Below are 55,253 nucleotides of genomic sequence, written 5' to 3'. Positions count from 1 at the left end.
TGCTCGATGGTGCGAGGAAGATCGTCGATGCTCCACTCACGGAGGCCCGTCCGGGCGATGTCCGGCGCGGCGGCGGCCACCACCTGGCGGACCTCCTGGCGGAGCTGGCGTTGCAGGGCCGGCAGGTCCTTGCCCTCGGCGACGGGCTTGTTCTCCTCGTCGAGCACCCGGAAGCTGACCCGCAGGTGCGGGGGGAGCTTCGCCGGCTCCCAGGCGTCCCGGGGCACCGTCACCCCGGTCATCCGGCGTAGCTGCCGGGTCAGCGCGTCCAGCAGCGGCTCCTCGCCCGGCGTGATCGCGGCGAGCGCGGCCCGGGCGTAGTCGGGGACCGGGACGAAGTTGCGCCGGACCGCCTTGGGCAGTGATCGGATCAGCGCGATCACCAGCTCCTCGCGCAGCCCGGGGACCTGCCAGTCGAAGCTCTCCGCCGGCACCTGGTTGAGCAGCGGCAGTGGGATGTCCACGGTCACCCCGTCGGTCGAGGTGCCCGGGTCGAAGGTGTACGTCAGCGGGAGGGCGACCCCCTCGGCCCGCCACTCGTCCGGGTAGTCGGCCTCGTCCACCCCGCCCCGGCCGGCGTTGACCAGCAGCTCCCGGGTGAAGGTGAGCAGGTCCGGCCGCTCCCGGCGGGTCTGCTTCCACCAGGCGTCGAAGTGCCGCCCCGACACCACGTCGGCCGGGATCCGCTCGTCGTAGAACTGGAAGATCGTCTCGTCGTCGACCAGGATGTCCCGCCGGCGGGCCCGGTTCTCCAGCTCCGCGATCTCGGTCAGCAGCCGCTGGTTGTCCTGCCAGAACTGGTGGTGGGTCTGCCAGTCGCCCTCGACCAGGGCGTGCCGGATGAACAGCTCCCGGGACAGCGCCGGGTCGATCCGGCCGAAGTTCACCTTCCGGGCGGTGACCAGCGGCACGCCGTACAGGGTGACCTTCTCGTACGCCAGCACCGCCGCCTGCTTCTTCTCCCAGTGCGGCTCGCTGTAGCTGCGCTTGACCAGGTGCTGGGCCAGCGGCTCGACCCACTCCGGCTCGACCCGGCCGGCCACCCGCCCCCACAGCCGGGAGGTCTCCACCAGCTCGGCGGCCATCACCCAGCGCGGCGGCTTCCGGAACAGCGCCGAGCCGGGGAACAGCGCGAACTTCGCCCCCCGCGCCCCCAGGTACTCGTGCTTCTGCGGGTCCTTGAGCCCGACGTGGGACAGCAGGCCGGGCAGCAGCGACTGGTGCACCTTCGGGGTGTCGATCTCCTCCGGCAGGTCCGCGGCCGGGCCGCGCCGACCGCCGTCCGTCCCGGCCTCCTTCGCGCCGCGCTCGCCGCGCCCGGCGCCGCCCTGGTCGGGGGTACGCAGCACCTGGCGGAGTTGGCTGACGATGTCCTGCCACTCGCGCACCCGCAGGTAGTTGAGGTACTCCGCCTTGCACATCCGGCGGAACGCGCTGGAGGACAGCTCCCGCTGCTGCTCCCGCAGGTACCGCCACAGGTTCAGCAGCGCGACGAAGTCGGATTCCCGGTCGGCGAACCGGGCGTGCGCCTGGTCGGCCTGGGCCTGCCGCTCCGCCGGGCGCTCGCGCGGGTCCTGGATGGACAGCGCGGCGGCGATCACCATCACCTCGGTGGCGCAGCCGTTGCGCTCGCCCTCGAGGACCATCCGGGCCAGCCGGGGGTCGACCGGGAGCTGGGCCAGCCGCCGGCCCAGCGGGGTGAGCCGCTTGTCCGGGTCGGTCTCGGCCGGGTCCAGCGCGCCCAGCTCGTGCAGCAGGTTCACGCCGTCGGTGACGTTGCGCCGGTCCGGCGGGTCGATGAAAGGGAACGCCGCGACGTCGCCCAGCCCGATCGAGGTCATCTGGAGGATGACCGAGGCCAGGTTGGTGCGCAGGATCTCCGGGTCGGTGAACTCCGGGCGGGACAGGAAGTCCGGCTCGTCGTAGAGGCGGATGCAGATGCCGTCCGAGGTGCGCCCGCAGCGGCCCTTGCGCTGGTTGGCCGACGCCTGGGACACCGGCTCGATCGGCAGCCGCTGCACCTTCAGCCGGCTGGAGTAGCGGGAGATCCGGGCGGTGCCTGGGTCCACCACGTACTTGATGCCGGGCACGGTCAGCGAGGTCTCCGCGACGTTGGTGGCCAGCACCACCCGCCGCCCGGCGTGCGGGGCGAACACCCGGTGCTGCTCGGCGGCGGACAGCCGGGCGTACAGCGGCAGGATCTCGGTGCCGAGCAGCGACCGCTTCCTCTCCACCAGCCGGCCCAGCGCGTCGGCGGTGTCCCGGATCTCCCGCTCGCCGGAGAGGAAGACCAGGATGTCGCCCGGCCCCTCGGCGGCCAGCTCCTCCACCGCGTCGCCGATCGCCTGGACCTGGTCGCGGACGTTCTCCTCGTCGTCGGCCTCGTCGGCCTCGGCCTCGGCGACCTCGACCAGCGGCCGGTACCGCACCTCGACCGGGTACGTGCGCCCGGACACCTCGACCACCGGCGCCGGCCTGCCCTCCGTCTCCCCCTCGGCGGGCGGGGCGGCGAAGTGCCGGGCGAACCGCCCGGTCTCGATGGTCGCCGAGGTGATGATCACCTTGAGGTCGGGCCGGCGGGGGAGGAGCTGCCGCAGGTACCCCAGGATGAAGTCGATGTTGAGGGAGCGCTCGTGCGCCTCGTCGATGATCAACGTGTCGTACTGGCGCAGCATCCGGTCGGTCTGCAACTCGGCCAGCAGGATGCCGTCGGTCATCAGCTTGACCAGGCTGCGGTCGCCGACCTGGTCGGTGAAGCGGACCTTGTAGCCGACCACGTCGCCCAGCTCGGTGCCCAGCTCCTCGGCGATCCGGTCGGCCACCGTCCGGGCGGCCAGCCGGCGCGGCTGGGTGTGCCCGATCAGCCCGTGCACCCCGCGCCCCAGCTCCAGGCAGATCTTCGGTAGCTGGGTGGTCTTGCCGGACCCGGTCTCGCCGGCCACGATCACCACCTGGTGGTCGCGGATCGCGGCGGCGAGGTCGTCCCTGCGGTCGCTGACCGGCAGCCCGGCCGGGTAGGTGATCACGGGCACCGCCGCCCGACGGTCGGCGAGGCGCTGCTCGGCCCGGGCCACGTCGGCGGTGATCTCGGCCAGGGCGGCCTCGCGCCGCTGCGGGTCGCGCAGCCGCCGGATGCCGTCGAGGCGCCGCTGGATTCGGCGCTGGTCGCGGAACATCAGCGTGGGCAGGCGGCGGTGCAGCTCGCGGACGGTGTCGGGCGCGGCGGGTACGGCTGGATTCTGCATGTCGTCGCCAAGGATAGGCAGCCCGAGTGCCGACCGCCCCCCGGTTATCGCCGTCTAGAGTTGACCGCCGACCGACACCGACCGCGGGGACGCCGAGAATGACCATGCGAGACACCGACCGGGCGCTGGTACAGGCCGCCACGGCGGTCGCCAAGCTGCGTTGTCGCAGCGAGAACCACACCGTCGCCGCTGCCGCCCGCACCGCCGACGGCCGGGTCTTCACCGGCGTGAACGTCTACCACTTCACCGGTGGGCCGTGCGCCGAGGTGGTCGCGATCGGCGCTGCCGCCACCCAGGGCGCGGGCGAGCTGGAGACGATCGTGGCGGTGGGCGACCGGGGGCGGGGCGTCATCCCGCCGTGCGGCCGGTGCCGGCAGGTGCTGCTGGACTACTTCCCGTCGATCCGGGTCATCGTCGGCCCGGCGGACGCGCTGCGCGCCGTGCCGGTCGCCGAGCTGCTGCCCACCCAGTACGTCTGGGCCGACCACCAGCTCGACGCGGGCGCCGGGGTGCCGACGCCCCGCGAGGGCGCCGCCGGCTGACCGGCCCGGCGGGACGCCCACGGCCCGGATCGGCTCAGTCGCCCGCCGCCGTCTCCAGCATCGACCGGGGGACCGGCACGCCGCCGAACCGGACGTTGCCCTGCGGCACCAGCCAGCTCATCACCCGCACGACGAGCCGGCCGGCCCGGACCGCCGGGTCGTTGCCGTACAGCTCGCGGGCCGCCGCCCGATCGACCGCGAGCACCGCGAAGCCGCGCAGCCGGTCGTCGTCGGGGTCGAGGAAGGGGCCGGCCGCCAGGACGAGGCCCTGCTCCACCAGCCCCGCCTGGTGGGCCAGGTGGGCGTCGCGCAACCGGTCCGCCGCGTCCCGGGGCAGCTCCGGCGCGTCCTCGGGCCAGGCCAGGAGCACGACGGTGTGCTGGTCGAATTCCATGCGACCAGCGTAGGGGGGTGAATGGTACCGCCATCGCCCGAACAAGGGTTTACGAGAAGACCGCACCTTTTGCCACTCCAACGGAAACTTGTTCTAGCTGGCCCTCGGTCGCGCAACGACGACGCGGGGAGGTGCGGGGCAGTGCTCTCCAGGGGAGGTCTGCTCATCGCGGGAGCGGCGGGCGGCCCACCCGGCTGGCGCCAGCCGGGTGGGCCGTAGCCGGATCGCGTCCGGCGCCGCCACTGGACCCGCGCGGCATCCCGGACCCGGATCAAGGCCCGGTTCGACCGGCGGGCTCCTCCGGGCTCGGCCCGGCCGGCGTGGCGGCCCTCGGGGCCGCCGCCCTGGGCGCGGGAATGCTGCACAGCGCACGCGATCCCGGATCGATACCCGCTGGTTAGACGGGTCTGAGCAGCTCGGCTAAGGTAAGGCGTACCTAAGTCGAGGGAGCTTCGTGTCCACCGTCGCCGCGCGGCCGATCCGGCCCGCCAACCGGCCCGCCCGCGGCCCCGGCCGCCGCGTCGCAGTCACCGTGGCGGCGGCGGTGGTGCTGGCGCTCGCCGTGCTCGCCAGCTTCGCCCTCGGCAGCCGACCGCTCCCGCCGGGTGACGTGTGGCACGCGCTGGTCGCCCCCGACGGCGGCGACGCCACCACCATCGTCCGCGAGCTACGGATGCCGCGCACCACCCTGGGCGTCGTGGTCGGTCTCGCCCTCGCCGTCGCCGGGGTGCTGTTCCAGGCGCTGACCCGCAACCCGCTTGCCGAGCCGCGCATCCTCGGCATCAGCGCCGGCGCATCGTTCGGCGTGGTGCTGGCCATCGCCGTCTTCGGTGTCGGCAGCCTCGCCGGGTACGTCTGGTTCGGCGTCGCCGGGGCGCTCCTGGCCGGCCTGGCCGTGTTCGCGGTCGCCAACCGGACCCGCGAGGGCGCCTCGCCGGTCACCCTCGCGCTGACCGGCGCCGCCCTCGACGCCAGCCTCGGCGCCGCCGTGTACGCGCTGCTCAGCATCGACGCCCGCACCTTCGAGGAGTACCGGTTCTGGGTGGTCGGCGGGCTGACCGGCCGAGACGTCGGCGTCACCGGCCAGGTGCTGCCGCTCGTCCTCGCCGGGGGTGTGCTCGCCGCCCTGGTCGCCCGGGGCCTGGACGCGCTCGCCCTCGGCGACGACGTGGCCCGGGGGCTGGGCCACCGCATCGGCCTGGTCCGCCTCGGCGGCGGCGCGGCCGGGGTGCTGCTCACCGGGGCGGCCGTGGCGGCGGCCGGGCCGATCGCGTTCGTCGGACTCGCCGTGCCGCACCTGGCCCGGGCCCTGGTCGGCGCGGACCACCGGTGGACCCTCGCCGTCGCCGCCCTGCTCGGGCCCGCCCTGCTGCTCGGCGCCGACGTCGTCGGCCGGCTCGTCGCCCCGCCCGGCGAGGTACCCGCCGGGGTGGTCACCGCGCTGATCGGCGCCCCGCTGCTGGCCTTCCTCGTCCGCCGCGCCCGGGTGGTGACCGCGTGAGCGCCCTCGCCACCGGGGTCCGCCCCCGGTCCGCCCCGCCCGGCCGGTCCCTGCTGCGCCTCGGCCCGCTACGGGTGCCGGTACGCCGCCGGCCGGTGCTGGTCGCCGCCGCGCTGACCGCGCTGCTCGCCGCCGCCGGGGTGCTCAGCCTCTCCCTCGGCACCCCGTACGTCGCCACGCCCGACGTGCTGCGCGCCCTCTCCGGCGCCGGCACCCCGTACGACCTGGTGGTGCTGGATCTGCGGCTGCCCCGGCTCGTGCTCGCGGCGGTGGCCGGCGCGGCGTTCGGCGTCGCCGGCACGCTGATCCAGAGCGTGGCCCGCAACCCGCTGGCCAGCCCGGACGTCATCGGCGTCACCCAGGGCGCCGGGCTGGCCGCCACCATCGCCCTGACCGGCGGGGCCGCCGCCGTCCTGGTCGCCCCGGCGGCGCTGCTCGGCGGACTGGCCGCGGCGGCGCTGGTGCTCGCCCTCGGCGCCCGGCACGGGCTGGCCGCCCAGCGGTTCGTGCTCGCCGGGGTCGCGGTGGCCTTCGCGCTGCGGGCGCTGATCGAGGTGGTCATGATGACCGCCGACCCGATCGACGGGCTGCGGGCCCAGATCTGGCTGATCGGGACCCTCGCCGGCAAGGGGTGGACCGAGGCGACGTGGATCGCGGTCACCCTGCTGGTGCTGCTGCCCGTGCTGCTCTGGGCCGGCTGGGCGCTGAACAGCACCGCCCTGGACGACGACACCGCACGCGGGATCGGCGTCCGCCCGGTGGCCCGCCGGATCGGGCTGGCCGGCACCGGCGTGCTCGCCGCCGCAATGGTCACCGCGCAGGTCGGCGCCGTCGACTTCGTCTCCCTGGTCGCCCCCCAACTGGCCCGCCGGCTGGTCCGCGCCGAGCGTCCCCCGCTGCTCTGCTCCGCCCTGCTCGGCGCGCTGCTGCTGGTCCTCGCCGACCTCGCCGGCCGGCGGTTGTTCGCCCCCACCCAGCTACCGGCGGGCGTGCTGACCGCCGCGATCGGCGGACCGTACCTGATGTTCCTGCTGTTGCGTGGACGCCGGAGGGCGTCCTGATGCCCACGCCCGGCCCCGCCCCCGACCCCGCCGGCCCACCGGCGCCGTCGACCCGGCCCGCCACCGCCCCCGCACCCCGGACCACCGGCCCCGCCGGCACCCCCGCCTCCCCGCCCGCCGGATCCCCCGACGTTGCCGCCTCCCCGCCCGTCGTCCCCACCCGAGGAGCCGCGATGCTCTCCACCCGCGACCTGGTCGTCGGCTACGACGAGCGGACCGTCCTGGACGGCCTCGACCTCGCGCTGCCCGCCGATGCCTTCACAGTCGTCGTCGGGCCGAACGCCTGCGGCAAGTCGACGCTGCTGCGCACCATGGCCCGGCTGCTCACTCCCCGCCGGGGCGCGGTGCTGCTCGACGGCACCGCGATCCGGGACCTGCCGACCCGGGAGGTCGCCCAGCGCCTCGGTGTCCTGCCGCAGAGCCCGCTGGTGCCGGAAGGGGTCACGGTCGCCGACCTGGTCGGCCGGGGCCGCCAGCCGTACCAGCGGTGGTGGCGGCAGTGGTCGGAGCGGGACAGCGCCGCCGTCGACGAGGCCATGGCGCTCGCCGACGTGTCCGGCCTCGCCGACCGGCCGGTGGACACCCTCTCCGGCGGGCAACGGCAGCGGGTCTGGATCGCGATGACCCTGGCCCAGGACACCGAGGCGCTGCTGCTGGACGAGCCGACCACCTTCCTCGACCTGGCCCACCAGGTGGAGGTGCTGGACCTGCTGCACCGGCTGCGCGTCGAACGGGGCCGGACCGTGGTCGCCGTGCTGCACGACCTCAACCAGGCCGCCCGGTACGCCGACCACCTGATCGCCATGCGCGCCGGCCGGGTGGTGGCCGCCGGCCCGCCCCGGGAGATCCTCACCGCGGAGCTGGTTCGCGACGTCTTCGGGCTCGACTGCGTCGTCGTGCCCTGCCCGGTGACCGGCGCGCCCCTGGTCGTGCCGGCCCTCACCAGCGTCTCCCTGGCCGCCCCCGCCCGGGCCGCCTCCTCCGTCACCTCCTCTGCCGGCCCGCTGGCCGGCTGAACTCCTCGAAAGGAAACATCGATGCGTCGTCTCGCCGCCGTGCTCACCGCGGCCGTCGCCCTCGGCGTCGGACTCACCGCCTGCGGAGAGAGCGACCCCGTCGCCGACACCGCCGCCGGGGAGACCCGGGAGATCACCCACGCCATGGGCACCACCAAGGTGCCGGCCGACCCCAAGCGGGTCGTCGTCCTCGACACGGACAAGATCGACACCACACTCTCGTTGGGTGTCACACCGGTCGGCGCGGCCACCGCCGGTGAGGCGAAGGGCTGGCCGACCTACTTCGGCGAGGAGAAGCTCGCCGGGATCAAGGCTGTCGGGGTGCTCACCGAGCCCGATCTGGAGGCGATCAACGCCCTCAAGCCCGACCTGATCCTGGGCAGCAAGTTCCGCCAGGAGAAGTTCTACGACGAGCTGACCGCCATCGCCCCCACGGTGTTCACCGAGCAGGTGGGCATCACCTGGAAGGAGAACCTCCTCCTCGACGGCAAGGCCCTCGGCAAGGAGCAGCAGGCCCGTGACCTGCTCACCACGTACGAGAAGCGGGCTGCGGACTTCGGCGCGAAGCTCGGCGACGCCGCCCAGCGGAAGATCTCCATCGTGCGCTTCATGCCAGGTGCGATCCGGGTCTACGGCCCGGACTCCTTCTCCGGCATCGTGGTCGGTGACACCGGGCTGGGCCGCCCCGAGCGGCAGCAACTCGCCGGCAAGGCGGACAAGCGCTTCGACGCGGTCAGCCCCGAGCGGGTCAACGAGGTCGACGCCGACGTCATCTTCGTGACCGCGTTCGGCGAGAAGGCCGCCGCCGAGCAGAGCACCGTCACCGGCGGCACCCTCTGGAAGGGCCTGTCCGCGGTCAAGGCCGGCAAGGCGTACCCGGTCTCCGACGAGGTCTGGATGACCGGCATCGGCGTCGGCGCCGCCAACAGGATCATCGACGACCTGGACAAGTACCTCTCCTAATACTCCAACGTCACTTGATCTTTGGGCTGATGTGGTGAGCGAGTCTGCGCTGGTAGTGGGACCGGCGGGCTCGGGCTTGGGATGTTCGCCGCCAGATCGACCAGTGCAGGGTGTGCGCTGGGAGTAGCGGTATGGCGAGGACGAAGGTGTTGAGGAGTCGGCGGATCTCGGCGACGGTCAGCGCGATGGTCTCGGGCTCGGGGCAGGGCTGTTGCGCGGCGAGGATGGTCAGGACGGCCAGTGCGAGCATGGCGAGGGTGACGAACCGCTGCCAGCCGGTCCAGCCGCGGACCTGGTAGTGGTCCAGGCCGACCTGGCCTTTGCCGGTCTGGAACAGCTCCTCGATGCTCCAGCGGGAGCCGGCCGCCCTGACGAGGGTGTGTAGTGGCGCCGGGCGGGGTGACCAGCACAGGTAGTAGGCCAGCTCTGCGGTGGTGTGGTTGCGGCGGATGAGTAGCCACCGGTGCTCACCGGGTGTGGTGGCGGTGGTGATCCACGCCCATAGGTAGTCGCGGGGGCCTTTCGCTCCAGGCCCGCAGCTGTGCGGCTGCCAGCTGGTGGTGGGGATCCCGTCGGCGAGGTCGTCGACACGGATCAGGGTGCGGCCGTCGTTGACGTGCACGCGTCGGTCGCAGCCGACTGCCAGGACGTAGCCGATCCTGCGATGTTCCAGGTCGGCGCGTAGGCCGGGGTCAGCGCCGTAGACCTCGTCGCCGGTCACCCACCCGACCGGGACGTCGGCGTCCAGTGCGGCGGCGATCATCTGCCGGGCCAGGGCCGGTTTCGTGGCGAACCCGACTTCGTCGGGAACGCCGGCGGCGACGAGACGCTGCGGCTGTTGGCACCAGGTCGTCTGCGGTAGGTAGAGCCTGCGGTCGATCATCGCCCGCCCGTGCCCGGTGACGTAGGCCAGGAACACCCCGACCTGGGCGTTCTCCACCCGGCCGGCGGTGCCGGTGTACTGCCGCTGCACCCCGACCGAACACCCGCCCTTCTTCAGGAACCCGGTCTCGTCGACGACGAGCACCCCGTCGGGGTGGCCGAGCCGCTCGACCAGCCAGGCGCGTACGTCGTCGCGGACGGCGTCGGCGTCCCACACCGCCGTGCGCAGCAGCCGTTGCATCGCCTGCGGATCGGCGTGACCAGCCCGCTCCGCGAGGGACCAGCAGGTTTTGCGTTCCAGACCCGAGAGCAACCCTTCCACGAACTGCCCGGCGGTCGCACGCGGTTCCGCCCGGGCGAACCTGCCGGCGACACGCGCCACCGCCTCGTCCAGGATGACCCGCCACCGGTCGGGGTCTACGCTGTGGCACGCGGCCACCGCATGATCTTCGTTTGTCTTCACAAACCATCGATGATCAACGCGGTGGCCGTCCTCATGCGCACGCCACGCCCAACGCCGAACCAAAATGACGTTGGAGTACTAACCCGCCCACCCCACCCCCTCCCACCTGCGGCGGCGCGCAAATTCACGGAAAGAGTGGCTGTTCCGCCTGGAACAGCCACCCTTTCTCTGTAAATGCAGAAGGTCAACGGGCGGAGCGGCGGGAGTGGAGGGCGGAACGGATCTCCGTCAGCACACCGTCGAAGTCCTCTCTCATCCGTTTGCTCGTCACGTGCAGGACCACCCAGCCGTCACCGAGTAGTTGGTTCAGACGTTGCCGGTCGCGGTGGAACTGATCCGGGTCGTGGTGCCAGCGGCCGTCGTACTCGACGGCCACCTTGAGGTCCGGCCAGGCGAGGTCGACCCTCGCCACGAATCGACCGTTCCGGGTGACCACGTGTTGGGTCACCGGCCGGGGCAGCCCGGCGCGGACGAGTCGCACTCGCAGCCGCGACTCGGGCAGGGACTCCGCGCCTGCGTCGACCAGGCTCAGTGTTTCGGCGAACTTCCGGGCACCCCGCTGACCCCGACGCCGGGCCAGGTACGCCGTGAGGTCGGCGGCCTGGACGGCTCGGTTGTGCAGCAACGCGTCGATCAGCGCCACTGCCTCGACGGTGTCCAGCCAGCAGGCGAGGTCCCAGCAGGTGCGGATGCCCGTGGTGACACGCATTCCGTCGATCAGCCGCGACTCGCCCTCGCGCCACCCGGCAACATGGATGAGCAGGCCGGCGAGGGGACCGAAACGGGAGGTCGGATGGACCAGCACCTCGACCGGCTCGTGTGGCCCCGGTGTCGGCCCGCCGAGTACGGCGACGGCCGATCTACCCGCGACGACGCATCCGGGTGGGAAGAGCCACGACGCCGCGGCCCGGCACCGGGTCAGGTGCGTTATCTCGATACGGGCGTCGGCATAGACATTGTGGAGAACCTGCCGCCACGCGCTGCTACGTAGGTCGTTTTTGCTCAGCAGGCCGCGACGAACCGCGTCCCGGGCGTAGAATACCTGCCCGACCAGTTCGGCCGGCCGACGAGGAATGCGAGCCACCCTCCCACCCTGACGCACCCACCCACCTTCCGAAACCCCCTGTGGACAACCCCTCCCCTCCGCCCTCCTCCCTCGCATTTACACGGAATGAGTGGCTATTCCACGAGGAATAGCCACTCATTCCGTGAATTTGCGCCACGCCACCCGGCGGGGGCGTGGGGGGAGGGGGGTGGGGGGAGAGGGTTAGTCGCTGCCACTCCGCTTCGCGAAGCGGCCCTAATCGGGAGGAAGTAGGTCTACTTCCGAGTTAGGCGGCGGTGGACCAGATTGCGCGGAAGGCGGCGGCCTCGCCGGCGAGCCACTGCTCGACCTGCTGGGGCTTGACGCTGTCCGGCATCCGGTACGCCTCGCCCCGGCGGACGTCGACCAGCACGGGCTCGGCGTGCGGCAGGACGGCGTCCATGTGTCGGGCCATCAGGTGCAGGGTGGCCAGCGCCGCCTCCTCGCTGGGCGGGGCCTCGTCGAAGTGCAGGCGGACGGCCTCGGCCCGGCCGTCGTCGGCGTACCGGATGCCGAACTGTGGGTTGATCTTGACGGGGAGGTCGCCGAGCATGGCCAGGGCGTCGCGGGTCTGGGCCAGGTCGACGCCGGTCGGCTCGCCGAGGGAGCGCAGCCAGGCCGTCGCGCCCGGCACGAGCGCCTGGTAGAGCGGGCGCCAACGCGGCTTGACCACGTCGGCGACCTGCGCCAGGTGGGTGCCGCCGGTGTGGAACGCGACGTCGGCCTTGAGGGCCTTGACGAACTGCCCGTGCGGGTTGAAGCCGTGCCGGCTGGCCCGCTGCTTGCGCAGGCCACCGACGAAGCTGGCCTTGGTGGGCCCGGTGCGGTCGACGTACCGGGTGAAGCCGAGGAGGGTGGCGTAGGGCGGGAGGGTGCTGGGGGTGGGCGCGGTCACGGAAGTCCTCCCAGGTCAGGACTTGGTTTAGTACATACATTCTAATCGACACCTCTGACATCGCCCAGCGAAAAGGAGGGGCAGTCCGGACAACCGGACTGCCCCTCCTGCGGCGATCGGCTAGAGCTGGCCGACGTCCGTGATCCGGACGGCGGCGGCGCCCACCTCGTCGGAGGCGGCCAGGTCGATCTCGGCGCTGATGCCCCAGTCGTGGTCGCCGTCCGGGTCGTCGAGGATCTGCCGGACCGTCCACCGCTCCCGGCCCTGGTCGATCATCAGCAGCGCCGGGCCGCGGGCGTCCGGCCCGACCCCGATCGAGTCGTACGCCTCGAAGTACGGCTCCAGCGCGTCGGCCCACGCGTCCGCGCCCCAACCGTCCCCGGCGTCCAGTTCCCCGAGCAGGTCCCAGCGGCGCAGGGCGGCCAGCTCGACCCGGCGGAACAGCGCGTTGCGCACCAGCACCCGGAACGCCCGGGCGTTGCGGGTGACCGCCGGCGGCCGGTCGGCCAGGGCGGCGTACGCCTCGGCGGCCTCCGCGACGTCGGACGGGTTGCGCAGCCGCTCCCACTCGTCGATCAGGCTGGAGTCGACCTGGCGGACCAGCTCGCCGAGCCACTCGATGAGGTCGACCAGCTCCTCGGTCTTGGCGTCCTCGGGCACGGTCTGCCGCAGCGTCTTGTACGCGTCGGCGAGGTAGCGCAGCACCAGGCCCTCGGACCGGGTGAGGGAGTAGAACTGCACGTACTCGGTGAAGGTCATCGCCCGCTCGTACATGTCCCGCACGACGGCCTTGGGGGAGAGCTGGTGGTCGGCCACCCACGGGTGTCCCTGCCGGTACATCTCGTACGCGGCCTCCAGCAGCTCCGCGAGGGGCTTCGGGTGGGTCACCTCGTCGAGCAGTTCGAGGCGGGCCTCGTACTCGATGCCCTCGGCCTTCATCGCGGCGACCGCCTCGCCACGGGCCTTGAACTGCTGCGCGGAGAGCACCTGGCGCGGGTCGTCGAGGATCGACTCGATCACCGACAGCACGTCGAGCGCGTACGACGGGGAGGCGGCGTCCAGCAGCTCGATGGCGGCCAGCGCCAGCGGGGACAGCGGCTGGTTGAGCGCGAAGTCGAGCTGGAGGTCGACGGTGAGCCGGACCCTGCGCCCGGTCTCGTCCGGCTCGGGCAGCTCCTCCACCACTCCGCCGGCGCGCAGCGCCCGGTAGATGGCGATCGCCCGGCGGATGTGCCGGCGCTGGGCGGCGCGGTCCTCGTGGTTGTCGGTGAGCAGGTGCCGCATCGCGGCGAACGCGTCGCCGGGGCGGCCGATGACGTTGAGCAGCATCGAGTGGCTGACCTGGAAGCTGGAGGTCAGCGGCTCCGGCTCGGCCTCCACCAGGCGGTCGAAGGTGGGCCGGCCCCAGCCGATCGAACCCTCCGGCGGCTTCTTGCGGACCACCTTGCGCCGCTTCTTCGGGTCGTCGCCCGCCTTGGCCAGGGCCTTCTCGTTGTCGATGACGTGCTCGGGGGCCTGCACGACGACCCGGCCGAGGGTGTCGAAGCCGGCCCGGCCGGCCCGGCCGGCGATCTGGTGGAACTCGCGGTTCTTGAGCAGCCGGGTACGCACGCCGTCGTACTTGCTCAGGCCGGTGAACAGCACCGTGCGGATCGGCACGTTGATGCCGACCCCGAGCGTGTCGGTGCCGCAGATGACCTTGAGTAGCCCGGCCTGGGCCAGGGTCTCCACCAGCCGGCGGTACTTCGGCAGCATGCCGGCGTGGTGTACGCCGATGCCGTGCCGGACCAGCCTCGACAGGGTCTTGCCGAACCCGGAGGTGAACCGGAACCGGCCGATCGCCTCGGCGATCATGTCCTTCTCGGCCCGGGTGGCGACGTTCACGCTCATCAGCGCCTGGGCGCGCTCCAGCGCGGCGGCCTGGGTGAAGTGCACGACGTACACCGGGGCCTGCTTGGTCTCCAGCAGCTCCTCCAGGGTCTCGTGCAGCGGCGTCATCGCGTACGAGAAGAGGAGCGGGACCGGCCGCTCGGCCGAGCGCACCACGGCGGTCGGCCGGCCGGTGCGCCGGGTGAGATCGTCGACGAAGCGGGTGGTGTCGCCGAGGGTGGCCGACATCAGCACGAACTGCGCCTGGGGCAGCTCGATGATCGGCACCTGCCAGGCCCAGCCCCGGTCCGGCTCGGCGTAGAAGTGGAACTCGTCCATGACCACCTGGCCGACGTCGGCCCGCTCGCCCTCGCGCAGCGCGAGGTTGGCCAGGATCTCGGCCGTGCAGCAGATGATCGGGGCGTCGGCGTTGACGCTGGCGTCGCCGGTCAGCATGCCGACGTTGTCGGCGCCGAAGACCTCGCAGAGGGCGAAGAACTTCTCCGACACCAGGGCCTTGATCGGGGCGGTGTAGAAGGTGGTCCGGCTGTCGGCCAGGGCGGCGAAGTGCGCGGCGATCGCCACCAGGCTCTTGCCCGAGCCGGTCGGCGTATTCATGATCACGTTCGCGCCGGAGACGATCTCGATGACCGCCTCCTCCTGGTGGGGGTAGAGGTCGAGGCCGCGCTGCTTCGCCCAGTCGGCGAACGCGTCGAAGAGGGTGTCGGGGTCGGCGCTTGTCGGCAGCGCGGCGGTGAGCGTCATAGCCCGTCCATCGTGCCTGCCGCAGGCCCTCCCGCGCCAACCGGGCCATTGCCCATCCGTCAGGCGGCGGCCGTCAGGAGGTGGCCCTCGTCCGACGACAGGGGGCGCCGCCGCTCACTCCCGCCAGTGGATCAGGTCGAAGACGGGGCGACCGGCGGTCAGCGCGCGGCGTTCGAACTTGGTGACGGGCCGGTGGGCGGGGCGCGGCGCGTACCCGCCGTGCACGTCGGCCAGCCCCGGGTCGGCCGTCAGCGTCTCGCGCATCGACTCGGCGTACTCGGCCCAGTCGGTGGCGCAGTGCAACGTCCCGCCGGGGACCAACCGGGAGCGCAACAGCGCCACGTGCGCCGGCTGGATGATCCGCCGCTTGTGGTGCCGCGACTTCGGCCACGGGTCGGGGAAGAACACGTGCACCGCGTCCAGCGAGCCCTCCGGCAGCGCCCGGACCAGGTCCAGCGCGTCGCCCTGCGCCACCCGCACGTTGCCCAGGCCACGGCGTTCCACCAGGCCCAGCAGGTTGGCGATTCCGGGCGTGTGCACCTCGACGGCCAGATAATCTCGGTCCGGGTCGCCGGTGGCCATCTCGGCCGTGGCGTCCCCCATGCCGGAACCGACCTCCAGCACCACGGGGGCCCGGCGGCCGAACAACGCCGCCAGGTCCACCGGGGCGAGGTCGTCGGTGATCGTCAGGCCGTACGCCGGCCAGAGCCGGTCCAGGGCGTCGACCTGCCGGTCGCTCATCCGGCCGCGCCGGGGGTGGAAGGTACGGATCCGGGACGCGTGCGGCGGCACGGTCGCGGCGGGGTTCGGGTCGGTGGAGGTCACAGCGACCCGAGCGTACGCGACGACCGCGCCGGACCGGATGTGATGTACGACCGGGGCGGGGGACCCGTCCCGTACGGCAGGCCGGGCGGTCGCCGCCCGGCGTCGCGCTACCGCGTCGGGAGGTGCCATGGAGTCAGCCACCCGCCTCGGCGCCGCGCTGGCGGTCGCGGTCGCCGCAGTCGCCGGCCCACTCGCGGGGGCCGCACGGGCCGCCGACGCCCCCGTCGCCGCCCCGGCGTCCGAGCGGGCCGTTGGAGCCCCTGCGGTCGCCCCGGCGTCGGAGCGGGCTGCTGGAGTCCTTGCGGTCGCCCCGGCGTCGGAGCGGGCCGCTGGAGTCCCTGTGGTCGCCCCGGCGTCGGAGCCGTCGGCTGGGCCGCCGGGCGGCGGCCAACCCGACCGCGGCCAGCCCGGCTGGCTCGTCTTCGTCGAGGTCAGCCCCGGCACGGTGCAGCCCGGCTACCTGGTCGGCATCAGGGCGAGCTGCCACGACAACTCGGTGCCGGCCATCGTGGTCTCCGACGCCTTCGGCCGGGTCGCCGCCCGTCCGGACAGCGGCCTGCTGACGGCGTCCCCGATGGTCCGGGAGCGCACCTGGCCGGGCAACTACCCGGTCAAGCTGGAGTGCCGGGGCGGGGAGACCGCGAGCACGATGCTCCAGGTGGTCAAGCGCACACCCTCGCACCCGCCCTCGCCCACCCACAGGCCGACGCACGAGCCGGTCCGGCACCCGACGCACCCGGCGGCACAGCACCCGAGCCGGGGCCCGAACACCGGCTTCGGCGGCACCGCCGGGGCGGCCACCGGCGGGCTGCTGCTGCCCGGGGGCGTGGCGCTGGCCGTGGCCGGGGTGACGATCGGCGTGGTCACCAGACGCCGGCCCCGCGTCCGCCGCGGCACCGCCGGGCGGTGAGTCCGGCCGTGGCGTCCGTGCGCGTACCCCGGTCGACCGCCGCGCCGGCCGGTGCCGGGCGGCCGGCGGAGCGCCGGCCCTGGTCGCTGCCGATCGCCGTGGTCCTGGTGCTGGTCGGCGTCTTCACCACCGGCGCGGGGCTGGGCCGCGCGTCCGGGCCGTTCGACTGGGTCACCGGGACCGGCCGGCCCGCCGCCTCCGCCGCCGACGCCCCCGGGCTGGCGGCCAGCCGCCCGGTCTCCCTGGCCGTGCCGGCGATCAGGGTCTCCGCGCCCGTGGCGCCCGTCGGGCAGGCGCCCGACGGGTCGATCGAGGTCCCGCCGCTGGCGAGAGCGGACGAGACCGGCTGGTACGACCGCGGCCCGACCCCGGGCGAGCCGGGTCGGGCGGTGATCGTCGGGCACGTGGACACGAAGAGCGGCCCGGCGGTCTTCTACGACCTGGGCAGGCTGAAGACCGGTGACCGGATCGAGGTGACCCGCGCCGACGGGGACGTGGCAGTCTTCGCGGTGGACTCGGTCGAGCACTTCGACAAGGGCGCCCTGCCCGCCGCGCGGGTGTACGGCGACGACGGGCCGCCGGGACTACGGCTGATCACCTGCGGCGGCCAGTGGGTCGGCGGGCGGACCGGCTACGCCGACAACGTGGTCGCCTTCGCCTCGCTGGTCGACACCCGCCGTCCCTGACGGAAACGTGGTGAAGGGGCCGCGCCCTGGCCTGTTCGTCTCGGCGTGATCAACAACAGCAGTCACGCGACCGGCACTACTGGTCCGGGCACCCTGCCGCCGCCAGCCCCCGGTCAGCCACGGGCGCGGGCCCAGGACAGGAAGCGGTCGGTCAGGTCGGTCGGCGGCGTGCCGGGCGTCAACTGCGCGAGCTGTGTCGCCGCCTCCTCCTTCAGCGTGGCCAGGTAGATCAGTAGGGCGGTCCGGTTGCCCCGGTACTCGACCAGCAGCGACAGTCGCGCCTCGCCGCAGGGCCACGGGTGGCCGCAGACGCGGCACAGCCAGATCGGGCGGACCGGCAGGTGCGGGCGGGCGGCGCGGGACATCAGCGCACCCGCGGCGCGATCGCCCGCGCCTCGTCGTCGGTCAGCGGCACGAACCACAGGAAGCGCCGGACGATCTCCGGGGGCGTCGGGCCGCCCGGTCGGCCGCGAAGGTCGCGGACGGCCTGCTGCGCCATCCGCAGGAACCCCTGCAACAGCAGCGCGGTCCGGAGCCGGTTGTCCAGCGGGATCCCGGTCCAGGTCGGGCAGGGGTACGGCCGCCCGCAGCGCTGGCAGGTCCACGCCGGCCCGAGGGGGAAGTGGTCCGCCAGGGCCGGCGCGCGGGTACGCCCTGTGCGGGGCGGGTGTGGATTCCGCTGTCTCACCGCCGGCCCCCGTTCCCCAGCCGGAGCTGCCCCGGCGTACGTGGCTCGCCGGCCGGGCCCGGGGCGACCCGCGTCGACACGTCGTTGCGTGGTCCCCGGTACGGCGGGATCAGCGGGCCGACCAGCGGCGGGCCGTAGGGGACCGGGTCCCGGGGCGGCGGGGCCGGCCTCGGCGTGGGCTTCGGGTCGGCCGGCGCGGGATCGGGCTTCGGCTTCGCCGCGCGGTACGCCCGGCAGACCTGACAGGCGCAGTGCCGGCCCTGCCGGGACCGGTGCCGCCCTCTTCGGTGCGACATGGCCTCCCCTATCCGTCGAGATTGGAGAGGGGGACCGCCCGCTCGTCACGCGCAGGGAAGGACCGGGGCGGCCCCCTCGACGAACGCGAACCGCCGGGTCACCCCTCCACCGGCCACGCCGTCCTGAAAGCAGCTTCCCGAGGGTTGCGAGACAAACACACCGCGTAGCAATATGGAATGACGGCACCTGGGAATATCCGGAGAGGACACTGGATGAACCATGCCGTAATCGAGGCGATGACGGCTGCCGGGCTCACGGCCGAGATCCTCGCAGCCCAAATAGGCGTTGATCCGAAGACAGCGGCCCGGTGGGCAAACCCAGGGCATATCCCGCAGTCCCGTCACCGGGCGAAGGTTGCCGCTCTCCTTTGACCGTGAAGTCGCCGATCTCTGGCCGAACATTTCGAAGCGGCGCGATCCGGTATGGCTCCGCCAGTGGGTCGACTGGGAGAGGGCGGCAGTCGCGCTGCGGTGGTTCGAGCTGGCATGGGTGCCGGGGCTGCTCCAGACCGAGGCATACGCACGGGCGACATTGGCCGGCGAGTCTCTGTCGGCCAGCGAGGTCGAACAGTTGGTCGAGGCACGGGTGGGTCGGCAAGCCGTCCTGCATCGAGACCGGCCACCGCTGCTGATCGCAGTCATTGACGAAGCGGTCCTCTGGCGGCCTGTAGATGGCGATCGGGACTTGATGCGCGAGCAGTGTGAACACCTCGCGGCGTGCGCGCGGCTGCCCTGCGTGCAGGTCTTCGTGGTTCCCGCGTCGGTTGGCATGTACCCGGGGCTTGGCGGGCCGCTGATTCTCGCCGAGCTACCCGATGGCGAACAGGTCGGCCACGTCGACAGCCAGGCGCGGGCGGAGATCGTTACCGAGACCGCAGACGTTGCTACGCTCGTTCTACGGTGGGAGCGAATTCGGGGCGAAGCCCTCTCCCGGGCACAGTCACTAGACCTCATCACGAAAGCGGCAGAGCATCATGGACCTGACCGGCGCGCAGTGGCGTAAGAGCACGAAGAGCGGTAACAACGGCGGATCGTGCGTCGAGGTCGCCGACAATCTTCCCGGTGTCGTCCTGGTGCGGGACACGAAGGACCGCGACGGCGGCATGTTGACGTTCGCTCCGGGCGCGTGGCGTGGTTTCGTTGCGCTGGCGAAGGCGATCGGCCCGCTCGGCTGACTGCGGCTGATCCCGGGCACAGTCACTGCACTCTCACGTAGACGCGCCCCGCTCCCGTTCCAGAGCAACCACTACCCCTCGCACTCATCTCCTCCTTCCCTGCCCTGCGTCGCCCCGCGCGCGTCGTCTCATGATCGTCTGTCGTTTAGGGAGAACTGGCGCGGCGTGTCGTGTCCGTTTTCAGCAGACGATCATGGCGCTTGGTTGCGCGGCGGGAACCAAGCAGGTCGCCCGACCGGGATAACGACTGGCGTGGCGTGGTTTCGTGGCGCTGGCGAAGGCGATCGGCTGACTGCGGCGGCACGAACAGGCCCCTGGCTAGTGCCGGGGCCTGTTCTGGTTGTCGGCCGCTGGGATCGGCCACGTCGTCAGCGTGCTGCTCGGCCGTCAGCGTGCGGCTCGCCTTCGCCTCGCTGGTCGGCATCCGCCGACCGTGACGGGTCAGGACTGGCCGGGAACCTGCTGCACCACCTCGAACTCCAGCAGCGTGGCGCCGGAGGAGACCGGACGCCGCTGCTCGCCGCCCTCGCCGCCGGCGTGCGCGGCCCGGGACGGCCCGGCGGCCCACGCCTGGTAAGCCTCCTCGGTCTCCCACCTCGTGTAGACGAAGTAGCGCTTCTCGCCGCCGACCGGGCGCAGCAACTCGAAGCCGAGGAAACCGGGGGAGCCCTGCACCGCGCCGGCCCGGGCCGCGAACCGCCGCTCCAGTTCCTCGCCCGCGCCCTCGGGTACGTCGATCGCGTTGATCTTCACGACTGCCATGGCTCCACCCTAACCAGCCGGCAGTCCCGGGGACCGGCCGGCGCGGCCGGGCGGGTGGGTCAGAACGTCTCGACGGCCGGCACCAGGTCGGCGTCCACCACGATCGGGGCGTGGTCCGAGGGCCCCTTGCCCTTGCGGGCCTCCCGGTCGACGTACGCGGTGCGGACCGCCCGGGCGAACGGCGCGGACGCGTACACCAGGTCGATCCGCATGCCCTTGTTCTGGTGGAACATCCCGGCCCGGTAGTCCCAGTAGGTGTAGGGGTGCGGTCCCTTCATCGGGGTGGGCACCACGTCGTGCAGCCCCAGGTCGCGCAGCGCCGCCAGGGCGGCCCGCTCGGCCGGGGTGACGTGGGTGGAGGTGGCGAACAGGGCAGGGTCCCAGACGTCGGCGTCGGTCGGGGCGACGTTGAAGTCGCCGCAGACCGCCACCGCCGGCCCGCCGGTCAGCTCCGGCTCCAGCGCGTCGCGCAGCGCCGCGAACCAGGCCAGCTTGTACGCGTAGTGCGGGTCGTCGACGGTCCGGCCGTTGGGCACGTACACCGACCAGACCCGCAGCCCGTCGCAGGTGGCCGAGATGGCCCGGGCCTCCGGCTCGGGGAAGCCCGGCTCGCCGGGGAAGCCGACCGTCACGTCGGCCAGGCCGACGCGGGACAGGATCGCCACCCCGTTCCACCGGCCGTCGCTGTGGCTGGCCACCGTATAGCCCAGCTCGCCGACCTCGGCCACCGGGAACGCCCCGTCGGGGCACTTGGTCTCCTGGAGGCAGACCACGTCGGGGCCGGTGGTGGCCAGCCAGTCCAGCAGCCGGGGCAGGCGGGCCTTCACCGAGTTCACGTTCCAGGTCGCCAGGCGCATGCCCCCAGCCTGCCGCATCCCCGCCCCGGCCGCCGGGTCAGCTCCCCGGGGTGTCGCCCGGTCGGCCCTGCTCGGCCAGGAAGCGTTCCAGCTCGGCGCCCAGTTCGTCGGCGGTCGGCAGCGGGCCGGCCTCGGCGGCCAGCAGGTTCTTCTCGCCCCGCCCCCGGGCGAACGCGTCGTACTGCTCCTCCAGCGCCGCCACCAGGGCGGCGGCGTCCTCGGTCTGCGCGACCTGCCGGTCGATCTCGGCCCGGACCACCTCGGCGGCCGAGCGCAGCCCGTCGCGGGGCAGCAGCAGCCCGGTGCTGCGGGACACCGAGGCGAGCAGCACCTCGGCGGCGGCCGGGTACTCGGCCTGGGCGACGTAGTGCGGCACGTGCGCGGCGAAGCCGAGCGCGTCGCGGCCCTGTTCGCCGAGGCGGAACTCCAGCAGGTGCCCGACGCCGCCGGGGACCTGGACGCGTTGCAGCCACGGCTCGTACCCGGAGATCAGCTCGCGCCGCGTGGCGTGCGCGGTCACCCCGGTCGGCCGGGTGTGCGGCACCGCCATCGGGATCGAGTTGAGCCCGACGGTGAGCCGGACGTCGAGCCGGGCCGACAGCCCGCCGACGGCGGCCACGAACCGCTCCCACTGGAGGTCCGGCTCGGGGCCGGTGAGCAGCAGGAAGGGTGTCTCGTCGTCGTCGCGCAGCAGGTGCACCTCCAGCCGGGGTGCCTCGTACTCTTCCCAGTGGTCCTCGACGAAGGTCATCGGTGGGCGACGGGACCGGTAGTCGTAGAGCTGGTCGACGTCGAAGCGGGCGATCGGGCGCGCGTCGAGGGAGGTGAGCAACTGCTCCCTGGCCAGCCGGGTGGCGCTTCCGGCGTCGACGAAGCCGGTGAGGGCCTGGATGAGGACCGGCTGCCCGAGGTCGGGCAGCTCGTCGGAGAGCTCGTAGAGCTCGTGTGGGTCGAGCACCGGTGCGGACCTCCCTGGAATGTGCCAACGGGGCGCCGCGTCGCGCACGGCTCCCGGTTCGGGGAACGTACCCGCCATCCTCGTGCATTCCTGCCTCGGACGGTCCGCCGGAAGGTTCATGATCACAATTGGGTGAACACCCCGGCCCGCGGCGTCGTCCGGCCCGCCGGTGGCCGGATGGTGGATCAGGTACTGGCTGAACGGGGGAGGGGTCGACCTCCCCGGCCTCCGTGGGCGTTAGCTGCCCGGCTCGGCGCGCCTCCGCCGGGCCCGGAGGTTCGTCCGGTCCGCCCGGCTCGTGCCGGTGCGGCCCGGCGGGTGTCGGGGTGCCCGGCGGGGCGGGGCGGAAGTGTGGCGATGGCCACCCAATGGCCCTGGGTTATCCGGATTTGATCCGCCTAGTCTCATCGGATGCGTGACGACGGCACCCTCGACGACCAGCAAGGCCCGGCCACCCCCACTACCGGCGGCGCACGCCCCGAGCCCCACCGGATTCCCTCCGCTGCTGCTGTGACTACCCGCTCCGGGCGGTGGCGTAACCTGCTCGCCCCCGGTCGCTCCGCGTCCGGTCCCGCCGCCCCGGGCGGCCCGGAGCGTCGGCCCGGGCGGGCCGCGGTGGCCCTGGCCGCCGGCGTGACCTGCTGCCTCGGTCTGGCCGCCCTCGCCCAGGCCTGCCAGGGGACGGCGGACACCGCCGACCGCGCGGCGGCCATCGCCGGTGCCGACCTGGAGCGGCGGGCCGCCGCCGAGGCGGCCTCCCGGTCGCTGGACCGGATGTCGACCCCGTCCGCGTCCGTCAGCCCCTCCGCCCCGGCCCCGTCCGCCTCCGCCAGCACCGCCGATCCGGACACCACCCGCGCGCCCGCCCCCCGCAAGCGGCCCGTACGACCGGCCGACCCCGCCCCGGTCGCCGGGCTGACCAAGGCGCAGATGGCCAACGCGAAGGTGATCGTGCGGACCGGCCGGGCGATGGGGGTGCCCCGCAGGGGGCTGGTCATCGCCGTGGCGACAGCGATGCAGGAGAGCAACCTCTACAACGTGGCCAGCGGCGTGCTGCCCGAGTCGCAGGAGTACCCGCACCAGGGGATCGGCTGGGACCACGACTCGGTCGGACTGTTCCAGCAGCGGGCCAGCAGCGGCTGGGGCGAGGTGGGTCAGCTCATGGACCCGGCGTTCGCCACCCGGCAGTTCCTCACCGCGCTCCAGCAGGTCCCGGGTTGGCGGGACCTGCCGCTGACCGTGGCGGCCCAGGCCGTGCAGATCTCGGCGTACCCGGACCTGTACGCCCAGCACGAGTGGCGGGCGGCCGAGGTGGTCGACGCCCACCTGACCGCCGGGAAGTGACCCCCGGCCGCGGCGGGCCGGGGCGCGCCCCGGACGACCACAGTGGACGCGTGGCGGTTGCCCCGACGGGGTACACATGATGGAGGTAACCGACAGGAGGACGACATGTCAGCACTGGTGCAGCGGATCAGCCAGTTCCTCCGGTCCCCGAAGGGACAGCAGATCGTCGACCGGGGTCGCCGCGAGTTGGCGAAGCCGGAGACCCAGCGCAAGCTGAAGCAGTTGGCCTCCCGCCTGTCCACCCGGCGCTGAGCGCCGGCGCCGTCGTACCCGCACGTCACCGATCCCCGGGAGCCTCCGTGACCGACTCCGCCCCCGTCGACGGCCAGCCCAGCCTCCCCGTCCCCGAGCCGGCCGCGCCGCGTCCGCCGGCGGTGGCCCCGGCCGCCGCCCAGGACGCCCCGGAGGCGCCGCCGGCCCGGCTCTGGGACCGGATGCGGGAGGACCCGCAGTACGCGCCGGAGCACCTCGCCCTGGAGGCGGTGCGCCGGCTCGGACCCGAGGCGGCCCAGTGGGCGGCCCGGGCGCGGGCGGAGCGGCCGGGCGTGCCGGCGGAGGAACTGGTCGAGCAGGCGGTCCGCAAGTTCGTCACCCGGGCCCGGCTCTCCGGCGCGGTCTCGGGCGTGGCCGGGTTGCCCGGGGCGGTGCTCGACGTCGGGGTGCTGGCCTGGACGCAGGCCCGGATGGTGCTGCACATCGCGGCGGCCCACGGGGTCGATCCGACCCACCCCGACCGGGCCACCGACCTGCTGGTGCTCCAGCGGGTGCACAAGGTGGCCGGGACCGCCCGGCTGGCGCTGGGCGTGGCCGCCGGGCGGGAGCGGGCCGGGGCGCTGTTCGGCTCCGGGGGACAGACCGCGCTCGGCAAGGTGATGATCCGGCTGGGCGTGCGGCTGGCCCAGATGGCCGGGGTGCGGGCGGCGAAGCGGGTCTTCGCCAAGGTGATCCCGGGCGCGGCGATCATCCTCGGCACCTGGGCCAACTCGTCGGCCACCAAGGACCTCGCCGAGCGGTCCCGGCAGCTCTACCGCAGTACGGGCCCGGTCGACCCCGCCGGCTGAGCGCCGGGGTCGGGGCCGGTCGGAGGCGGCGGCCCGCCGGGGTCGATCGGAGCCTGCGGCCCGCCGGGGTCAGTCGAAGCCGGCGGCCCGCCAGGTCGCGTCGGCCAGCCGGCCCTGCCCGGCGACGTTGGGGTGGAACCAGTCCAGCGCGTTCACCAGGTCGAGGGTGAAGCGCACCCGGTGCACCGCCCCGCCGTCGTACCGGCACCGCGAGCCGTACGCCCGGCAGGCGGCCTTCAACTGCGCGTTGTACGCGTCGATCCGGTCCCGCACCCGGGCCCGGCGGGCCACGTCGGCCGGCGCGGTCGAGGTGGCGTCGGCCAACAGCGCCGGGCAGATGCCGTGCCGCCAGGCCCGCAGCGCCCGGGAGTCGGTGTGCCCGACCTCCCACAGCCGGTACAGGTCGGGGATGCTGACCACCAGCACCCGCGCCTTCGGGCGGCCCTTGCGCAGCACCCGCAGGCCCCGGTCCAGCTCGCTGCGGAAGGTGGCCACCGGGGTCATCGCGTCGACGTCGTCGCGGCACACGTCGTTCGCGCCGATCAGCACCGTGACGTAGTCGGCGCGGTCGCGTACCGCCGCCTCGGCCTGCCCGGCCAGCGCCGCGGCCCGCGCGCCCGGCTTGGCGTGGTTGTACGCCTTCCCGCGTAGCTTCGGGTTCCGGTCGACCAGCCGCTGGTAGTGGCTGTCCACCCGCAGCCCGTCCCCCGTCGACCAGGAGTTCCGCTCGCACGAGCTGAGCATCAGGCAGGAGCCGAAGCCGGCGCTGATCGAGTCGCCCAGCGCGGCCATGGCGGCCGGCGTGCCGGGCGCGGGCGACCCGCCCGAGGGGCGGGGCTGGGCGTTGCCCCCGTCCTCGCAGGCGAGCGCGACCAGGGCCGCCAGGCAGGCGACGGCGGCGACCCAGCGTCGAGGCATGCTTCCCCAGTCCGGCGGCAGAGTGCGACAGCGCGGTAACCCTATGCGGGCCACCGGGTCGGGGGGTGGCCTGCTGTCGGATTTCCGGCAGTCTGTCCCGTCGTGGTGCTGTCCGTGGTAGAGGGGGCTCAGTGGGGCGTGCGCCACGGGGCGGGCTGGCCGTGCAGCCACCAGTGCAGGGCCCGGGTGATCCGGGGCAGCACCAGGTAGGTCATCAGCGGGGTCAGGCACAGCGTCATGGCCAGGGTGCGGACGGCCACCGGGACGTCCGGTGCGAACCGGCCGGTGAGCAGGGTCGCGGTCAGGCTCAGCGGGAAGAACGCGAGCCAGATCGTCACCGCCTGCTTCCACCGGGGCGGCGCCGCCGGCGCGACCGGCTCGGCGCCCACCGGCGTGGCCACCTCCACGGCGTGCTCGACCGGCGGGTCGAACCAGCCCTCGATCCCGGTCCGCCGTTCGGTGCGGGTGTGCTCGACGATGCCCTGGGCCGAGGTCAGCCACCAGTGCCGTTGCGGCGACTCCTCCCAGCGGCGCAGCGTCTCGGCGTCGGCGAAGCGGTAGAGCATGTGCCACTCCGGCGAGCCCGGGGCGTTGCGCACCCAACCGGCGCCGAGAAAACCCGGGAAGCTCTCGGCCAGCCCGGTGCCCGCCCGCATCCACGCGACCATCTCGTGGCTGCGCGCGGGATCGGCGCGCCGGGCGATGGCGACGGTCACCGGCGCCCCGTCGGTCGCGGCGGTCACCGGCGCCCCGTCGGCCGCGGCGGTCACCGGCCCGTAGGTCGTGGCGGTCACGGGCGCCGCGTGGGTCGTGGTCATGCCCCCATCCTCCCGGGCCGGGCCGGCCACGGCACCGTTTCGGCGGGCCGGTGTAACGCACCCCACGACAGGTGTGTCACGGCCCGCCGGGCTGCCCGAAGGGTGGGACCAGCCGGCCGGGTGGCCGGCCCCCGCGCCGGGTTGGTGCCCCGCGCTGTGCGGGATGTTGCGCTCTTTCGGCGCTCCGACACCACAACATCCGGCACCTCATGATGATCTTGGCGCGGCCGGGTCGGTTAACCGGGCCGATCGGGGGTAGCCCGCAGGGATGACGAGATCGCAGCCCCGACGTGCCCGCGGGACGGTGGGCCACGCGTACAGCGCGCTCAACCTGCGCCTCGTGCTCGCCGGCTTCGGGCTGGTGACCATGGCGGTCTTCGCCGTGCTGGCGTTCTGGGCCGGCGTGGTGTGGTTGGGCGTGGTCTGCGCGGTCTTCGCCGCCGTCGCCGTGGTCGACCTTTTCGTCATCCAGCGCCGCCGTGCCGCGCGCCGCCGGGAGCAGCCGGGCGCGCGGCACTCGCTGTTCGAGTGACAGGAGTACGAGATGCCCATCGCCACCACCAACCCCGCCACCGGCGAGGTGCTCAAGTCGTACGACCCGATGTCGGTCGAGCAGGTCGACGCCGCGATCGAGCGGGCCGACCTGGCCTTCCGGGAGCTGCGCCGGACCACTGTCGCCCAGCGGGGACGGTGGCTGAGCGTCGCCGCCGACCTGCTCGACGCCGAGCGCGACGACACCGCCCGGCTGATGACCACCGAGATGGGCAAGACGTACGCCGCCGCGCAGGCCGAGGTGACCAAGTGCGCGGCGGCCTGCCGGTTCTACGCCGCGCACGCCGAGCGGATGCTCGCCGACGAGCCGGCCGACGCCCGCGCCGTAAACGCCACCCGCGCCTTCGTCCGGTATCAGCCGATCGGGCCGGTGCTGGCGGTGATGCCGTGGAACTTCCCGCTCTGGCAGGTCATGCGGTTCGCCGCCCCGGCCCTGATGGCCGGCAACACCGGCCTGCTCAAGCACGCCTCGAACGTGCCGCAGACCGCCCTTTACCTGGAGGACATGTTCCGCCGGGCCGGTTTCCCGAACGGCGCGTTCAGCACCCTGCTGGTCGGCTCGGACGCCGTGGACCAGATCCTCAGCGACCCGAGGGTACGCGCCGCCACCCTCACCGGCAGCGAGCGCGCCGGCCGCTCGATCGCCCAGATCGCCGGCCGGGAGCTGAAGAAGACCGTGCTGGAACTGGGCGGCAGTGACCCGTTCGTGGTGATGCCCTCGGCCGACCTGGATCGGGCCGCCGAGGTCGCCACCACCGCCCGCTGCCAGAACAACGGCCAGTCCTGCATCGCCGCGAAGCGGTTCATCGTGCACACCGACGTCTTCGACGCGTTCGCCGAGAGGTTCGCCGCGAACATGGCCGCGCTGCGGGTCGGCGACCCGATGGACGCCGGCACCGACGTGGGGCCGCTGGCCAGTTCCGGCGGCCGGGACGAGATCCACGCCCAGGTGCAGGACGCGGTCGACCACGGCGCCACCGTGCTGTGCGGCGGCGAGAAGCCGGCCGGGGACGGCTGGTTCTACCCGCCGACCGTGGTCACCGACCTGACCCCGCAGATGCGGATGTGGCCCGAGGAGGTGTTCGGGCCGGTCGCCGGGCTGTACCGGGTCTCCTCGTACGCCGAGGCGATCGAGGTGGCCAACGGCACCGCCTTCGGCCTCGGCTCCAACGCCTGGACCACCGACCCGGACGAGCAGGAGCGCTTCGCCACCGACCTGGACGCCGGCAGCGTCTTCGTCAACGGGATGACGACCTCGTTTCCGGAGCTGCCGTTCGGCGGGGTGCGGAACTCCGGGTACGGCCGGGAGCTGTCCGCGCTGGGTATGCGCGAGTTCTGCAACACCAAGACCGTCTGGGTGGGCCGGGGCGAGGCCTCGGCCGGCGCCGGGGCGCACGCCGAGTAGCGATTGGCCGGACGCCGTCATGGGTAGGAGGTGCGCCCATGACGGCGTTCGGCTTCCACGCGTCCCACGAGCAGATCCACCCGGCCAAGCTGCTGGAGGCGGTGATCCACGCCGAGCGGGCCGGCTTCGGCGCCGCCATGTCCTCGGACCACTTCTCCCCGTGGAGCGCCCGGCAGGGCCAGTCCGGGTACGCCTGGTCCTGGCTCGGCGCCGCCCTCCAGGCCACCAGCCTGCCCTTCGGCGTGGTCAACGCGCCCGGGCAGCGGTACCACCCGGCGATCATCGCGCAGGCGATCGGCACCCTCGGGGCGATGTACCCGGGCCGGTTCTGGGCGGCCCTGGGCACGGGCGAGGCGAGCAACGAGCACATCACCGGGGACGGCTGGCCGCGCAAGGACGTCCGCAGCGTCCGGCTGCGCGAGTGCGTCGACGTGATCCGGGCACTGCTGGCCGGCGAGGAGGTCAGCCACGACGGCCTGGTGACGGTCGACCGGGCGCGGCTGTGGACCCGGCCCGAGCAGCCGCCGGCGCTGATCGGCGCGGCGGTCAGCGTGGCCACCGCCCGCTGGTGTGCCGAGTGGGCCGACGGCCTGATCACCGTCAACGCGCCCATCGACCACCTGCGACAGATGATCGACGCCTACCGGGACGCGGGCGGCCGGGGGCCGCTGCACCTCCAGGTGCACCTGAGCTGGTCGCCCGACCAGGCCGAGGCAGAGGCCCTCGCGTACGAACAGTGGCGCAGCAACGTGTTCGCCCCGCCGGTCTGCTGGGACCTGGAGACGGCCGAGCACTTCGACGCGGTCTCCGCCGAGGTGCCGCTGGCGAGGGTCACCTCCACGGTCAACGTCTCGGCCGACCTGGGCCGGCACGTCGGCTGGCTGGAGGAGTACCTGGAGCTGGGCTTCGACCAGATCGCCCTGCACCACGTCGGGCAGGTGCAGCGGGCCTTCATCGACGCCTTCGGCGCCGAGGTGCTGCCGAAGCTGCGGGCGGCGTGATCCGTCCGGGCGGGGTCGCGCCCTAGGCTCGTAGCCATGGAGTCCCTGTTCGAGGTCGTCGTCTTCCTCGCGATCGCGACGCTCGGCGCGGCGCTGGCCCGCCGGCTCGGCCTGCTCGCGCCGATCCTGCTGGTGGTCGTCGGCCTCGCGCTCTCCTTCGTTCCCGGCTTCCCCCAGGTCCGGCTCGACCCGGATCTGGTGCTGGTGGGCATCCTGCCGCCGCTGCTGTACGTGGCGGCCCTGGAGACGTCGGTGCCGGCGTTCCGGCTCAACCTGCGGCCGATCCTGCTGCTCGCCGTCGGGCTGGTGATCTTCACGGCGTTCGCCGTCGGACTCGTCGTACACCTGCTGCTGCCGGCGGTGCCGTTCGCGGTCTGCCTGGCCCTCGGCGCGGTGGTGGCCCCGCCGGACGCGGTGGCCGCCACCGCGGTCGCCCGGCGGATCGGGCTGCCCCGGCGGGTGGTGACCATCCTCGAGGGCGAGAGCCTGATCAACGACGCCACCGCGCTGGTGCTGCTGCGGGTGGCCACGATGGCGACGATCGGCACCTCGGTCGGGGTCGGCGACGTGGCCCGGGAGGTGCTGGTCGCCACCGGCGGCGGCATCCTGGTCGGGCTGGCCGGCGTGCTGGTCTTCGGGTTCCTGCACAAGCGGATCAGCGACGCCGTGCTGGACAACGCGCTGTCGCTGATCGTGCCGTTCGCGGTGGTCTTCGCCGCCGAGGCGGTCCACGCCTCCGGCGTGGTCGCGGTGGTGGTGACCGGGCTCGGGATCGGTCACCGGATGCCGATGCTGATGTCGGCGGCCTCCCGTCTTCAGATCGGCGCGTTCTGGCGGCTGGCCCGGTTCCTGCTGGAGGGGCTGGTCTTCCTGCTGGTCGGCCTCCAGCTCCGCGAGGTGGTGCGGGACCTCAACGAGCCGCTCGGCTTCCTGGCCGCGATCACCGTGGCGGTGCTGGCGACCGTCGTCGTGACCCGGTTCGTCTGGATCTTCCCGGCCACCTACCTGGCCCGGCTGGTGCCCCGGATCCGGCAGCGTGAGACGAGGCCGTCGGCGAGGTTCCCGATCGTCATCGGCTGGGCCGGGATGCGCGGCGTGGTGACCCTGGCCGCCGCGCTGGCCCTGCCGCTCACCCTCGCGCAGGACCGCCCCTACCCCCGGCAACTGTTCATCTGGCTGGCCTTCGCGGTGATCGTGGTGACGCTGGTCGCCCAGGGCGCCACCCTGCCGGCGGTGGCCCGCCGGCTCAGGCTGCCGCCGGACGACCCGGTGCAGGACGCGCTCTCCGCCGCCAGCGTCCAGCAGCAGGCCAGCCGGGCCGCCCGGGATCGACTCGACGCGCTGGCCGACACCGCCCCGACGGCGGTCGTGGACCGGCTGCGCCGGGGGCTGACGGAGCGCACCAACCTGGCCTGGGAACGGCTGGGAGGCACCGAGCGGGAAACCCCGTCCCAGGCGTACGGTCGGCTGCGGCAGGAGATGATCGACGCGGAGCGGGAGGTGTTCCGGGCCGCCCGCGACGCCGGCCGGATTCCCGAGGAGGTGCTGGTGCGGGCGTACCGTGACCTGGACCTGGAGGAGTCGTTGCTGCGACAGGAGACCGACTGATGAGCTGCCAGCACCTCACCGAGGCGGGTGCCGTCGAGCCGCTGAACACGGCGGAGTGCCCCGACTGCGTCGCCGTCGGCAACGACGACTGGGTGCACCTGCGGGCCTGCCTGGACTGCGGGCACGTCGGCTGCTGCGACTCCTCGCCGTACCAGCACGCGTCGAGGCACTTCGAGGCCACCGGGCACCCGGTGATGCGCTCGGTCCAGCCGGGGGAGGCGTGGCGCTGGTGCTTCGTCGACGAGGAGATCGGCTGACCCGCCGCGCCCGGTGATCGGCTGCCGTCCACGGCTCCCGTGATCGGCTGCTGTCCACCGCGCCTGCGCCCGGCGCGTCGCCTCCGCCCGAGGTCTGACGATCGTGGCCGCCGACGTGGCTCGTATGACGCAAGCGCTATGCGGCGGACTGACCGTACTCGATCTAGGATCGACCCACATCAATGGGAGGCGGCCTTGCCGCCGTGATCCAGAGGAGTGCGTGTGTTCCGACGACATCTGCTGCGTACGGCGGGAGCCGTGGCCGCGGCGGTCCTGGCCGCCGCCGGGGTGCTGGCCGCCACCGGCACCAGCGCGTCCGCCGTCCGGACCGTCTACTACGACGCGAGCCGGGCCGGCGAGTTCCGCACCAACTTCGACCAGGCCGCCCAGATCTGGAACAGCAATGTCAGCACCGTCCGGCTGCTGCCCGCCACCCCGGGCAACATCACCATCTACGTCGACGCCGGCTGGCCCCGGGCGCAGCCGACCTCGCTCGGCAGTGGCCGGGTGTGGATGGGCTGGGAGGCGGTGAACCAGGGCTACAACCGGACCCGGATCGCCACCCACGAGATCGGCCACATCCTCGGCCTGCCGGACAAGCGCACCGGGCTCTGCACCGACCTGATGTCCGGCAGCAGCGCGCCGGTCTCCTGCGCCAACGCGAACCCCAGCGCCGCCGAGGCGTCCCGGGTCAACTCGCTGTTCGCCGGCAGCCTCGCCGCGCCGACCACCGGCCGGACGTACGTCTGGAACGGTGACGACGCCGGCGACATCACGCCGAACGTCGTCGGCGGCGTCACCGCCTCGGAGAACTACCCCTTCATGGTGTACGTCTCCGGCTGCACCGGTTCGCTGATCAAGGCCAACTGGGCGGTCACGGCGAAGCACTGCCCGACGCCGTCCTCGGTGCGGGTGGGCAGCATCAACCGCACCAGCGGCGGCACGGTCGTCGGGGTGAGCCGGGCGGTCAACCACCCGTCGATCGACGTCAAGCTGTTCCAGCTCGCCGGCTCGGTCAGCTACGCGCCGGCTCCGATCCCGACCACGTCGGGCGCGGTCGGCACCGCGACCCGGATCATCGGCTGGGGCCAGACCTGCCCGACGCCCGGCTGCGGCTCCGCCCCCACGGTCGCCCGGGAGCTGGACACCTCGATCGTGGCCGACAGCCGGTGCAGCGGCATCAACGGCCCGTACGAGATCTGCACCGACAACACCGGCGGCGTCGCCGGCGCCTGCTACGGCGACTCCGGCGGGCCCCAGGTGCGCAAGGTCAACGGGGTGTGGAACCTGATCGGCGCGACCAGCCGGGCCGGCAACAACAACTCCACCTGCGCCACCGGCCCGTCCATCTACGAGGACCTGCCGTCGATCCGCTCCTGGATCGACACCCAGGTCGGCGGCCTGCCCGCCTGATCCTGGCGCACCAGCGCGGCATCCGACACCGGGGCGTCCGCTCCTCCCGCAACGGGAGCGGACGCCCCATCCCGTGCTGCCCGGGATGATCGGGGTGGGTCAGGACAGGGCGCAGGGGGCGCCGTTGACCGTGATCAGGTCGGGGGCGGGGTTGGCGCTGCCGGCGGTGGTCGCGTTGAAGCCGAAGGTCGCGGTGGCGCCCGGGTCGATCCGGGCGTTGTACGACTCGTTCTTCGCGGTCACCGTGGCCCCGGACTGGGTCACCCTCGCCATCCACGCCTCCCGCACCCGCTGGTCGCCGGTGAAGGCAAACCGGGCGGTCCAGCCGTTCACCGCGGCGGTGCCCGTGTTGCGGATGGTCACCTGGGCGGTGAACCCGGTCCCGCCCTGCCAGGTGCCGTAGTTGGTGTACGACACGGCGCAGGTCGGTGCCGCGACGGCCGCCGCGTCGTCCTGGTCGGCGAGGAACGAGGCCAGCCAGGCCAGCGCCGAGTTCCAGTTGATCGCCACCTCGTTCGTCGAGTACGAGTTGATGTCGTCGACGTAGCAGAACTGCGGCTCGCAGCCGGCCAGCAGGTTCGCCGAGAACGGGTCCTGGAGGGCGGCGTTCGCGCCACCGGCCAGCGAGCCGGCCGGCGGGTTCGGCAGCGTCGGGTCGAACTGGTGGCCGTACATCCGGCTGTGCTGGTTCTGCGCGGCGTGCTCGCCCCAGCCGGTCACGTACGAGATGTTGAGCGCGTTGCGGCCGAACAGGTAGTCCGCCGCCTGCACCGCCCCGTCCCGGTACCTCGCGTCCCGGGTCAGGTCGAAGGCGGTGCCCAGCACGGCCGCGTTGTTGGCGATGTTGCCGTTGGCACCCCAGAAGTAGCTGCCCGGATCGCCGGGCATCGGCAGCCCGTACGCCTGGCCGCGCAGGATCTCCAGATAGCGGTCGGCGGCGGCGGTCACCGAGGCGCGCACCCGGTCGCGGTCGGCGGTCGGCAGGCCGCTGGGCACGGTGGCCAGGTCGAGTCGGCCCAGCGCGGCGACGCCCTGCCAGCCGAAGCCCTGGTCGCCGAAGACCGCGCCGGTGTGGTGCCTCGAGGCGGTCAGGTCGGTCAGGTACGCCGGCTGGCCGGTGGTCAGGTACAGCTCGGCGGCGGCCCAGTAGAACTCGTCGCTGACGTCGGTGTCGTCGTAGGCGCCGCCGCCGGTGGCGTCGGCCGGGCTGGCGTAGCGCGCCGGGTGGGCCTTGGCCGCCGCGTACGCGGTCTTCGCGGCGGTGCCGCAGCGGGTGGCGAACGCCGCGTCGTACGGGGCGAACAGCCGGGCGCACTGGGCGGCGACGGCGGCCAGGTTGAGGGTGGCGGCAGTGGACGGCGGGTGCAGCTCGCGCGGCTGCGGGTCGTCGGCCGGGTCGAGCGGCAGGCCGGTCCAGTTCCTGTCGTGGATCTTGTGGTGGGCCATCCCGGCCAGCGGCTTGCCGGCCGGCACCTGCATGCGCAGCAGGAACTCCAGCTCCCAGCGCGCCTCGTCGAGGACGTCCGGCACGCCGTTGCCGCGCTCGGGCACCCGCAGCGAGCCGTCGGCCAGGCCCACGCCGCCGTCGGCGGTGGCCGCCGTCTTGGTCCGCTCGAAGGCGTTCAGGAGCTGGTAGGTGGCGATGCCGCCGTTGACCACGTACTTGCCGTGGTCGCCCGCGTCGTACCAGCCGCCGCGCACGTCGAGGGAGTAGTCGCAGACCCCCGGCTGGCAGGGCACGCTGGTGTCGCCCTGGTTGGGGGCGACGCCGAGGTGGCCGGCGGGGCGGGCGTACTCGTCGCCGACCAGGTCGCCGTCGATGGCGATGCCGCTGCGTTGGAGGTAGAAGAACTGGAGGGCGTCGGCGCGCAGCCTGTCGTAGAGCGTGCCGGAGATGTCGAACGGGTGGCTGGTCTCGCCGTCGGCGACCAGGGTGTAGCCGGTGCCCGGGGTGCGGTAGGCGGAGAAGTCGACGGTCTGCACGTTCTGGCCGGACGCCTCGTCGACCCCGCGCGGGGTGCTCCGCCCGCTGGCCACCACCGCCCCGGCGGCCGACGTGAGCTGCCAGTCGAGCGGGTCGGCGGCCTCGGTGACGACGGTGGCGTTCTTGGGGCCGCCGGGCAGGTAGCCGACCTGGTTCACCCGGACCCGGGGGCCGGTGTCCGGCTCGTACGGCTCGGGCGGCTCGCCGCCGCGCAGCGAGACGTTGTCCAGGCACACGGTCTGCTCGGCGGCGGCCCCGCCGACCTGGAAGACGAGCTGCGCGCCCGGGTTGTCCTCGCTGACGGTGAAGGTCTTGGCGAAGTGCTGGCTGCCGCTGGTGGCGGCGGCGTCCAGGCTGGCGTACTGCGTGTACGGGGCGGCGCCGAGCTGGAGCACCGCCTTGACGGTCACCCCGGGGGTGGCGGCGAGGTCGAAGGCCAGCTCGTACTCGGCGCCGGAGGTCAGCGGCACGGCGTCCTGGCCGATGCCGGCGTCCCAGGGGTTGGCCAGCCCGCCGGGGACGGTGGCGCAGAGCCGGCCGTCGGTGACCCCGAGCGGCCCGGTGCCGTACGAGAACCAGGGGGCGACGCCCGCGCTGAAGTCGCCGTTCTTCAGCTGCTCGGGGGCGTCCGGCGGGACCTCGGCGTGGGCCGCGCCGGCAGTGGTGCCGGTGAGGGCCAGGGCGGTCGCCGTGGCGAGCACCGCGAGGCGGCGTCGACGGCGTCGGGATGGCGTCACGGGGGTTTCCTTCCGGGGGACGGGCCGAATCTGGGAGCGCTCCCAGTGTCGCTCCGATATTTCCAGCGGGTGTCCGCCGTGTCAATTGAGGACGCTGAATAAAACCGGCCCGGTTCACCCCCTGGTCCGGTCCGCCGGGTGAGATTCGCCGCGCCACGCGACGTCGTCGCGATCTCCTAGAGACAACTGCGGCCTCCAACTGGCAGGCTGCGTCCCATGACCCTGAAGCTGCGTTCCGTGGGGGCGAGTGACCGCGGGCTGATCCGCAGCGGCAACCAGGACGCCCTGCACTCCGGCACCTGGCTCGTCGCCGTCGCCGACGGCATGGGCGGGATGGCCGCCGGCGACCTGGCCAGCCGGATCGCGATCGACGCGGTCGGGCCGCTGGACCTGGCGACACCGGAGGACGCCCTGGTCGCCGCCCTGCAGAGCGGGATCGAGCTGGCGACCGCGGGGATCCGCGAGGCGGTGCGGGAGGACCCGGAGCGGCAGGGCATGGGCACCACCCTGACCGCCCTGCTCTTCGCCCGGACCGGGAGCTGTCTCGCCCTGGCCCACGTCGGCGACTCCCGCGCGTACCTCTTCCGGGAGGGGGTGCTCAAGCAGATCACCCGGGACGACACCTTCGTGCAGATGCTCGTCGACCAGGGCGTGATCACCGCCGACCAGGCCGCGAGCCACCCGCGCCGGGCCGTGGTCACCCAGGCGTTGCAGGGCGAGGAGGTCTCCCCGTCGTACGCCACGATGGTGCCCTGGGCCGGCGACCGGTGGCTGCTGTGCAGCGACGGCCTGTCCAACGTGGTCCGTCCGGACACCCTCGCCGAGGTGCTCGGCGCCCACCCGGACCGGGACGAGTGCGCCCGGCGGCTGATCGACCTGGCGCTGCGCGCCGGCGGCCCCGACAACGTCACCGTCGTCATCGCCGACGTGGTCGCCGAGGACTGACCCGGCCCCTGCGGACGCGCCCGGCCCGAGTCGGCCCGGGCCCCGGCCCGTCGGCCCGGCCAGGGCCAGGCCCCGGGCCAGGGTGGTCGACGCGGACCGGTGCCCACCGGCCGGCCGTCGGCCCGGGTCAGCGGCGGCGCGGGGCGGCCCGGCGGGTCGGCTCTGCCGTGGTCGGGTCCTGCGGCCAGGGGTGCCGGGGGTAGCGCCCGCGCAGCTCGGCGCGGACCTGCGGGTAGCCGGTGCGCCAGAACGAGGCCAGGTCGGCGGTGACCGCCACCGGGCGGCCGGCGGGGGAGAGCAGGTGCAGCAGCACCGGCACCCGCCCGTCGGCGATCCGGGGGGCCTCGGCCCAACCGAAGGTCTCCTGGAGCTTCACCGCCAGGACCGGGGCCGCCGGGTCGGCGTAGTCCACCCGGACGCGGGAGCCGCTGGGCACGGCGAGCCGCTCCGGGGCCAGCTCGTCGAGCCGGGCGGCCTGCTGCCAGGGCAGCAGCCGGCGCAGCGCGGCGGCGACGTCGATCCGGGCCAGGTCGGCCCGCCGGCGGGCGGCGGCCAGCTCCGGGCCGAGCCAGGCGTCCGCCCCGGCGAGCAGCGCCTCGTCGCCCACGTCCGGCCAGTCGGGGCCGAGGGCGTGCCGGCAGAACGCCATCCGCTCGCGCAGCGCCCGCGCGGCCGGGGTCCAGGTCAGCAGCGTCAGGCCGGCGTGGCGCAGCCCGTCGCGCAGCGCCGCGGCCACCAGCGCCGGCTCCGGCCGGGCCAACGCCCTGGCGACCAGCTCGATCGCGCCGAGCCGGACCACCTCCCGGGCCACCACGTCACCGCCGGACCAGGCCACCTCCCGCTCCGGGCGCAGCAGCGGCCCGCCGGCCTCCCGCGCTGTCGCCTCGTCCAGCGGGGTGGCCAGCCGGACCCGGGCGGCCGGCGCGCCGGGGGAGCGGTCGGCCACCGCGACGGCCAGCCACGCGGCCCCGGCCAGCCCGGAGCCCGGCGCCACCTCCGCCTCGGTCCCGCCCGCCATCAGGTACGCCGACCCGCCGGCCCGGCGGACCCGGGCCAGCCGTTCCGGGTACGCCAACCCGACCAGCAGCCCGGCGGCGAGGTCGTCGGGCAGCCGGCCCAGCCGGCGGTCCCGGGCCGGCGCGCGGCCGTCCGGGTCGCGGGCCGGGCGGGCCGGGCCGCCCCCGGGTGCCCGGGCCGGGCCGGAGGACTCCGGCGGGCTCGCGTCGTCCGTGGGCCGGTGGCCGTCCGTCCCGGCAGGCAGGGCGGCGCGGAGCCGGCGTACCTCGGCGCGCCAGCGGGCCGTGGCGGCGGGGTCGACGCCCGCGCGCAGCCGGCGCCACCCGGCGGTCAGGTCGTCGCCCGGCCCGGCGACGGCGTCCTCGGCGAGCAGCGCCACCACCTCGGCGGCCCGGTCGGCGCCGACCACCGGCGCGCCGTCCAGCAGGGCCCGGGCCAGCCGGGGATGGGCCCCCGCGCCGGCGATCGCCCGCCCCCGGGCGGTGATCCGGCCAGCGGCGTCCAGCGCGCCGAGGGTGGTCAGGGTCTCCCGGGCGACCGTCATCGCGGCGGCCGGCGGCGGGTCGGGCAGGGCCAGCCCGCTGCCGTCCGGCTCGCCCCAGGCGGCCAGCTCCAGGGCGAACCCGGTGAGGTCGGCGGTGGCGATCTCCGGTTCCGGCTGCGCGGCGAGCCGGGCGTGGGTGGCCTGCGACCAGCACCGGTACACGTGCCCGGGGGCCTCCCGGCCGGCCCGGCCGGCCCGCTGGGTGGCCGCGGCCCGGGACACCGGCACCGTGACCAGCGCGCCCAGCCCCCGGGCCAGGTCCACCCGGGGCACCCGGGCGAGCCCGGCGTCGACCACCACCCGGACCCCGGGCACGGTGAGGCTGCTCTCCGCCACGGCGGTGGCCAGCACCACCCGCCGCCGGTCGGCGGGACGCAGCGCGGCGTCCTGCTCCGCCCCGCGCAGCCGCCCGTGCAGCGGCAGCAGGGCGACGGAGTCCCGCAGGTCGGCCAGCCGGCCGGTCACGGCCGCGATCTCGCCCACCCCGGGCAGGAAGACCAGCAGGTCCCCGTCCCGCTCGGCGAGGGCCCGCCGGACCGTGGCCGCGACGTGGTCCAGCAGCGCCGGGTCGACGCGACCGGCCCCGGAGGGGGTGACCGGCCGGGGCGGCGGGGCCCAGACCCGGGTCACCGGGTGCAGGGCCGAGGCGGCCCGGACCACCGGCGCGGGCACGCCGTCGGCGCCGAGCAGCGCGGCGAACCGGCCCGCGTCCGGGGTGGCCGACATGGCGGCCAGCCACAGGTCGGGGCGTAGCGTCGCCCGGGCCTGGACGGTGAATGCCAGCGCCAGGTCGGCGTCGAGTTGCCGCTCGTGGCACTCGTCCAGCAGGACCGCGCCGACGCCGGGCAACTCCGGGTCGTGGTGCAGCCGGCGCACCAGCAGGCCGGTGGTGACCACCTCGACCCGGGTCGTGGGGCCGCCCCGCCGCTCGCCGCGCACCGCGTACCCGATCCGGTCGCCGACCCGCTCGCCGAGCAGGGCGGCCATCCGGTGCGCCGCCGCCCGGGCGGCCACCCGGCGGGGCTGGGCGATCACCACCCGGCCGGTGACCGCCCCGGCCACGGCCAGCGGGGCGAGGGTGGTCTTCCCGGTGCCCGGGGGCGCCACGAGGACCGCGCCGCCGGCCGCGCGCAGCGCGTCGAGAAGCGCCGGCAGCGCGGGCCGGACCGGCAGGTCGAGGGGTACGTCGGCGAGCACGTCTCCTACTGTCGCACCGGCGGCGCGGGCGTCAGCCGGGGCGTACCGCGTCGAGGCCGGCGACGAACGCGCCCCAGGCGTCCGGCCCGAAGACCAGCACAGGACCGGGCCGGTCCTTGGAGTCCCGCACCGCGACCCGCCCGCCGGCTGTGGCCACCTCGACGCAGTTGCCGTTGCCACTGCTTCGGCTGCTGGTCCGCCAGGCGGCCCGGGACAGGTCGAGCGCGGTCATCCCCGTACCTCTCGTCTTTTGCCGGCGTGCCGCGATGCGGTCACGCAAAGTTACGAGAAGCGTCCTCCAGGCGGGTCAACGAATCCGCCGGGCTGAGCGCCATCCGGCGCAGCTCCTCGTGCAACAGGCTATACCGGAGCACATGGTCGGCGTCCTCCAGAGCCAGTCCCATCGTGAGGTTATCCAGGTAAACCACGGACGCGTCGGCGGCGTCGGAAAAGCCCAGGATGACGTACGGGGTGGTCATCGCGGGATGCCCGCCGGCCGAGAACGGAAGTACCTGGACCGTGACGTTGGGTAGTCGGGCCACCCGGCCGATGTGGGCCAGTTGCTCGGCCATCGCGGCCGGTGCGCCGACCGGCCGCAGCAGCACCGCCTCGTTGAGCACCACCGACAACTCGACCGGCTTCTCCTGGTGCAGCACGTTCTGCCGGTGCAGCCGGGCGGCGACCTTGCGCTCGATGCGTTCCTCCCCGGCGGTGAGCCGGTAGATTCCCCGGGCGTACGCCTCGGTCTGGAGCAGCCCGGGCACGGCCTCGGCCTCGTACGTGCGCAGCGACGCCGCCTCGGCCTCCAGTCCGACGTAGAACTCGAACCACTCCGGGAGCACGTCGCTGTAGTTCTGCCACCAGCCGCGCTGCTGCGCGCCCCGGGCGATCTCGATCAACGCCTCGGCGTCGTCCCCGGTGACCCGGTAGAGCGCCAGCGCGGCGCGGACGTCCCGGGGCTTGATCCCGATCTGCGCGGTCTCGATCCGGGACAGGTTGCTCTTGGACATGTCGAGCTGGCGGGCGGCGACATCGAGGGTCATCCCTGAACGTTCGCGCAACTGGCGAAGTTCCCGGGCGATGCGGCGGCGGCGGACGGTCGGGCTGGCGGTCACCCTCCGAGTCTGTCACGACAAGATCCGCAGGTCGCATGTGCACGGAGTGCAACCGTCGAAACTGGGAGTTGCGTTGCAAACAGAGGGCGTGCATCCTTTCACCCGGTGTCGATCAGTTGTGGACAATCCGTTCGGGAGGCTCGTTTGCTCACCGCCGACGAGTTCTATCTGGTCGCCCACAACGACAGCCGGGGCAGGGCGAAGCTGCACTCCAGCGCGGTCGGCATCGGGCTGGCGGCCGGGCTCCTCGGCGAGCTGGTCCTGTTCGGACAGATCACCGTCAGCGCCGGCAACGTGACGGTGGTGGACCGCCGCCCGCCGGCCGACGCCCTGGCGCACACCGTGCTCGACCAGTTGATCGGCGAGTCCCAGCACCAGTCGGTCCGCACCTGGCTGAGCTTCCTCGGGCAGACCGCGGCGACGTCGGTCGCGGAGCGGCTGGCCCGGGCCGGGGTGCTGCGCCGGCAGGAGAGCCGTCGGCTGCTGCGCACCACCGTCGGCTACGTACCGATCGACCTGAACGCGGTGGCCTGGCCGGCCACCCGGCTGCGCGCCCTGCTGGACCGGCCGGAGCCGCCGGCAGTGCCGGACGCGCTGCTGTTCGGCCTGATCTCCGCCGCCGGGCTCACCCGCGAGGTGTTGTGGAGCGCCGGCCCTCGTGCCCACCACCGGCTCGGCGTCCTCATCCCGGCGTTGCCTCCGCCGCTGAAGGAGCTGGTCGCGCACGCCGAGGCCGCCGTCGGCGCGGCGGTGCTGCGCGGCAAGCCCTGACCGGCCGACGCCCCCACCCCTCCCTGGAACCGGAGCACCGCCATGCCCCCCACAGAGACCATCCAACGACCGAGCAACGTCTCCGACGCGCTGGCCCGCGGCCGGCTCGGCGTGCCGTCGGTGATCTTCTTCGTGCTGTCCGCGGCGGCGCCGCTGACCGTGGTGGCCGGCGTGGTCACCACCGGGTACGCCGTCACCGGCGTCACCGGCATGCCGCTGGCCTTCCTGGTGGTCGGGGCGGTGCTCGCCCTGTTCTCCGTCGGCTACGTGGCGATGGCCCGCCGGGTGGAGAACGCCGGCGCGTTCTACGCGTACGTCTCCCGGGGGCTGGGCCGGCCGGCCGGGGTCGGCGCCGCCTGGGTCGCCCTGCTGGCGTACAACGCTCTCCAGATCGGGCTGTACGGCGCGATCGGGGCGGCGGCCTCCCCGGTGCTGCACCGGCTCTTCGGCGCCGACCCGGCCTGGTGGGTGGTGGCGCTGGCCGCCTGGGCGCTGGTCGCCGTGCTCGGCCTGCTCCGGGTCGACGTCAACGGCCGGGTGCTCGCGGTGCTGCTGGTCGCCGAGCTCGTGGTGATCCTCGTGTTCGACCTGGGGCAGCTCGGCAACCCGGCCGGCGGCTCGGTCAGCTTCACCGCCCTGACCGCGGACAGCCTGCTCGTCCCGGGCGCGGGCGCGCTGCTGGTGCTCGCCGCGACCGGCTTCGTCGGCTTCGAGTCCGCGGTGGTGTTCAGCGAGGAGAGCCGGGACCCGAAGCGCACCGTCCCGCTGGCCACCTACCTCTCGGTGGCGATCATCGCCGGGCTCTACGCCCTGTCGTCCTGGACGTTGACCGTGGCCACCGGCCCGGACCAGATCGCCACCCAGGCCGGCGAGCAGAGCGTCGAGCTGATCTTCAACCTGGCCGCGGCGCAGCTCGGCGAAACCGCCGTCACCGTCGGCCAGGCGCTCTTCATGACCTCCGTGCTGGCCGCGATGATCTCGTTCCACAACACCACCGCCCGGTACGCGTTCGCGCTCGGCCGGGAGCGGGTGCTGCCGGCGGCGTTCGGGAAGACCTCGCCGCGCACCGGTTCGCCCCGGGTCGGCTCGCTCGCGCAGAGCCTGCTGGGCCTGCTGGTGATCCTGCTGTACACGGTCAACGGGTGGGACCCGGTGCTCCAGCTCTTCTACTACGCCGGCGCCGGTGGCGGGTTCGGGGTGCTGCTGCTGATCGCCACCACCTCGACCGCAGTGATGGCGTACTTCGCCCGCACCCGGGTCGAGGAGAGCCTGTGGCGGCGGGCGGTCGCCCCCGGGCTGGCCGCCGTGGCGCTGGTCGCCATCATCACGGTGGCGGTGGACAACTTCGCCATCCTGCTCGGGGTGTCGCCCGACTCCGCGCTGCGCTGGGCGGTGCCGGCGGCGTACCCGGTGGCGGCGCTGATCGGCGTGCTCTGGGCGCTGGTGCTGCGCGGCAGCCGGCCGGACGTCTACGCCCGGATCGGGCTGGGCGCGGAGAGCGCGGCCCTGCTGGCCGCGCCGGGCCCCGCCGGCGAGCCGGCCCCGGCCCGGGCGGAGGCCCGGCGATGAACGACGTGCGCGTCGAGCGCCTCGGCGCGGCCGAGACCCGGCTGGTGGCCGAGCGGATCGCCCGGGCCTTCCTGGTGCTCCCGGCGACCCACTGGCTGGTGCCGGACGCCTCCAAGCGGGAGGCCGTGCTGGCCGACAACTTCGAGATCCTGGTCGGGCACGCGATGGCGCACGGCCACGTGCACGCCACCGCGGACCGGGCGGCGGTGGCCGTGTGGTTCCCGCAGGTCGGCGAGGAGGTCCCGCCGCCGGCGGACTACGACGCCCGGCTGGCCGCCGCCTGCGGGGAGTGGACCGGACGGTTCCGGCACCTCGACGGGCTGTTCGCCGCCAACCACCCGTACCCCGACCACCACCACCTGGCCTTCCTCGCCGTCGCGCCGGACCGGCAGGGGCAGGGGCTCGGCTCCGCGCTGCTGCGGCACCACCACGCCGGGCTGGACGCCGACGGAACGCCCGGCTACCTGGAGGCGAGCAGCGAGATCGGCCGGGACCTGTACGCCCGGCACGGCTACCGGGCGCGGGAGGCCTTCCGGCTGCCCGACGGCACCCCGTTCTACCCGATGTGGCGGGAGCCGGCGGGGGCCTGACGCGGCGCGGGGGAGGCTCCGGACCGGCAGGCGGCACGGCGGGGAAGGGCCCGGCCGGCGGATCGCCGATCGGGCCCCTTCCGGCGTACCGGTGGTCGGGCCCGCCGCCCCGACCACCGGCGGCGCCCCTAGTACGTGCCGTCGAGCTGACCCCGCAGCCTGGTCAGGGCCCGGGCCAGCAGCCGGGACACGTGCATCTGCGAGACGCCGATCTGCTCGGCGATCTGCGACTGGGTCAGGTTGCCGTAGAAGCGCAGGGTGAGGATCTTCTGCTCGCGCTCGTCGAGCGTGGCGAGCGCCGGGCCCAGGGCCACCCGCAGCTCGGCCAGCTCGAACTCGCTGTCCTCGCCGCCGAGCATGTCGCCCAGCTCGGTGGCCCGGTCGCCGTCGCCGGTCGGGGTGGACAACGACACCGCGTTGTACGCGCGGGCGCCCTCCAGGCCCTCCAGGACCTCTTCCTCGGTGAGCCTGAGGTGGGCGGCGATGTCGGCGACCGTCGGGGAGCGGCCCAGCGTCTGCAGCAGCGTGCTGTTGGCGTCGGAGATGGCCAGCCGCAGCTCCTGGAGGCGGCGCGGCACCCGGATGTCCCAGGTGCGGTCGCGGAAGTGGCGCTTGAGCTCGCCGATGATGGTGGGGATGGCGTAGCCGGCGAAGTCGACGCCGCGGGACGGGTCGAACTTGTCGATGGCCTTGATCAGGCCGACGGCGGCCGTCTGTGCCAGGTCGTCGGTGGGCTCTCCCCGGCCGCTGTAGCGGTGGGCGAGGTGGTTGGCGAGCGGCAGCCAGGCTTCGATCGCCCTGTCCCGCAGCGCGGCGCGCGACGGGTGGTTGGCGGGCAGCGCTGCCATCGCGTTGAGGAGGTCGGCCGCGCTGTCGGTGAGCGCTCGCGGGTCCAGCTTCCTGGTGACGGCGGCCGGCTCTGCCTTCGTCTGCTCGCTGATCGTTGGCGCGGTCATTGGTGGTCCTCCCTGCACCTCGTCCGCGGATATAGACGTGACGCTGTGGTTTAGCTTCGGTTCGTCCGTTCGGGACTCACCTTAGCCGGAACGGCTCCAGGAAATCTAGCCGAAAGTACGATGTGCTTAAGGTACTTTTAGGAACAAAGTCCCATGAAAGGTGCGTAGATACCGGAAGATTCGATCGCGATTACCGGTTCGTTGGCCGGTTGGTCGTCCCGGCCGGGCCGGACGGTCGACCCGACCCGCCGTCCGGCGGTGCCCATGGGTCTGGTCGGAGGCGGTGGCCGGGCCAGCCGTCGGGACGGAGTACCCGACCGGCCGATGCGCGCGGCGCGGCGTCAACGTGAAACCCGACAGACCGGCCCAACTGTCGGGTTTGCGTCCTTGTCCCACCCACGGGACCGGCCGTAGCGTCGCTGGGGAATTCCCCCTGGCCCGGAGGCAGCGTGCTCGACCCCGCCGATCCGCACCTCGTCGTGCACAGCCGGATGATCTATCTGAGCTGGCTGCCGGCGGACCCGGCCGCAGCCGCCGCCCTGCTGCCGGCGGGCCTGCGCGCCGGGGACGACCGCCGGGTCTTCATGAACCAGTACGTGGTCGACGACGAGACCCAGAGCTCCGGGTTCGGCGCGTACTCGCTGACCTATCTCGGCGTGTCGCTGGCCGGCCTCGACGTCCCGGACCGGCCCCTGCCGGGCGGCTGGTGGACGCACTACCTCTGCTCCAGCCCCCGGGTGCGCGGGTACGCCGCCGCCCGCGGCGCCCCGGTCGCGGCCGGCCGCACCTGGCTGGAGCAGCGGGGCGACACGCTGGTGGCGCAGACCGAGGTCGACGGGGCGCCCCTGATCCGCGCCCGGGTACGCGTCGGCGACACCGGGCACGTCATCCGCAGCGGCCATCACCGCTACCTCACCGGTCGCGACGGGGCCCTGGTCAGCGGCGTCTACCCGTACCTGGCCGAGCCGGTGGCACCGTTCGAGGTCGAGTCGGTGGACTTCCTCGACCCGGACCACCCGGTCTACCCGCTACGTCCGGCCAACCCGCTGGTCATCGCCACCGGCTTCTACTCCCCGCGCGCGTCGTTCGCGTACCCGGGCGGGGAGAGCGTGCTCGCCCGCAGCCCGGCGGCGGTCGGCCGGGCCGGTCACCAGGTGCCGGCCAGCCGGGCCCGCAGCGGCCTGCCGTCCGGGTCGTAGACCAGCCGGTACGCGGGCAGCGCCCACGCCCGGGTGTACCAGGGCAGCCGCTCCGGCCGGTGTGGGCGCAGCCGGCCCGGCGGCCGGGGCCCGACCCGACCCGAGTCGTGCCAGCGTTGCAGCGCGTGCGCCGCCGCGGTGATCGTCTCGACCGCCGACGCCGGGCCCAGCAGGTCGTGGTCCGCGCCGCCGCCCGGGTCCCGGTCCAGGTGCTCGCGCCACAGCCGCAGCCGCAGTTCCCGGGCGAACAGCCGGGCCCCGTCGCCCAGGCCGCCCGGGTCCCGCGGGGCCCGCTCGTCCCGGGTGTCGTCGAGCACCGCGCAGGACAGCTCGCTGTCGTGGGTCCACGAGCGGCGGTTGAAGTTGTCGCTGCCCACACTGGCCCACACGTCGTCGACCACGCACACCTTGGCGTGCACGTACACCGGGTCGCCCGCGTGGTTCTCCACGTCGAAGACGTGCACCCGGTCCGGGGCGGCCCTGCCGCACAGCGCCAGCGCCTGCTCCCGGCCGACCAGGTTCGGCGGCAGGGCGAACCGGCCGTCCACGTCCGGGTGCCGGGGGACGACGGCCACCAGGTGCAGGTCGGGATTGTCGCGCAGCGCCCGGGCGAACAGGTCGGCCACCTCGGTCGACCAGAGGTACTGGTCCTCCAGGTAGATCAGCCGGCGGGCCCGGCGGACGGCCTTGGTGTAGCCGCGGGCCACCGTGCGCTCGCCGTCCGGGGCGAAGGAGTAGCGCGGGCGCACCGCCGGGTAGGTGCGCAGCACCTGGATCCGGTGCGGGCCGCACGGCGGGGGGTCGGCCGGCTGGTCGGGCAGCGGGTCCGGGCGCAGGTCCGCGGCGCGCAGCCGGTCCCGCAGGTACGCCAGCGGGTTTTCCGAGTCCAGCGGCATCGGGTCGGTCCACCGCTCGCGGAACACGGAGTCCAGCGCGCCGACCACCGGCCCGCGCAGGGCGAGCTGCACGTCGTGCCAGGGCGGGGTGTCGCCGTACCGGGGGGACATCCCGACCGCCTGCGGGTCGCCGTGGTGCTCGGCGTCGTCCCGGCGGCTGTGGCACAGGTCGATCCCGCCGGTGAAGGCGACGTCCCGCTCCCCGGCGGCGGGGTGGCGCAGCACCACCAGCTTCTGGTGGTGCGAGCCGCCGCGGCGGACCCGCTGGTCGAGCAGCACCTCACCGCCGGCCGCGCGGACCGCCTCGCTGAGGCTGCGGTTCTCCGCCTCGCTGAACGACAGCGAGTCGAGGTGTGAGCGCCAGAGCAGGCCCTTGACCACCACGCCGCGCTGGGCGGCGCGGCTGAACAGCTGGGCCACGGTCGGCCCGTCCGGGCGCATCCGCTCGTCGGGGTCGCCGCGCCAGTCGGTGAAGAACAGGTGGTCGCCCTCGCCGAGCGCCTCCACCTCGCTGACCAGCCGGTCGAAGTACGCCGCGCCGTGAATCAGCGGCTCGGCGAGGTTTCCCGTCGTCCAGACGGGTAACTCAGAGCCCGGGTTGGCGCGTTCCTGCGCGGTGAGGAACCAGTCCCGCATCGGCACGCTCCAGCCTCCCGAGGTCGACAACGTCCTCACGGTAGGGCCCTCGCGCCGGGCCCGCACGCCGACCGGCACCCCCGGTGACCTGGCAACGTTCCCGCGCGACGCCCGACGACCCTGACCGAACACCGAGGAGGCCATCCGATGCCCGTCGAGACGACCGACGCCGTGACCGAGTACCGCGAACAGCCGGTGGAGAGCGAGCGCGGTGCGCTGGTGGCCGTGTTGGTGATGGTGCTGCTGGGGGTGGCGGGGATCTTCGCGGTCTCCTGATCCCGCCCGGCGGGCGCCACCGGGGGCTGCCCGGTGACGCCCCGTCCCGTCCGGGCGGTCAGAGCGGTCAGAGCGGTCAGGGCCGGTCGCCCTGGCCGCCGGTGTGCGGCACCCGCTCGGCCGGGATCACCCCGAGCCGGCCGGCCTGGAAGTCCTCGACCGCCTGGATCAGCTCGTCCCGGGTGTTCATCACGAACGGGCCGTAGTGCGCCACGGGCTCCCGGATCGGCTGCCCGCCCATCACGTAGAGCTCCAGGGCGGGGGCGTTCGAGTCCTGCTTCGCGTCCGCGGTGACCCGCAGCGCGTCGCCCGGACCGTGGGTGGCGAGTTGGCCGGTGTGCACCGGGCGGCGGTCGGTGCCGACCGTGCCGCGCCCGGCGAGCACGTAGACCAGCGCGTTGAAGTCCGGCTGCCAGGGCAGGCTCAGCTCGGCGCCGGGCTGCACCGTGACGTGGGCGATGCTGATCGGGGTGTGGGTCGAGCCCGGCCCGCGGTGCCCGGCCACCTCGCCGGCGATGACCCGGATCAGCGCGCCGCCGTCCGGCGTGGTGAGCAGCGCCGACTCCTTGCCGCGGATGTCCTGGTAGCGCGGCGGCATCATCTTCGCCACCCTCGGCAGGTTCACCCAGAGTTGGAGGCCGTGGAACAGGCCGCCGCTGGCCACCAGGTGCTCGGGCGGCGCCTCGATGTGCAGCAGGCCGCTGCCGGCCGTCATCCACTGGGTGTCGCCGTCGGTGATGGTGCCGCCGCCGCCCTGCGAGTCCTGGTGGTCCATGATCCCGTCGATCATGTAGGTCACCGTCTCGAAGCCGCGGTGCGGGTGCCACGGGGTGCCCTTGGGCTCGCCCGGCGCGTAGTCCACCTCGCCCATCTGGTCGAGGTGGATGAACGGGTCCAGCTCGTGCGTCGGCACCCCGGCGAAGGCCCGGCGGACCGGGAAGCCCTCGCCCTCGTACCCGCTGGGGGCGGTGGTCAGCCGGCGGACCGGCCGGTAGCTGGTGGTCTCGTCGAGCCGGGGCAGGCGGGGCAGGACGAGGACGTCGTCGACGGTGATCGCGGGCATCTCGAACTCCTTATTCGTTGCGGGTGGCCGAGGCGTCGCGGTCGGCGCGCAGGCGCCGGCCGAGGCGGTCGAAGACCCGGGTCAGGCAGGCGACCTCGGCGTCGTCGAGGTCGTCCATCAGGTGGCTGCGCACGGAGCGCAGGTGGTGCGGCGCGGCCTCGCGCAGCGCCAGCAGCCCGGCGGCGGTGAGCACCGCCTCGCTGCCCCGCCCGTCCTCGGCGCAGGACTGCTTGGCCACCAGGCCGCGCTTGCACATCGAGGTGATCTGGTACGTCAGCCGGCTGGGCGAGAAGACCAGCCGGCCGGCCAGCTCACCCATCCGCAGCCGTTGCCCCGGCGCCTCGGAGAGCAGCACGAGCACGTGGTAGTCGGCGAAACTCAGCTCGCTGTCGGCCCGCAGGTCGTCCTCAAGCTGGGTGAACAGCCGCTGGCTCGACTCGATGTAGGCGCGCCAGCAGGCCATCCGCTCGCTGTCCAGGCTCTCCGTCATGCCGCAACCATAGCACTCTTTCAAAATTTAACAAGTTGCTTCGGACCTGGCTGCGCGCTGCAAGCGGCCGGATTGGTCTTTTCTGCTTTCGATTTGAAGGAAGGGGCCGGAAAAACCCGGGCAGGCGGGCCCGGCGGCGTGCGAGACTGCCCCGTGGACCACGTCGTACTCGCTGCCCCCGGCCTGCTGCTGCGCCCCTGGCGGGCGGCCGACGCCCCCGACGTGCTGGCCGCCCTGCGCGATCCGGCCGTGGCCACCTGGAACCCGCAGGGCGAGGTGGACGAGGCACGCGCCGCCGACTGGGTGCGCCGCCGGGCGGACTGGTCCGGCGGCGACGCGCTGTCCCTCGCGGTGACCGACCCCGGCGACGGCGGGCTGCTCGGGGCGGTGTCGCTGCACGGGATCGGCGGCGGCAACGCCAGCATCGGGTACTGGACCGTGCCCGCTGCCCGGGGGCGGGGCGTCGCCACGGGCGCGGTCCGGCGGCTCACCACGTGGGCCTTCGCGGCGCTGGGCCTGCACCGCATCGAGCTGTGCCACGCCGTGCCGAACGTGGTGTCCTGCCGGGTGGCCCTGCGGGCGGGCTATCTCGCCGAGGGCACGCTGCGCGAGTCGTACCGCTACGGCGACGGCCGCCGGCACGACGAACACCTGCACGCCCGCCTCGCCACAGACGGCTGACCGGCACGGCGGACGGCCCCGGGGACATCCCCCGGGGCCGTCCGGCGCCGCGGTCGTCGGGCCGTCCACCCGCCGGGGCGCGGCGACACCGGTGGCGCGTCCGCGCGGCGTCAGCGGGCCGTCGCGCCCGCGGGCGTCAGGTGCATCCGGGCCAGTAGCTGTTGGGCCTGCTCGGCCTGGTCGGCGTCGACGGTGACCGCGTACTGGCTGGCGCGCAGGGAGCTGGCGGACGTGAAGTCCCGCTGCCCGCCGGTCATCGCGTGCGCGACCGCGCCGAACACCGCGCCCCAGATCGCCCCGATCACCAGGCCGACCAGGATCACCGCCACCCAGCTACCGGCGGTGAAGATCCCGAAGAGCAGCCCGATGAACAGGCCGAACCAGGCGCCCGTGCCCGCGCCGACCAGGGCCGCCCGGCCCGTGGTCATCCGGCCGAGCACCGTCTCGACCAGGGTGAGGTTCGTCCCCACGATCGCGGTGCGCTGCACCGGGAACCGGTTGTCGGCCAGGTAGTCCACCACTCGCTGGGCGGATGGATAGTCCGGGCGGGGCCGGACGGTCGCGGGCGGGGCGTCGCCGGGCGGGACGGGCCGGCCGCCGGGCACGGGGGGGGGGGTCCGCCCGGCATCCCGGGTTGCCAGGCCGCGGTCGGAGTCGAGGGTCTGATCATGAGCATCCTCCTTCGTCGACCTCCCGCGTTCCCCCGGGCACCGGCCGGTAACGCGCCGGCTCCCCCGGATCGGGCAGGCCCGCCACGATCCGGATGCCCCGACGCGCCGGAGCGGTCTCCGGTCGCCCCGCCCCGGCCGGGAGGAGCGACGCACGGGACCGGTTCGCTCGCATCCGGCGGTGCCCCGACGAATGCTGGTCGGCGGCGCCGGGTAGGCACGGTCGTGGACACCGGACGGATCAGCGAGCACGGCTTCCTGGCCGACGGCCGCAGCGCGGTTCTGGTCGACCGGGCCGGCTCGGTCAACTGGTGGTGCCCGGCACGGTTCGACGCCCCGTCGGTCTTCGGGCGGCTGCTCGACGACGACGCGGGCCACTGGTCGATCCGGCCCGAAGGGGACTTCACCACCGAACGCTCCTACCTGGCGGACACGCTGGTGCTGCGGACCGTCTTCACCACCGGGGACGGGTCGGTGGCGGTGACCGACGCGCTGGCGCTGGAGCCCGGCGCGCGCGGGCACGACATCGGGCTGCGTTCGCCCCGGGTGCTGGCCCGGCTGGTGGAGGGCGTCTCCGGTGCCGTGCCGGTGCGGCTGCGCTACCGCCCCCGGTTCGAGTACGGCCGGGTCGCCCCGTATCTGGTGCCCACCGGCGACGGGGTGCAGGCGACCGTCGGCGCGGCCCGCCTGCGACTGCGTGGCGACGTGCCCCTGGAGTGCGGCGAGGGCGAGGCCGCCGCGACGTTCACCGTCCGGCCCGGCGAGTCGTACGGCTTCACGCTGGGGTACGGCCCGACCTACGACGCCGGCCCGCCAGTGACGCCGGACGCCGCCCCGACGGTCGCCGAGACGGCGGCGGGCTGGCGGTCCTGGGCCAGTTTGCACCCGTACCACGGCCGGTTCGCGGACCAGGTGCGCCGCAGCGCGCTGGTCGTGCAGGGCATGACCTACCAGCCCAGCGGCGCGATCGTGGCCGCGGCGACCACCTCGCTGCCCGAACAACTGGGTGGCGACCGCAACTACGACTACCGCTTCGTCTGGGTCCGCGACTTCAGCCTCACCCTGAAGGCCCTCTGGTTGGCGGCCTGTCCCGACGAGGCCAACCGGCAGTTCGCGTGGGTGGCCCGCGCGATGGGCCGGATCGGGAACCAGCCGGTGCCCATCATGTACGGCGTGGAGGGTGAGCGGGACCTGACCGAGCACCCCCTCGACCGCCTCGCCGGATACGCCGACAGCCAGCCGGTCTTCGTCGGCAACGACGCCTGGAGACAGCGGCAGACCGACGTGCTCGGGGAGGTCCTCGACGCGGCGTGGCTGATGCGGCACTACCTCGATCCGATGGACCCCGAGGTGCACCAGCTCCTGCGCGCCCTCGCCGACCAGGCGGTCGCCGACTGGCACCTCCCCGACGCCGGCATGTGGGAGGCCCGGGACGCGGAGCGGCACTACGTCTCGTCGAAGGTGCAGTGCTGGACCGCGCTGGACCGGGCGGTGCGGTTCGGACCCCGCCTCGGTGATCCCGCCGACCTGGCCCGCTGGGCCGCCGCCCGGGACGAGGTCCGCGCGGCGGTGCTGGACCGGGGCTGGAACGACCGGCTCGGCGCGTACACCGGGGCCTTCGGTTCGGACGAGCTGGACGCCTCGGTGCTGATCATGCCGCTGGTGGGGTTCCTGCCGGCCGACGACGCCCGGATGCGCTCCACGATGGACGTCGTCGAGGCACGGTTGTCGCGCGACGGTCTGCTGCGCCGCTGGGACGGCGACCCGGCCGGCTTCGTCATCTGCTCGTTCTGGCTGGCGAGCTGTCTGGCCCTGGCCGGCGAGTTGGACCGGGCCGAGCGGATGTTCGCGTCCCTCGCCGGCCGGGTGAACGACCTGGGCCTGTTCGCCGAGCAGATCGACCAGGCCACCGGGGAGCAGCTCGGCAACTTCCCGCAGGCCTTCTCGCACATCGGCCTGATCAACGCCGCCGGCTCGTTGACCGAGGCCGACGAGCGGCGACGCCAGGGCGCGGACCGCCCGCGCCCCACCGTGCCGACAGGTGCGGGTCGAACGGAGGGAGCACGCTGATGACCGGACGGCTCGACGGAAGGACCGCCCTGATCACCGGCTCGGACTCGGGCATCGGTCAGGCCACGGCGATCGAGTTCGCCCGTGAGGGGGCCGACGTCGTGGTGCACTACCTGCACGACCACGCCGGGGCCAACCACACCCGGGACAAGGTGGCCGAGAACGGCCGGCGGGCGGTGGTGGTGCAGTGCGACATCTCCGACGAACAGCAGGTGGAGGCGATGTTCGACGAGGCCCTGGCGGAGTTCGGCACGCTCGACGTGCTGATGAACGACGCCGGGGTGGACGCCTCCGGGATACCGGTGGCGGACCTGGACACCGAGACCTGGGACCGGGCCATCCGGACCAACGTCTACGGGGCGTTCTTCGCGTCCCGCCGGTTCGTCCGACACCGTCGGGACCAGGGCGGCCACGGGAAGATCATCAACATCACGTCGGTCCACCAGGAGGTGGCCCGGGCCGGCGGCTCCGACTACGACGCCAGCAAGGGCGCGCTGCTGGAGTTCGCCAAGAGCCTGGCCCTGGAGGTGGCGCCGATGCACCTCAACGTCAACAACATCGGCCCGGGGATGGTGCTCACCCCGTTCAACCAGAAGGCCATCGACGATCCGGCGTACCTGGAGGAACAGGTGCAGAGCATCCCGTGGAAGCGGGCCGCCATGCCCGAGGAGATCGGCCGGCTCGCCGTCTTCCTGGCCAGCGACGACGCTGACTACGTGACCGGTTCGACGTACTTCATGGACGGCGGGCTGATGCAGAACCAGGGCCAGGGCGCCTGAGCGCGGGTCCCCGGTCGGCCGGCCCGGGCCCGCCGCCCGCCGCGGGTAACCGCGCGGCGGGCGGCTCGTCGGCCGGGCTCAGGAGCAGGGTGCGCCGTTGAGGGTGAAGCCGGTCGGGGCGGGCAGCGTGCCGCCGGAGTAGGTGCCCTGGAAGCCGACGCTCAGCGTGCCACCGGCCGGCAGGCTGCCGTTCCAGGCCGAGTTGCGCACGGTGATCCGCTCGCCGCTCTGGCTCCACTCACCGTTCCAGCCGCTGGTCAGCCGCACCCCGGGGCCGGCGGTGAAGGCCACCGTCCACGAGCTGAGCGCGCCGCCCCGGTTGGTCACCCGCAGCTCGGCGGTGAACCCGCCGGTCCAGGTGTTCGGGGTGAAGGTGACCGCGCAGCCCTGGGTCGGCGGGGTCGTGGTCGGGGGTGCGGTGGTGGGCGGCGCGGTCGTCGGGGGCGCGGTGGTCGGGGGCGCGGTGGTGGGCGGGGCCGTGCTGGGGGCGGCGGTGGTCGGGACCGGCCCCGCGGCGACCGCCAGGTCGTACGCCCGCTGCGGGACGAACTGGCCGGCCCCGGCGATGCAGCCGTCGGCCTCGCCGGGCAGCTTCACCCAGAGGTACGCGTCGATCGCGCCGTCCCCGGTGGCGGTGGTGCTCGGGGTGCCGATCGCCCGCCCCGGCGGGTCGCACCACTCCGAGCCGGCAGGGCCGTTGCCGTTGCGGCTGGTGTCGATCACGGCCTTCAGCCGGGACACGCCGGTGGCGGCGATGACCTGCCTGGCGTACCCGACGGACTCGGCGGTGGTGCGGTAGTTGGAGACGTTGAGGGAGATGCCGTCGGCGCTGTTGGCGACGTCCGCGCCGGTCAGCCGGGCGGCGATGTCGGCGGGGGAGAGCCACGTCGAGTGCCCGGCGTCGAAGTAGACCTTCGCCTGCGCCGAGCCGGCCTTGAGCTTCTTGCCGGCGTACGCCATGGACGCCTTCGTCTCGGCCTGCTGGGCGGCGCTCTGGCAGTTCGTCATCAGCGGGAGCACGTCCGGCTCCAGCACGATCGAGGCGGGCCGGCCGGCCAGCCCGGCGGCCACCTGGTCGACCCACTGCCGGTAGCTGGCGTGGTCCGGCGCGCCGCCGCCGCTGGCGCCGCTACAGTCCCGGTTCGGGATGTTGTAGACCACCAGGATCGGGATCTTCCCCGCCGCGGCGGCGGCCCCGACGAACTGGTCCACCTCGGCCCGGACGGTGGAGGTGTTGGTGCGGGTGTACCAGCGCGCCTGCGGGACGGCGGCGACCCGGTCCCGGATCACGGCGGCGCGCGGGTCGCCCGGATTGGCGGCCACCCACTGGGCGGCGTTGGTCTGCGGGTCGACGTAGAAGGCGGAATCGGCGGCCACGGCCGGCGCGGAGCCGACGAGGCCGACCGCGACGGTGGCGGCGGCGGTGAGCGTGGTCGCGCCGGCGGCCAGGGCCGCGAGCGCTGGTCTGCTTCGCATGGGGCGTCCTCCACGAATCGACGAGTATGCGTGGAAGCGCTCCCACGCATTCCCCGTCAAGGTACGCGCCCGTTGCCGGCGTGTGAAGACCTGTGCCGCTGTCCGTCGGTTCCCGGGGGCGAGAATGGCGGCATGCGCCTGGTGATCACGGCCGACACCCACGTGCCGAAGCGGGCCCGCGACCTGCCGGCGCCGCTCTGGGCGGCGATCGACGCCGCCGACGTGGTGCTGCACGCCGGGGACTGGGTGGACGTCGCGCTGCTCGACGCCGTCGAGGCCCGGACGCGCCGCCTCGTCGGCGTGTCCGGCAACAACGACGGGCCCGAACTGCGCGCCCGGCTGCCCGAGGTGGCCCGGGTCGAGCTGGGCGGCCTGCGGGTCGCCGTGGTGCACGAGACCGGCCCGCGCGCCCGCCGGGAGCAGCGCTGCGCCGCCGCGTACGGCGACGCGGACCTGCTCGTCTTCGGCCACTCGCACATTCCGTGGGACACCGTCGCCCCGGGCGGGCTGCGGCTGCTCAACCCCGGCTCGCCGACCGACCGGCGCCGCCAGCCGTACGCCACCTACCTCACGGCGCGGGTGGCGGCGGGCCGGCTCGACCGGGTCGAGCTGCACCGCCTGCCACCGCGCTGACCGCCCGCCCTTCGTCGGGCGTCAGGGCTCGTCGGGCCGCTCGGGCGGGTGCTGCGCCCTCGGCCGGGCGCGCAGGTGGGCGCGCTCGCCCTGCCGGCCGAACAGGCTGAGGAACTCGACCGGCTCGCTGTCGGCGGCCCCGAACCAGTGCGGCACCCGGGTGTCGAACTCGGCCGCCTCGCCGGGGGAGAGCTCCAGGTCGCGCTCGCCGAGGACCAGCCGTAGCCGGCCGTTGAGCACGTAGAGCCACTCGTAGCCCTCGTGGGTCTGCGGGTCCGGTTCCCGCCGGCGGCTGGTGGCCGGGATCACCAGCTTGTACGCCTGGATGCCGCCGGCCCGGCGGGTCAGCGGCAGCATGGTCAGGCCGTGCCGGCTGACCGGGCGCAGGTGAACGCGCGGGTCCCCGGTGGGCGGGGCGCCCACCAAATCGTCGAGCGTCACGCCGTGCGCCCGGGCCAGCGGGAGCAGTTGCTCCAGGGTGGGCCGGCGGGTGCCGGACTCCAGCCGGGACAGGGTGCTGACCGAGATCCCGGTCGCCGCCGACAGGTCGGCCAGCGTGGTCTCGCGCTGCCGGCGCAGCGCGCGGAGCCGGGGGCCCACCCCGGCGAGCGCGTGGTCGAGGTCGTCGTCCATGCCACCAGCTTGCCAGAACGGCAACGATCTTTGCAGTTCTCGCGGCCGGGCGGGCACGGCGTGCCCGCCAGCCAGCCGCCCGCCCGGTCGCGTGTGTCGGTGCTTGGCCCGGCC

Annotated in this window: 53 protein-coding genes and 3 pseudogenes (1 of these 56 running past the window's edge); 29 read left to right on the top strand and 27 right to left on the bottom strand. The window is 74.1% G+C overall.

The features are described 5' to 3' along the window. Positions 1 to 3,245 carry the 5' portion of an ATP-dependent RNA helicase HrpA gene (hrpA, locus tag OOK41_RS24140; RefSeq protein WP_266266800.1) on the bottom strand. 814 nt of this gene lie to the left of the window's left edge, so the window shows 3,245 of its 4,059 coding nt (coding positions 1-3,245); the start codon lies at positions 3,243 to 3,245; its stop codon lies beyond the left edge, outside the window. 98 nt (positions 3,246 to 3,343) lie between these two features. On the opposite strand from hrpA, the gene OOK41_RS24135 reads away from it, so the two are divergent. Further along, positions 3,344 to 3,787, top strand: a complete 444-nt coding sequence (locus OOK41_RS24135) for a cytidine deaminase (RefSeq protein ID WP_117669434.1) — start codon at positions 3,344 to 3,346, stop codon at positions 3,785 to 3,787. A gap of 34 nt (positions 3,788 to 3,821) precedes the next feature. Here the strand turns inward: OOK41_RS24135 and OOK41_RS24130 are convergent, their stop codons facing one another. Continuing rightward, entirely contained in the window at positions 3,822 to 4,181 is a 360-nt protein-coding gene (locus OOK41_RS24130; RefSeq protein WP_117669433.1) for a YciI family protein, read from the bottom strand. 454 nt (positions 4,182 to 4,635) lie between these two features. On the opposite strand from OOK41_RS24130, the gene OOK41_RS24125 reads away from it, so the two are divergent. From OOK41_RS24125 to OOK41_RS24110, 4 genes are all read left to right on the top strand, one after another. Continuing rightward, positions 4,636 to 5,682: an iron ABC transporter permease gene (locus tag OOK41_RS24125; protein WP_266266799.1), complete on the top strand. Its 1,047-nt coding sequence runs from the start codon at positions 4,636 to 4,638 to the stop codon at positions 5,680 to 5,682. Next, on the top strand, positions 5,679 to 6,743 hold the full coding sequence (locus OOK41_RS24120) for an iron chelate uptake ABC transporter family permease subunit (RefSeq protein ID WP_266266798.1): 1,065 nt from the start codon (positions 5,679 to 5,681) through the stop codon (positions 6,741 to 6,743). Before OOK41_RS24125 ends, OOK41_RS24120 begins: the two co-directional genes overlap by 4 nt. 173 nt (positions 6,744 to 6,916) lie before the next feature. Further along, on the top strand, positions 6,917 to 7,759 hold the full coding sequence (locus OOK41_RS24115; protein WP_266266797.1) for an ABC transporter ATP-binding protein: 843 nt from the start codon (positions 6,917 to 6,919) through the stop codon (positions 7,757 to 7,759). A 21-nt stretch (positions 7,760 to 7,780) separates the two neighbouring features. After that, positions 7,781 to 8,722 (top strand): ABC transporter substrate-binding protein, encoded by a 942-nt coding sequence (locus tag OOK41_RS24110; RefSeq protein ID WP_266266796.1) that lies wholly within the window; start codon positions 7,781 to 7,783, stop codon positions 8,720 to 8,722. A 10-nt stretch (positions 8,723 to 8,732) separates the two neighbouring features. Here OOK41_RS24110 and OOK41_RS24105 read toward each other — a convergent pair whose 3' ends face one another. The 5 genes from OOK41_RS24105 to trmB all read right to left on the bottom strand — a co-directional run bounded on the left by OOK41_RS24105 (position 8,733) and on the right by trmB (position 15,421). Further along, positions 8,733 to 9,986, bottom strand: a complete 1,254-nt coding sequence (locus OOK41_RS24105) for an IS701 family transposase (protein ID WP_266267818.1) — start codon at positions 9,984 to 9,986, stop codon at positions 8,733 to 8,735. Positions 9,987 to 10,251: 265 nt separating this feature from the next. Continuing rightward, on the bottom strand, positions 10,252 to 10,872 hold the full coding sequence (locus tag OOK41_RS24100) for an endonuclease domain-containing protein (RefSeq protein WP_266266795.1): 621 nt from the start codon (positions 10,870 to 10,872) through the stop codon (positions 10,252 to 10,254). Between the two features lie 526 nt (positions 10,873 to 11,398). Then, on the bottom strand, positions 11,399 to 12,046 hold the full coding sequence (locus OOK41_RS24095; protein WP_266266794.1) for a hypothetical protein: 648 nt from the start codon (positions 12,044 to 12,046) through the stop codon (positions 11,399 to 11,401). 120 nt (positions 12,047 to 12,166) lie between these two features. Further along, positions 12,167 to 14,680, bottom strand: a complete 2,514-nt coding sequence (locus OOK41_RS24090; RefSeq protein WP_266266793.1) for an RNA helicase — start codon at positions 14,678 to 14,680, stop codon at positions 12,167 to 12,169. A 114-nt stretch (positions 14,681 to 14,794) separates the two neighbouring features. Then, complete coding sequence (gene trmB, locus OOK41_RS24085) at positions 14,795 to 15,421, bottom strand: tRNA (guanosine(46)-N7)-methyltransferase TrmB (protein WP_266267961.1); 627 nt, start codon at positions 15,419 to 15,421, stop codon at positions 14,795 to 14,797. Between the two features lie 211 nt (positions 15,422 to 15,632). Between trmB and OOK41_RS24080 the strand changes: the two genes are divergently transcribed. Continuing rightward, positions 15,633 to 16,415, top strand: coding sequence for a hypothetical protein (locus OOK41_RS24080; RefSeq protein WP_266266792.1), 783 nt, complete (start codon positions 15,633 to 15,635; stop codon positions 16,413 to 16,415). Between the two features lie 8 nt (positions 16,416 to 16,423). Continuing rightward, entirely contained in the window at positions 16,424 to 17,101 is a 678-nt protein-coding gene (locus OOK41_RS24075) for a class F sortase (RefSeq protein ID WP_266266791.1), read from the top strand. 113 nt (positions 17,102 to 17,214) lie between these two features. Here the strand turns inward: OOK41_RS24075 and OOK41_RS24070 are convergent, their stop codons facing one another. The 3 genes from OOK41_RS24070 to OOK41_RS24060 are packed head-to-tail and all read right to left on the bottom strand — an operon-like array spanning position 17,215 to position 18,085. Then, entirely contained in the window at positions 17,215 to 17,466 is a 252-nt protein-coding gene (locus tag OOK41_RS24070) for a flavin reductase (RefSeq protein WP_266266790.1), read from the bottom strand. Next, positions 17,466 to 17,789 (bottom strand): hypothetical protein, encoded by a 324-nt coding sequence (locus tag OOK41_RS24065; RefSeq protein WP_266266789.1) that lies wholly within the window; start codon positions 17,787 to 17,789, stop codon positions 17,466 to 17,468. Before OOK41_RS24065 ends, OOK41_RS24070 begins: the two co-directional genes overlap by 1 nt. Next, the gene (locus tag OOK41_RS24060) at positions 17,786 to 18,085 is read right to left on the bottom strand and encodes a hypothetical protein (protein ID WP_266266788.1); all 300 of its coding nucleotides are present in this window, start codon (positions 18,083 to 18,085) and stop codon (positions 17,786 to 17,788) included. Before OOK41_RS24060 ends, OOK41_RS24065 begins: the two co-directional genes overlap by 4 nt. Before the next feature lie 213 nt (positions 18,086 to 18,298). Between OOK41_RS24060 and OOK41_RS24055 the strand changes: the two are divergent. Both OOK41_RS24055 and OOK41_RS24050 read left to right on the top strand, forming a co-directional pair. Continuing rightward, a pseudogene (locus OOK41_RS24055) lies at positions 18,299 to 19,088 on the top strand (Scr1 family TA system antitoxin-like transcriptional regulator). After that, positions 19,060 to 19,260, top strand: a complete 201-nt coding sequence (locus OOK41_RS24050; RefSeq protein WP_117669423.1) for a DUF397 domain-containing protein — start codon at positions 19,060 to 19,062, stop codon at positions 19,258 to 19,260. Before OOK41_RS24055 ends, OOK41_RS24050 begins: the two are co-directional and overlap by 29 nt. A 145-nt stretch (positions 19,261 to 19,405) precedes the next feature. Here the strand turns inward: OOK41_RS24050 and OOK41_RS24045 are convergent, their stop codons facing one another. From OOK41_RS24045 to OOK41_RS24030, 4 genes are read right to left on the bottom strand one after another with little or no spacing between them, the layout of a single operon-like run. After that, entirely contained in the window at positions 19,406 to 19,684 is a 279-nt protein-coding gene (locus tag OOK41_RS24045) for a hypothetical protein (protein WP_266266787.1), read from the bottom strand. A 17-nt stretch (positions 19,685 to 19,701) separates the two neighbouring features. After that, positions 19,702 to 20,022 (bottom strand): antibiotic biosynthesis monooxygenase, encoded by a 321-nt coding sequence (locus OOK41_RS24040; protein WP_117669422.1) that lies wholly within the window; start codon positions 20,020 to 20,022, stop codon positions 19,702 to 19,704. 59 nt (positions 20,023 to 20,081) lie between these two features. Then, the gene (locus tag OOK41_RS24035) at positions 20,082 to 20,879 is read right to left on the bottom strand and encodes an exodeoxyribonuclease III (RefSeq protein ID WP_266266786.1); all 798 of its coding nucleotides are present in this window, start codon (positions 20,877 to 20,879) and stop codon (positions 20,082 to 20,084) included. A gap of 37 nt (positions 20,880 to 20,916) precedes the next feature. Then, positions 20,917 to 21,837: a proteasome assembly chaperone family protein gene (locus tag OOK41_RS24030; RefSeq protein ID WP_266266785.1), complete on the bottom strand. Its 921-nt coding sequence runs from the start codon at positions 21,835 to 21,837 to the stop codon at positions 20,917 to 20,919. A gap of 510 nt (positions 21,838 to 22,347) precedes the next feature. Between OOK41_RS24030 and OOK41_RS24025 the strand changes: the two genes are divergently transcribed. From OOK41_RS24025 to OOK41_RS24015, 3 genes are all read left to right on the top strand, one after another. After that, a complete protein-coding gene (locus tag OOK41_RS24025) occupies positions 22,348 to 23,181 on the top strand; it encodes a peptidase M23 (RefSeq protein ID WP_266266784.1) in 834 nt (277 codons plus the stop codon). Between the two features lie 105 nt (positions 23,182 to 23,286). Beyond that, entirely contained in the window at positions 23,287 to 23,433 is a 147-nt protein-coding gene (locus OOK41_RS24020) for a hypothetical protein (protein WP_266266783.1), read from the top strand. A 47-nt stretch (positions 23,434 to 23,480) separates the two neighbouring features. Further along, on the top strand, positions 23,481 to 24,242 hold the full coding sequence (locus tag OOK41_RS24015) for an EcsC family protein (protein ID WP_266266782.1): 762 nt from the start codon (positions 23,481 to 23,483) through the stop codon (positions 24,240 to 24,242). A 69-nt stretch (positions 24,243 to 24,311) separates the two neighbouring features. Here the strand turns inward: OOK41_RS24015 and OOK41_RS24010 are convergent, their stop codons facing one another. After that, positions 24,312 to 25,160, bottom strand: a complete 849-nt coding sequence (locus OOK41_RS24010) for a GDSL-type esterase/lipase family protein (protein ID WP_117669417.1) — start codon at positions 25,158 to 25,160, stop codon at positions 24,312 to 24,314. Positions 25,161 to 25,288: 128 nt separating this feature from the next. Then, entirely contained in the window at positions 25,289 to 25,978 is a 690-nt protein-coding gene (locus OOK41_RS24005; RefSeq protein WP_266266781.1) for an antibiotic biosynthesis monooxygenase, read from the bottom strand. Positions 25,979 to 26,246: 268 nt separating this feature from the next. Here OOK41_RS24005 and OOK41_RS24000 point away from each other — a divergent pair, with 268 nt between their 5' ends. The 7 genes and pseudogenes from OOK41_RS24000 to OOK41_RS23970 all read left to right on the top strand — a co-directional run bounded on the left by OOK41_RS24000 (position 26,247) and on the right by OOK41_RS23970 (position 32,214). Then, complete coding sequence (locus OOK41_RS24000; protein ID WP_117669415.1) at positions 26,247 to 26,510, top strand: DUF6343 family protein; 264 nt, start codon at positions 26,247 to 26,249, stop codon at positions 26,508 to 26,510. Between the two features lie 12 nt (positions 26,511 to 26,522). Beyond that, on the top strand, positions 26,523 to 27,935 hold the full coding sequence (locus OOK41_RS23995; RefSeq protein WP_266266780.1) for an NADP-dependent succinic semialdehyde dehydrogenase: 1,413 nt from the start codon (positions 26,523 to 26,525) through the stop codon (positions 27,933 to 27,935). Between the two features lie 38 nt (positions 27,936 to 27,973). Further along, the gene (locus OOK41_RS23990) at positions 27,974 to 28,936 is read left to right on the top strand and encodes a TIGR03885 family FMN-dependent LLM class oxidoreductase (RefSeq protein WP_266266779.1); all 963 of its coding nucleotides are present in this window, start codon (positions 27,974 to 27,976) and stop codon (positions 28,934 to 28,936) included. 36 nt (positions 28,937 to 28,972) lie between these two features. After that, positions 28,973 to 30,544 carry a Na+/H+ antiporter gene (locus OOK41_RS23985; protein ID WP_117669412.1) on the top strand — a complete coding sequence of 524 codons (1,572 nt, stop codon included), beginning with the start codon at positions 28,973 to 28,975 and terminating at the stop codon, positions 30,542 to 30,544. Further along, the gene (locus OOK41_RS23980; protein WP_266266778.1) at positions 30,544 to 30,801 is read left to right on the top strand and encodes a UBP-type zinc finger domain-containing protein; all 258 of its coding nucleotides are present in this window, start codon (positions 30,544 to 30,546) and stop codon (positions 30,799 to 30,801) included. Before OOK41_RS23985 ends, OOK41_RS23980 begins: the two co-directional genes overlap by 1 nt. 216 nt (positions 30,802 to 31,017) lie before the next feature. After that, positions 31,018 to 31,449, top strand: a pseudogene (locus tag OOK41_RS23975) (snapalysin family zinc-dependent metalloprotease); the annotation flags it as partial. Positions 31,450 to 31,500: 51 nt separating this feature from the next. After that, positions 31,501 to 32,214 (top strand): trypsin-like serine protease, encoded by a 714-nt coding sequence (locus OOK41_RS23970; protein ID WP_243639787.1) that lies wholly within the window; start codon positions 31,501 to 31,503, stop codon positions 32,212 to 32,214. A gap of 99 nt (positions 32,215 to 32,313) precedes the next feature. On the opposite strand, the gene OOK41_RS23965 is transcribed toward OOK41_RS23970, so the two are convergent. Beyond that, positions 32,314 to 34,935: a glycoside hydrolase family 9 protein gene (locus tag OOK41_RS23965; RefSeq protein ID WP_266266777.1), complete on the bottom strand. Its 2,622-nt coding sequence runs from the start codon at positions 34,933 to 34,935 to the stop codon at positions 32,314 to 32,316. A gap of 216 nt (positions 34,936 to 35,151) precedes the next feature. Here OOK41_RS23965 and OOK41_RS23960 point away from each other — a divergent pair, with 216 nt between their 5' ends. Then, on the top strand, positions 35,152 to 35,880 hold the full coding sequence (locus OOK41_RS23960; RefSeq protein WP_117669408.1) for a PP2C family serine/threonine-protein phosphatase: 729 nt from the start codon (positions 35,152 to 35,154) through the stop codon (positions 35,878 to 35,880). Between the two features lie 127 nt (positions 35,881 to 36,007). On the opposite strand, the gene OOK41_RS23955 is transcribed toward OOK41_RS23960, so the two are convergent. The 3 genes from OOK41_RS23955 to OOK41_RS23945 are packed head-to-tail and all read right to left on the bottom strand — an operon-like array spanning position 36,008 to position 39,753. After that, positions 36,008 to 38,638 (bottom strand): ATP-dependent RNA helicase, encoded by a 2,631-nt coding sequence (locus tag OOK41_RS23955; RefSeq protein ID WP_266266776.1) that lies wholly within the window; start codon positions 38,636 to 38,638, stop codon positions 36,008 to 36,010. Between the two features lie 31 nt (positions 38,639 to 38,669). After that, the gene (locus OOK41_RS23950) at positions 38,670 to 38,870 is read right to left on the bottom strand and encodes a DUF397 domain-containing protein (protein ID WP_117669406.1); all 201 of its coding nucleotides are present in this window, start codon (positions 38,868 to 38,870) and stop codon (positions 38,670 to 38,672) included. A gap of 40 nt (positions 38,871 to 38,910) precedes the next feature. After that, positions 38,911 to 39,753 (bottom strand): helix-turn-helix transcriptional regulator, encoded by an 843-nt coding sequence (locus OOK41_RS23945; RefSeq protein ID WP_117669405.1) that lies wholly within the window; start codon positions 39,751 to 39,753, stop codon positions 38,911 to 38,913. A gap of 144 nt (positions 39,754 to 39,897) precedes the next feature. Here OOK41_RS23945 and OOK41_RS23940 point away from each other — a divergent pair, with 144 nt between their 5' ends. From OOK41_RS23940 to OOK41_RS23930, 3 genes are read left to right on the top strand one after another with little or no spacing between them, the layout of a single operon-like run. After that, positions 39,898 to 40,524, top strand: coding sequence for a GPP34 family phosphoprotein (locus OOK41_RS23940; protein ID WP_266266775.1), 627 nt, complete (start codon positions 39,898 to 39,900; stop codon positions 40,522 to 40,524). Between the two features lie 42 nt (positions 40,525 to 40,566). After that, positions 40,567 to 42,093: an APC family permease gene (locus OOK41_RS23935; protein WP_266266774.1), complete on the top strand. Its 1,527-nt coding sequence runs from the start codon at positions 40,567 to 40,569 to the stop codon at positions 42,091 to 42,093. Beyond that, positions 42,090 to 42,683 (top strand): N-acetyltransferase, encoded by a 594-nt coding sequence (locus tag OOK41_RS23930; protein ID WP_266266773.1) that lies wholly within the window; start codon positions 42,090 to 42,092, stop codon positions 42,681 to 42,683. Before OOK41_RS23935 ends, OOK41_RS23930 begins: the two co-directional genes overlap by 4 nt. Before the next feature lie 128 nt (positions 42,684 to 42,811). Here the strand turns inward: OOK41_RS23930 and OOK41_RS23925 are convergent, their stop codons facing one another. Next, complete coding sequence (locus OOK41_RS23925; protein ID WP_117669401.1) at positions 42,812 to 43,639, bottom strand: SigB/SigF/SigG family RNA polymerase sigma factor; 828 nt, start codon at positions 43,637 to 43,639, stop codon at positions 42,812 to 42,814. 449 nt (positions 43,640 to 44,088) lie between these two features. On the opposite strand from OOK41_RS23925, the gene OOK41_RS23920 reads away from it, so the two are divergent. Continuing rightward, positions 44,089 to 44,838 carry a hypothetical protein gene (locus tag OOK41_RS23920; RefSeq protein ID WP_117669400.1) on the top strand — a complete coding sequence of 250 codons (750 nt, stop codon included), beginning with the start codon at positions 44,089 to 44,091 and terminating at the stop codon, positions 44,836 to 44,838. On the opposite strand, the gene OOK41_RS23915 is transcribed toward OOK41_RS23920, so the two are convergent. Next, positions 44,787 to 46,376 (bottom strand): phospholipase D-like domain-containing protein, encoded by a 1,590-nt coding sequence (locus tag OOK41_RS23915; protein ID WP_266267958.1) that lies wholly within the window; start codon positions 46,374 to 46,376, stop codon positions 44,787 to 44,789. The two genes, OOK41_RS23920 and OOK41_RS23915, sit on opposite strands and share 52 nt — an antisense overlap. Before the next feature lie 141 nt (positions 46,377 to 46,517). Here OOK41_RS23915 and OOK41_RS23910 point away from each other — a divergent pair, with 141 nt between their 5' ends. After that, positions 46,518 to 46,646: a hypothetical protein gene (locus OOK41_RS23910; protein ID WP_256371534.1), complete on the top strand. Its 129-nt coding sequence runs from the start codon at positions 46,518 to 46,520 to the stop codon at positions 46,644 to 46,646. A 76-nt stretch (positions 46,647 to 46,722) separates the two neighbouring features. Here the strand turns inward: OOK41_RS23910 and OOK41_RS23905 are convergent, their stop codons facing one another. Beyond that, positions 46,723 to 47,709, bottom strand: coding sequence for a pirin family protein (locus tag OOK41_RS23905; protein ID WP_117669398.1), 987 nt, complete (start codon positions 47,707 to 47,709; stop codon positions 46,723 to 46,725). 10 nt (positions 47,710 to 47,719) lie between these two features. Beyond that, positions 47,720 to 48,199 carry a MarR family winged helix-turn-helix transcriptional regulator gene (locus OOK41_RS23900; RefSeq protein ID WP_266266772.1) on the bottom strand — a complete coding sequence of 160 codons (480 nt, stop codon included), beginning with the start codon at positions 48,197 to 48,199 and terminating at the stop codon, positions 47,720 to 47,722. 153 nt (positions 48,200 to 48,352) lie between these two features. Here OOK41_RS23900 and OOK41_RS23895 point away from each other — a divergent pair, with 153 nt between their 5' ends. Continuing rightward, on the top strand, positions 48,353 to 48,880 hold the full coding sequence (locus OOK41_RS23895) for a GNAT family N-acetyltransferase (RefSeq protein WP_266266771.1): 528 nt from the start codon (positions 48,353 to 48,355) through the stop codon (positions 48,878 to 48,880). Between the two features lie 110 nt (positions 48,881 to 48,990). Here the strand turns inward: OOK41_RS23895 and OOK41_RS23890 are convergent. Next, positions 48,991 to 49,550, bottom strand: a pseudogene (locus tag OOK41_RS23890) (general stress protein). Between the two features lie 223 nt (positions 49,551 to 49,773). Between OOK41_RS23890 and OOK41_RS23885 the strand changes: the two are divergent. Next, positions 49,774 to 51,618 carry a glycoside hydrolase family 15 protein gene (locus OOK41_RS23885; protein WP_266266769.1) on the top strand — a complete coding sequence of 615 codons (1,845 nt, stop codon included), beginning with the start codon at positions 49,774 to 49,776 and terminating at the stop codon, positions 51,616 to 51,618. Next, the gene (locus OOK41_RS23880) at positions 51,618 to 52,397 is read left to right on the top strand and encodes a glucose 1-dehydrogenase (RefSeq protein WP_117669393.1); all 780 of its coding nucleotides are present in this window, start codon (positions 51,618 to 51,620) and stop codon (positions 52,395 to 52,397) included. Before OOK41_RS23885 ends, OOK41_RS23880 begins: the two co-directional genes overlap by 1 nt. A 78-nt stretch (positions 52,398 to 52,475) precedes the next feature. Here OOK41_RS23880 and OOK41_RS23875 read toward each other — a convergent pair whose 3' ends face one another. After that, the gene (locus OOK41_RS23875) at positions 52,476 to 53,873 is read right to left on the bottom strand and encodes a glycoside hydrolase family 6 protein (RefSeq protein WP_266266768.1); all 1,398 of its coding nucleotides are present in this window, start codon (positions 53,871 to 53,873) and stop codon (positions 52,476 to 52,478) included. Positions 53,874 to 54,005: 132 nt separating this feature from the next. Between OOK41_RS23875 and OOK41_RS23870 the strand changes: the two genes are divergently transcribed. Further along, entirely contained in the window at positions 54,006 to 54,506 is a 501-nt protein-coding gene (locus tag OOK41_RS23870; RefSeq protein ID WP_266266766.1) for a metallophosphoesterase, read from the top strand. Between the two features lie 21 nt (positions 54,507 to 54,527). On the opposite strand, the gene OOK41_RS23865 is transcribed toward OOK41_RS23870, so the two are convergent. Then, a complete protein-coding gene (locus tag OOK41_RS23865) occupies positions 54,528 to 55,139 on the bottom strand; it encodes a helix-turn-helix domain-containing protein (protein WP_266266765.1) in 612 nt (203 codons plus the stop codon). Positions 55,140 to 55,253 lie beyond the last annotated feature (114 nt).

It is taken from the genome of Micromonospora sp. NBC_01655, assembly GCF_026339755.1.
Lineage (GTDB): Bacteria > Actinomycetota > Actinomycetes > Mycobacteriales > Micromonosporaceae > Micromonospora.
This window is presented reverse-complemented; position numbering and strand designations above follow the sequence as displayed.

Bases quoted from the DNA above. Each gene is read 5' to 3' on its own strand.
- OOK41_RS24070 (WP_266266790.1), bottom strand. From the start codon at position 17,466: ATGTCCCGCGCCGCCCGCCCGCACCTGCCGGTCCGCCCGATCTGGCTG.
- OOK41_RS23870 (WP_266266766.1), top strand. From the start codon at position 54,006: ATGCGCCTGGTGATCACGGCCGACACCCACGTGCCGAAGCGGGCCCGC.
- OOK41_RS24050 (WP_117669423.1), top strand. From the start codon at position 19,060: ATGGACCTGACCGGCGCGCAGTGGCGTAAGAGCACGAAGAGCGGTAAC.
- trmB (WP_266267961.1), bottom strand. From the start codon at position 15,421: ATGAGCGACCGGCAGGTCGACGCCCTGGACCGGCTCTGGCCGGCGTAC.
- OOK41_RS24000 (WP_117669415.1), top strand. From the start codon at position 26,247: ATGACGAGATCGCAGCCCCGACGTGCCCGCGGGACGGTGGGCCACGCG.
- OOK41_RS24035 (WP_266266786.1), bottom strand. From the start codon at position 20,879: ATGCGCCTGGCGACCTGGAACGTGAACTCGGTGAAGGCCCGCCTGCCC.
- OOK41_RS23905 (WP_117669398.1), bottom strand. From the start codon at position 47,709: ATGCCCGCGATCACCGTCGACGACGTCCTCGTCCTGCCCCGCCTGCCC.
- OOK41_RS24010 (WP_117669417.1), bottom strand. From the start codon at position 25,160: ATGCCTCGACGCTGGGTCGCCGCCGTCGCCTGCCTGGCGGCCCTGGTC.
- OOK41_RS23925 (WP_117669401.1), bottom strand. From the start codon at position 43,639: ATGACCGCGCCAACGATCAGCGAGCAGACGAAGGCAGAGCCGGCCGCC.
- OOK41_RS24110 (WP_266266796.1), top strand. From the start codon at position 7,781: ATGCGTCGTCTCGCCGCCGTGCTCACCGCGGCCGTCGCCCTCGGCGTC.
- OOK41_RS23995 (WP_266266780.1), top strand. From the start codon at position 26,523: ATGCCCATCGCCACCACCAACCCCGCCACCGGCGAGGTGCTCAAGTCG.
- OOK41_RS23900 (WP_266266772.1), bottom strand. From the start codon at position 48,199: ATGACGGAGAGCCTGGACAGCGAGCGGATGGCCTGCTGGCGCGCCTAC.
- OOK41_RS24115 (WP_266266797.1), top strand. From the start codon at position 6,917: ATGCTCTCCACCCGCGACCTGGTCGTCGGCTACGACGAGCGGACCGTC.
- OOK41_RS23930 (WP_266266773.1), top strand. From the start codon at position 42,090: ATGAACGACGTGCGCGTCGAGCGCCTCGGCGCGGCCGAGACCCGGCTG.
- OOK41_RS23880 (WP_117669393.1), top strand. From the start codon at position 51,618: ATGACCGGACGGCTCGACGGAAGGACCGCCCTGATCACCGGCTCGGAC.
- OOK41_RS23875 (WP_266266768.1), bottom strand. From the start codon at position 53,873: ATGCGAAGCAGACCAGCGCTCGCGGCCCTGGCCGCCGGCGCGACCACG.
- OOK41_RS23985 (WP_117669412.1), top strand. From the start codon at position 28,973: ATGGAGTCCCTGTTCGAGGTCGTCGTCTTCCTCGCGATCGCGACGCTC.
- OOK41_RS24045 (WP_266266787.1), bottom strand. From the start codon at position 19,684: ATGCCGACCAGCGAGGCGAAGGCGAGCCGCACGCTGACGGCCGAGCAG.
- OOK41_RS23980 (WP_266266778.1), top strand. From the start codon at position 30,544: ATGAGCTGCCAGCACCTCACCGAGGCGGGTGCCGTCGAGCCGCTGAAC.
- OOK41_RS23935 (WP_266266774.1), top strand. From the start codon at position 40,567: ATGCCCCCCACAGAGACCATCCAACGACCGAGCAACGTCTCCGACGCG.
- OOK41_RS24080 (WP_266266792.1), top strand. From the start codon at position 15,633: ATGGAGTCAGCCACCCGCCTCGGCGCCGCGCTGGCGGTCGCGGTCGCC.
- OOK41_RS24135 (WP_117669434.1), top strand. From the start codon at position 3,344: ATGACCATGCGAGACACCGACCGGGCGCTGGTACAGGCCGCCACGGCG.
- OOK41_RS24090 (WP_266266793.1), bottom strand. From the start codon at position 14,680: ATGACGCTCACCGCCGCGCTGCCGACAAGCGCCGACCCCGACACCCTC.
- OOK41_RS23910 (WP_256371534.1), top strand. From the start codon at position 46,518: ATGCCCGTCGAGACGACCGACGCCGTGACCGAGTACCGCGAACAGCCG.
- OOK41_RS23865 (WP_266266765.1), bottom strand. From the start codon at position 55,139: ATGGACGACGACCTCGACCACGCGCTCGCCGGGGTGGGCCCCCGGCTC.
- OOK41_RS23950 (WP_117669406.1), bottom strand. From the start codon at position 38,870: ATGACCGCGCTCGACCTGTCCCGGGCCGCCTGGCGGACCAGCAGCCGA.
- OOK41_RS23990 (WP_266266779.1), top strand. From the start codon at position 27,974: ATGACGGCGTTCGGCTTCCACGCGTCCCACGAGCAGATCCACCCGGCC.
- OOK41_RS24130 (WP_117669433.1), bottom strand. From the start codon at position 4,181: ATGGAATTCGACCAGCACACCGTCGTGCTCCTGGCCTGGCCCGAGGAC.
- OOK41_RS24005 (WP_266266781.1), bottom strand. From the start codon at position 25,978: ATGACCACGACCCACGCGGCGCCCGTGACCGCCACGACCTACGGGCCG.
- OOK41_RS24040 (WP_117669422.1), bottom strand. From the start codon at position 20,022: ATGGCAGTCGTGAAGATCAACGCGATCGACGTACCCGAGGGCGCGGGC.
- OOK41_RS23960 (WP_117669408.1), top strand. From the start codon at position 35,152: ATGACCCTGAAGCTGCGTTCCGTGGGGGCGAGTGACCGCGGGCTGATC.
- OOK41_RS24060 (WP_266266788.1), bottom strand. From the start codon at position 18,085: ATGTCGCACCGAAGAGGGCGGCACCGGTCCCGGCAGGGCCGGCACTGC.
- OOK41_RS24020 (WP_266266783.1), top strand. From the start codon at position 23,287: ATGTCAGCACTGGTGCAGCGGATCAGCCAGTTCCTCCGGTCCCCGAAG.